Source organism: Mycobacterium sp. TH-M82, assembly GCF_057473605.1.
In genome coordinates this window covers 1-42,574 of sequence record NZ_JBYCKY010000857.1, presented here as the reverse complement: position 1 = coordinate 42,574, position 42,574 = coordinate 1, and the positions used below count along the sequence as shown (strand labels likewise).

Sequence of the window (42,574 nt, the reverse complement as noted above, 5' to 3'; positions counted from 1 at the left end):
GAGCTAGGAACCGCTCACGACCACACGAGCATCGCCCAATAGCCCGACCGGTCAACCAGCGCCCCCACAATGGCCGTTCGACACCAGCCACCTAGAGCCGGGTTGGTTTGATCCGTTCTCAGTTGATGATGCAGGCCACCGCGGTGTGGGTGCACCTGCAGGCAGCAGCGTACTCGGCCGGCGTGCGGTAGCCCAGGGCCGAGTGCCGGTGTCGGGTGTTGTGTTCGGCTTTGAAGTCGCCGATAACCACGCGGGCCTCGAACAGGGTGTTCCAGTGGTTGCGGTTGAGGCACTCCCTGCGCAGGCGATTGTTGAAGGATTCGATGTAGCCGTTGTCCCGCAGCCCGGCGGAATATAGGTCGTGCCGACCTTGCCGTCGCAGAACCGTTGCAGCGCTTGGGAAACCAACTCCGGGCCGTTGTCCATCCGGAGCACCTTCGGCGGGCCGCCGTTGGCGGCGAATACCTTGGTGAGTTCATCGACCAGGTGCTCGCCGGTGATCGACCGCTCCACCATGTTGAGCAGCGAGACGCGGATGTGCTCGTCGATCATCGACGCGATCTTGATGGCCTTACCGTCGGTGGTGGAGTCGAACTGGAAGTCGACCGCCCACACCACGTTCGGGGCATCGGCCTGCACCGGTGGCACCGAAGAGATCCCGGCTCGGTTGCGGGGACTGTGCACGCGGACCTGCAGGCCCTCCTCGCGCCACAGCCGGTGGACCTTCTTCTTGTTGACCTCACGGCGCTCGTCGAAGCGCAACGACGCCCAGGCACGCCGGGACCCGTGACACGGATGCTTCCTGGCGTAGGAACGCAACCGGGCCCGCATTTCGGCGTCCGGGTCATCGGGGGTATGCCCGAGTGGCAGGCGGCGGCAGGTCGAACGGCCCAGCCCAACGGCCCTGCACGCCAACCGTTCCGACATGCTCAACGTGTCCTTGAGCATGTCCACGGCGCGGCGCTTGGCAGCTGGGCTCAGTATTTTCCCTTCGCGACCTCCCGCAACGCGTCCTTCTCCAACTCGGCCTCGGCCAACAGCCGCTTCAATCGGGTGTTCTGCTCGCGCAGCTCCTTGAGCTCCTTAGCGGCGTCGGTGTCCATGCCGCCGTAGGTACGCCGCCAGTTGTACAGCGTCGCCGACGACACCTGCAGTTCGGCGGCGATCTCCTCGCCGTTCTTGCCCTCGGCAGCCAGCTCATCCGCGCGGCGCAGCTTACGCACGATGTCCTCCGCGGAATGCCGCTTACGACCAGCCATGTGTTTCATCGTCCCTTCCGGCCCGACCTCGGGCCACAGGACTCTAAAACGCGATGGACTCATTCACCGGGAACACGCCAGGCGTACTGGCGACAGCATCGCAGACCTGGGTTGCCAACGATTCTGCGTTGCAGGCCGACGAGATGGCGGCCAAAAGAACTCCTCACCTCCGCTGCGCGCGAGGGCAGTTTGGTAGCCGTCGGTAAGCGCTAACAAGGTCGCGGCAACGTGATGAGTGCCTTGTCGCTGGCCGTGTGACCGCGGGTGTCGTTGAGAGTCCGAGATCAATAATGAACACCACCAGGTGGGTTTCAACATGGTGGTCAATCCGATAATTTTGTGATTGAGAACGCGCCGGTTGAGGAGGATCGTTATGTGATCACAGTCGGCCCGCACCAACTCACGTGACGCTGCGAACCAGGATGCTGATGGCCACTGCGAGAGCAACGTTGACCTCGATTACTAGCCACAGGTCTACCGCCGCGAGGGTAGGGACGTCCCGAAGTGGCCAGCCTTCCAACGGTTCGCTCGCGGGCTCTCGACGCGCTATCGAGGAACATTGAACGAAGCCGGCACCGTCCGCGCCGCTGCATCACCGCTTAGCGTCAGGACTTCATTGAACCCCTCCAATAGGCACTGCGCGAATAATGCTTCATCTGTCACTGACGCCTGGTCGTAGCGCACCGTAACGGTGCAGGATCGCGCGCGCGACACCAATACCGCCATCATCGCCACGCCAGGCAGCGGACCAAGCCCGTACTGACGCAAAACCTTTGCGCCCGCGAGATAGGTCTGCGCTGTATGCATGGGCACATTGCTGGCTTGAACGTCGGAGGCGGTGATCGACTCGATCATCGATTCCAGCACCGGCATCGGCAGCAAGCTCAACACCGGTGCGACGAAAGCCATCATGCCGATTGCGGATTCTTTACGGCCTCGGCGCATTTGGTCTTGAATGTCATGGATGCGGGCCCGCGGCTCAACCGCTCCAACAGGCGCAGCCAGATTAATACCGGCGAAGCGGTTGCCTCCGGCCGGATCTGCGTCGGCACGCACATTCACCGGAACCGCCATTGGTAGCCGCTCAACCGGCACCCCTAGCGCCTCGTGGTATCGGTACAGAGCCCCGCACAGACCGGCCAAGTAAGCGTCATTTATCGAGCCGCCGACGGCCTTTGCTGCAGCCCGAAGCTCCGCCAATCCGACGTCCACTGCTTCGCTGCGTGTCGATAGGCTACGACGCGCTAAAAGAGGAGACGGCGCAGCGCTGGGGGCGATAACACGTGTCGCGGAACGCGCGTATTCCGCAATGTCATTAGCCGCCGACATCGGGTCACGGGCCGCTCGCACGACCACGTGCGTTGCTGAGAACACGGCGGCTCGCAGTCCACCGATGATTGCGCCCGGAAGCTGACTCAGACCTTCGCGGGCCAACTCCACCGCCGACAAGTCTTGCGGCAGCGGCAAAGCCGGTGCCTCCCGGACAGCCGGCTTGGGCTCCAAGTCGTAGAGCGCCGAAAACAACTCGACACTGCCGATACCGTCGGTCACCGCATGACTCACATGCAACAACACCGCGGACTGCCCGCCGGTAAGGCCCTCCACCAGCGTCACGGTCCACAGCGGACGCGAGATATCCAAGGGTGATTGCAGACTTACCTCGGCGAGGTCGAGTACCTCGCGAAGCGTGCCGGGTTCGGGACACCGTACCCGGCGCACGTGATACGCCAAGCTGAAGTCGGGATCCACGATCCAACGCGGCGCCGCGGTCGGGACCAGGGGAACAACAACCTTCTGTCTCAGCCGCAAGGCACGCCTGGACGCAATATCAAATGTGCTGACGAACCGGTCCCAGGGCGGGGTGATTTCAAGAATTTCAACTGACAGTATCCCCGACCGCATGCGTGGGTTTGCCTCGCCGCGATGCATCAACAGGTCGAAAGCCGAGAGTTGCGCTGGCAGGCCCTCAGCCTGCCCGGCATCGGTCATGACCTGTAGTCTACCGAAAACTCAACACAGCACATGAGAATAACGGCATTGTGCTACCCGCTTGCGGAGCACCGGGGCAGCACCCCAAGGTACCGCAGCTTCCGGCTTGATGACTGTGCTTAACCCATGATCGGTGCAACAAATAGACTGCCCGACAAGCGTTATGGCCCAATCACTAGGCTGCTGATTAGCCATTCGACCGACGCGAGCGGCCGGCACATGCGCACCGTTTAGAAGCGCATCGAGACGCGCGCGATACAACTCAGTTAGCCGCTTTCAAAGTTCGCGCATGGGCGCCTCATACATTGTCGATCTGACTTGAGGATCCTCGATGCGGATGGAAGCCGGTGACGCGGACCCTGTTTGGCCCCGGCCACGAGGCGAATCCGCGCTCTTCAAGGTCTCCCACCCCGCGCGACGTCATCCCGCGCGGACGGACTGAGATGCCGCGACGCCGACAAACGGACTGTCGACGCAAAGAAATCTAGTCTGCGGGGCAGATGAATCCCCGACACTGCGCTAAAGTGAGTTAGCACACATCGCCGTCGAGGGCCCCGCTAACTTGCGCAGTTAGCCCCTTGGGCGACGTTAAGCATGTCAGCGATGTCGACGAATTTGACCCGAGGCCGCGAAGTCTGGGCGCCCTGTTCACTTTCTGCAGCATCGATGGCGCACCAGCCCTGCCAGCCAACAGGATCGGCTCCGTTTTGCTTGAGCAGCGCGTCGATGCCAGCACGATCTTTAACGTCGTGGGATAGCCGACCTTCATCGTAATCTTCCCACAACTTTGCTACGGTTTCCTGCGCGCACATTCGATTGGTGCCGATGACTCCTCGGGGCCCCCGCTTGCACCAGCCGGTGACGTATGTCCCAGACAGCGCGGCATCATCATCGTCGAGTACACGTCCGCGGTCATTCATCACGATGCCCATCGTCGGGTCATATGGTAAACCCTCAATCGGCGCGCCCCGGTAACCGATAGAGCGCAGAATCAGCGATGTGTTGATCAACTCGGTCCCCTGGGCTGGGTCGCCTTTCACCAACCCGCCGGTGTCATTACGAGTGTTGTGTACTACTCGCAGACCCTCGACCCGACCGTCACCGACCACTTCAGTGGGCGAGGTGAGGAAGCGAAAGGTGATGCGCTTGTTATCCGGGGAGGAATCACGCTGGGCATACTCGCGAGCAATATCCAGTTTGAGTTTGGTCTCAACGCCGTCCTCGGACCCGGCTTCCAGTTCGTCACTGTCGATCACGATGTCGATACCAGGGAGGTAACCCAACGCCAAGAACTCACCGACAGAGAACGCGCCATCGCGCGGCCCTCGCCGGCCAAGGATAATTACCTCGCGAATCTTGCTCTCGGACAACGCCTTCAACGCGTGATCGGCGATGTCGGTCTTGGCCAACTCCTCGGCGGGCATCAGCAGGATCCGCGCTACGTCAAGGGCGACGTTGCCATTGCCGACGATCACCGCGCGTTCACTGGACAAATCGAAGTCGTGGTGAGCATGGTCCGGGTGGCCGTTGTACCATCCGACAAATTCAGCCGCGCCGTAATTGCCCGGCAACTCTTCGCCGGGGATACTCAGCTCTCGGCTCTTCGAGGCACCGACCGCATAGATGACTGCATGGTGATGGGCCAATAGGTCTTCATGTGAAAGATGTTGGCCGACCTCGACGTTCAAGTAGCAGTGGAACCGCCGATCAGTGAAGGCATGTTTGAAGGTGTCGACGACCGACTTGGTGTGCTGATGGTCGGGGGCGACACCGGAACGGATGAGGCCGAACGGCGTAGGCAGACGTTCGAAGAGGTTGACTTCCACGCCGTCGGTGTGGATCAATTCACTCGCGGCGTAGCACGCCGCCGGACCTCCTCCGACGATTGCAACCCGCAACGACCCAGGTTCAATACCTCGGTGGTAGCCGGCTGAGTGGCGCTTCTCCTCCGGCTGCAATGGGTGGTGTTCAAAATAGGTGGCGTTAATTTCACGGAAGCGCTCCATCCCCGGAGGCAACTCTTCTTCGAAGTAGATCGCATCCACGGGGCACTCCTCCGCGCACGCCCCGCAGTCAATGCAAGTGACCGGGTCGATATAGAGCATTTCGGTGCCGGTGAACTCACCGGGTCCGCTGGCAGGCCGGATACAGTCCACCGGGCACACTGGTACGCAGCTCTCGTCCTTGCAGCAGTTTTGGGTGATGACATAAGCCATTGCGATCCCCCTTCGGCCCTCTGGGCAACAACCCAGTGTTCTTGTCAGGAACACTCAAACCTCGCGAGTGTTCCTCAGCGTGTTCAGCCGGTGGCCACACCCGACATCGTAGCGTATTTTAATTTAAATACGAAAAAGTTACGAGGGCCGCTGGTCGGTCCTGAAATCTGCAGCGCAGCCCAGCTAGAGGCTACTCATGTCGGCACTCGCCTTCGAAGCAGTCCGGATGTCATTCAGCTGCGGGCGATCTCGCTCCTAAAGGCTATCCGCGCGCTGGCCACAGGTACCGCGCGGGTCAGGCGCGACCGAGCACCTGGACGGTCCCGGCGCTGCCGTCCACCCGACAGCGATCGCCTGTGCGGAGCACGGACGTACCCGCCTGAGTGCCCATGACGCAGGGAACACCTAGCTCACGGGCCACAATCGCAGCGTGGCTGAGGAGCCCACCGATATCGACGACGAGGGCTCCGGAGAGGAACATCAACGGAGCCCAGCTCGGATCGGTGGTGCGTGCCACGAGGATCTCGCCTTGGGCGAACTCGTCGAGCTGCGAAGGATCGTCCACTATCCGGACCGGACCTTCCACGATGCCCGCACTCGCGCCGACCCCGGAGAGCTCGGGCAGACCCGCCACCGCGTCACCGCATGCGGTCACGCTGTCGACGGGCCGCGGGTCGGGCTGGCCGCGCCAGGTCCCGGGGATGTCGAACCGACGATGAGCATCGAGCTGCTCCCGGCGGAATTTCGTGATTTCCCGCGCGTCGCCGTGAAGGGGGCCGGCCAGCTCCGCCGCGGTAAGCAGCATCACGTCCTCGGCGTCATCGAGTACGCCCGCACGCTCAAGGCAGACGCCAATGCGACGTGCGGCCGCGCGCACGACGTCAATTGCCTGGGTCCGTGCTGCCTTGCCACGCAGCGGGAGATAAATCCGCGCCAGCTGGAGCACCGCGTGCGCGGTCGGCCGCTGCCTGGGCCTCAGACCGGCCAATAGCGCATGCTCGGCCTCTCGTCGCTGCTGCTGACCGCGGGAATCCGCCATCCGCGGGTCGGCGTCGTTGGGCAGCTCGGCGAAAGCGGTAACAAGGTCTTGCAGCGGCTGGTCGTCCTCCCGCCACGGGCGTCCGGACGGCACCCCCTCGTGCGGACCGTGGAATCCATGCCGCTCGACCAGTACCTCGAGCGGCACAAGACCACGTGATGCGTCCCACACATCCGCCACTACTTGGGACTCTTCGTGCGACCCGAACCCCCTCATCAGAGTCGACGGGTCCGCCCCGGCACTCGCTGCCAGCCGGGTGAGCTGGTCGTAGATGGGCTGCGCGCCCGCCAGCAAAAGGATGCCGTCGGTGGTGAGGTTCTCAGTCATCCGCAAGACTGCCGCCCGGAACGCAGCCCGCGCGGCGGACAAATTGCGTTTGCTCATGGCGAGGATCTCGGCTTCCCACCATGCGCGCGTTCCCGCGCGCATCAACCGGGTGCGGCGTGGCGCGGCGACGAATGTCGCTGGAAATCCGAGCGCGACATATGGATAACGGCCCTTCGATGAGCGGCTCGAGAGCCCGGCGGGCACGCTGCCGAAGATCTGCCCGACCACCGCGTCGGCGGTGGTCCCTGGCATCAGTGCTCCTACGCGATGGAAGAAATCCATCCGGCTGGCGATGCGACCGTGAAAGACGCCGAAGACCCGTTCGGCCGCGACCTCTGGGACCTCGGCCTCAGCCCTAGGCAGCGCGCCGATCGCAACCAGCGCACCCCGGGTTGCGCGCTCGACGGCCGGTCCTATCACCGACCAATCGAGCGGTGTCAACACTCCCGGGAAAGCCTCCGACAAGTTCGTGGTGCTCCACCAGGAGTCACCGGCGTCAGCGGTGTGCAGCGGGTCGGCCGTTGCCCTCCTGCTGTCCATCTAGCGCATCACCGTTCTTTCCGACAGGCCATAGCCGACCTCTCCATCCCATTCGAAGCGGGCCAGGCATTCCCAGAGGCAGTGGCTCGTCTGCGGCCGGAAATCCACGCCGTAGGCCATCTCACTTTGGCCGACCAGGCCGATGGGGCAACCCGTAAGGACCTCGGCAGTGACCGTCTCGACTGTGCCGTCGGGAAGCTCGAATTCGAGCACGTAGGGGTCAAGGGGCTGGGAGTCGTGGCTGATCACCGGCTTGTTGCGCAGCTTCGCCGTCTGCAGATTGCCCTCGGCGTCACCGATGACGTGGTAGTCGAGGTGTCCGACGCCGGAGCGGTTGCGCACGTAGATGGCCATGAAGGTGCGGCCGCTGGGGAATTGGCCGTGTAGCCAAACGTGGTCGGCCATTCGGGACAGATCGCGGGGCCCCCAGGAGTGGTCGCGGAGCCCGGTGCCGTCGATCTCGTAGCGGGCGCCCGCGTGCTCGATCCAACCGGTGACGGTGCAGTGTTGCTCGTAATGCTCGATCGCCCAGTCCTGCTGGCTGAGGTCGCCCACCCCGAACACTGGTCCCATCTGTCGGTACACCAATTCCATTGTGGCGCCGGTGTGAATGCCGTCGCGCAGTGCGCCCGAGCGCAGCTCGTCACCGGTGACGTGCTGCACGGCGCCCTCAAATCGCTTCGTCCATTGCGTCCAGGGCTCATCACAGCTCCAGTCCAGGCCCGCCCCGCGGGGACCCCGAACGCCCGCATCCGTTTCAGAAGTGAAGCCCTTGGCGACGAGGTACTCGTCGCCGGGCAGGTAGACCACGAAGATGTCGTGCCACAGCCGCGGGTTGAACGGCGGGCGGTTGAAGTGCATGTAGACCCCGACCTGATTGACAGGTGACCACGCATAGCTGAGGTAGTTTTCGGACCACACCGCCATGTCCTGGATCGGATGGGTCAATTCGTCGACATCGGTCAGATGGGCTAGACGGTGCATCTGCACGGCGGTCATGCGTGAACTCCTTCGGTGGGGTCGGGGGGAACAGCCAAATCGATGGCGGGCAGTGGCTGGCGGTTGAAAACGAGGTCTCCCAGACGGCTGGGAAGCGCCCGCATGTGGGCGGCCGGCGCAGAGGACAGCGGCAGGGGCACGATGCCCTGGCGGTCGGACTCGAGGGCCTTGACCATGCGGGTGGCGATCTTGGCCGGGGTCAGGCTGGCGAACCGTTCGAGTTGCCCGGCCAGGCGCTTGGTCACCTCGTTTTGAACGCCCTCGTTATAGATGCCGGTGTCGGGAACCGAGCCCAGGATGAACGCCGTCACATTGACGCCGGTACCACGGATATCGCGCTGCAGGTCCAGCGAGAACATATTCAGCCCCGCCTTGGAAGATCCGTAGGCGGCCAGATGCGGCACAGCAAGCTCCCCGGCCACCGAGCACACGTTGAGGATGGCGCCCCGTCCGCGTGGGACCATCGACCGGATCGCCTGGCGGGCGAGCTCCATCGGTGCCAGCAGGTTGGTCGTCATGGTGCGTCGCAGCTCCTCGGCGGTGAGGGTGCCGAAGTGCCGTGTAGCGCCCAGGGCGGCGTTGTTGATCAACACATCCAGCGGGCCCTGCTGCTCTTCGGCGCGCGGGACCAGATCGGCAAACTGCGCCGGATCGGTCAGATCGGTCGGCACGGCCAGCCCGCCCACCGCCGCGGCCACGTCGTGCAACTCGTCGCTCTCTCGCGCAATCAGCGTCAGGCGCGCGCCCCTGGCCCGTAGTGCCTTTGCCGCCGCGGCGCCAATTCCTTTCGAGCCACCGGTGATCAGTATGTGTGCGTCTGCAAGTTCCACATTTGCCTCACAATTTTCCGAACGCTGTTCCGATCAATGTACTCCAGGGTAGGCTACACCACAATGAGCGACGCGAACTCCCCTATGGGCAGCGGCTTGGCCGCGGCCGATGCCCTCAGGCCGGGACCGGGCCGGCCGCGCCGAGTCGGGCGTGAGGCGGTGGTTGCCGCTGCGCTTGACCTGCTCCAGCGCGAAGGCCTCGCGGCGGTGACCATGCGACGGGTCGCCGAGCAGGTCAACGCCGGAATCGCCACGGTGTACGCGGCCGCGGGGAGCAAGCAGCACATCCTGCTTGCCGTCGTCGACGATGTGCTCACCGGACTCCCGCACGTCCCGGAGAACGCCGATCCGTGGGACGCGCTCCACGAAGTCTGGGCTGCGACGCACGACCTCCTGATGGCGTATCCAGCGGTGGCGCAACTCGCCGCGCTGCAGCCCGTGCCCGGTCAGGGCGTGCAGCGACTCATCGATGTGACGCTGAACCTGCTCAAGTCCGCTGGACTGTCTGAGGACGCGGCGTGGACCGGATACCTCACGCTGCGCAGTTACACCATCGGATTCACCTTGCTCAAGATCTCGCGGGGGGGCGCCGACGGGTATGAGGTAAGCGAAGCTTCGGCCGCGCCGCCAGAGCACCATCTCGAGTTCGGCAATGGCATCGATGTCCTGCTCCGGGGTCTTCAGCCCGAAATCTGACATACGGACCTCAGCCTGTTGATCCACCCTGCAACGTCCAGTCTTCCGCCAGCCCGGTGAACTCGTGGACCACGATGCGGCGGCGTACAAAACGCCAGACGCCATCGCGTCGCTCATACCGGTCCTCATAGGTCGCGTCCACCGACGCCATGACGCCATCAGGCGTGGTGGCCGAGCCGATAACGTCTGCCAACCCGGTGGCCTGGTCACCGTCAATCTTCACTACCAAGTTCACGGTCCAGTGACGAGTACGCGGCAGGCCTGGCCACACCAACTCGGTCACCGCACGCCGAATCTCGTCGGCACCGTAGAAGTTGCCGAACGGCTCGCCCGGCAGGAACTCGGCCTCGGGGTGCCACAGCGCCATGAACAGGTCGAGATCGTGCTTGTCCATGCCATGGCAATAATTGGCAACCAGATCCTGGATCAACAGACGGGACCGGATTTCGTTAAGCGTGTCGAGCGTCATCGACTCTCTTTCGTTGGTTGGTTGCAGTGAGGTTTCCGTGGACCGGGCATGCGGGTGATAGAGGCAGCATGCTCAGCGTGAGATGCATATGCCTAACCGGTAAGGCGATGTCAGCCTTATCTTTTGCGGACATCGCTCGGATCTAGCTTGACTGTGGCCAGCTCCACAACGGCGGCCCTCGAACCGGCCGACGGGCCGAAGTTGCAGCCGCCGTCGACCGATTGAGGACAGCCGTTAGTGGGTGTCATCGTGGTTGCCTAGGTGGCGTGTCCTGCGCGGGCTTCGTCTTCGCGGCTCAGTCCCGCCGCGACCAATAGTTCCTCGTGCAGTTCGAACCAGACAGTGTGATAGGAGTCAATAATCGGACGAGCGAGCCAGGTCGTTTCTCCGGCTTTGACTTTCTCTAGGGCCGAACTCAGTTTGTCGGCGTACGCGTTCAGCCGGGGCAGTTGGCTGGCCGCCGCTTCGATGATTGGCGAGACTCGCTGATGCACCTCATCGAGGCGGGCCAACACGGCGGCGTCGTACTCCTCGTCATCGTGTGCGTTGGGCTGACCATGCTTGATCTGCCAGTCGGATATTAGCTCCTTGAACACCGCATTGATGACACGGAAATCGTCGTATGTTTTAGCCAAGGCGCCTGGCTCAATCGCCGAACGTTCTTGCGCCAGAAGGGCATTGAGCCGCTCCCGTCCTTCTGGGCTGATGCGCAGTGTGTTGCCCGAGATCAGCAATCCAGCGTCGGTCAGTCGCCCTAACGTCGTGACCAAGTCGTCGGGATCTTCCCCGAGGGTGGCGGCCAGATCCGCCTGGCTTAGACGACCTTTGAGTCGGACGGCTTGTAGGACAGTCAATTCAGACATTGGCCAGCCCTTTCCTGTTCTCCGTCAGTTGTAGTGCGGTGAGCATGGTGATCAGAGGGTGCGGTGAGACGACGTCGGTGTGGCCGGCGGCAAGTGCGGCCGCAACTGAGTCGGCGGATGTGTCATCAAGCGCCGGGTAGTCACCGCTGGCGTGCGCTCGGATCGGACTGATGAGTCGCGCGATCCCGGCCAGTTCGATGAGGTCGGGCGAGTCGGTCTCGGACCAGGCGGCGCGTTGTAGGATGCCCTCGCGCACTTCACCTTCAGACCCGTCGACTGTGACGAGCTTGCCGGCGAGCGAGGCGGCCAGTCCGGGACCGCATCCAACGACTGCCGGTCGGCCTATCTCACGGCTGACGACGGCCGCGTGCGATGTCGCACCACCGATTTCGGTGATGATTCCGCGCGAGGCCAGCATGCCCTGCACGTCGTCGGGGCTGGTCACCTCGCGGACCAGGATGACGTCTTCGCCGCCTTCGGCGGCATCGATGGCTTCGTCGACGTCACTGTAGGCCTTTCCGGAGGCTACGCCTGGGCACGCAGGTAGACCCTTGGCCAAAAGTGTTGCTGCTAGCCGGGATTCGGGTTGCAAGGATGGCATGAGCAGCTTTTCGACGTGGGCGGGTGTCACCCGGCGCAATGCTTCGGCGTCATCGATCAGTCCTTCGTGGCGGAACCGCAGCGCCAAGCGTACGGCGGCCTGGGCTGACCGTTTGGCGGCTCGAGTTTGCAGCAACCACAGTTTGCCCTCTTCGACGGTGAACTCGATGTCCTGCACGTCTGCGCCAAGCCGCTCCAACGTCCGTGCGGAGTCCATGAGCTGCTCATAGACGACCGGCTGTGCTGCGCGCAGCGCGTCGACGGGCTCGACGTCGACGTTGCCCGACACCACGTCCTCCCCCTGGGCGCCTGCCAGCCATTCGCCGAACGGCTCGTCAGCGCCGGTTATCGGGTTGCGAGAGAACAAAATACCGGTGCCTGAGTTGCGTCCAAGGTTGCCGAACACCATCGCCTGGACAACGACCGCAGTGCCGGCAGCCTCGTCCAAGCCGTGGTGTGCGCGGTATGCCAGCGCCCGTGGACTGTTCCACGACGCGAAGACGGCGGCGATCGCGCTGCGCAGCTGCACCCACGGATCCTCCGGTATCGCTATACGGCCGTCGCCACCCAACACGATGCGCCGATACATGTCGACGAAGCGACGTCGAGTGTCACGGGCGAACTCCGCGGACCCAGCCGCCGCAAGCGCTTGCTCGACGGAGTTGTCGATGCCCAGGTCGAGCACGGTGTCCATCATCCCGGGCATCGACTGGGCGGCCCCGCTGCGCACACTTACCAACAGCGGCCGGGGGCCGCGTCCAAATGTGCGTGACGCCTCCGCCTCGAGCCATCGCACCTGCTCGCGTATTGCGTCCCAGATACGGTTCAGGCAGCCTGCTGGGTCGGCGAAGAATTTCGCGCATATGTCGGTAGTGATGCAAAATGCCGGTGGCACCGCCAAACCCTGCCGGCGCATGGCATTGATGCCATATCCCTTGTTGCCCAGGACATTGCGGGGCAACCAAGAACCACCGTCCAACGCCACAACGGCGGGATGCTCATCTGCTGTTTTTGACACAAGATTAAACTTTAGCCTCTTGACTGCACGCTGTCAGCAGTTTCCGATCGATATTCCGAACATTGTTATTGATTTGGTCTGCCCGGCCGGGGTACGTTTCTGGCCGGAAGGCCCGAGGACCGTCTAGCGCCCGGGTAAACAGCATGAGTTTCACCAACCAGGAGCGCCCATGTCGACCACCGTGTTCCCCCCGCAAGCCGAGAACGTACAGGCGATCAGTGACGTCCCGTTGTGGACGGAGAGCTTCCACGGTTCCGGCTATGACCCCGACAATGGAATCGGTGTGTTCGTCCACATTGCCCGGGCGCAGATGGACCCGCTGCTGTGGGACGAGACCTTTGTTGCGTTCCTGCCAGGAGACCGCTTCCTTGTTCACCGCGGCTTCGGCTATGGCGAGACGCCCGCCGGCCCGGCGGCGAACGCCCTGCGGTACGTCCACCGCGACCCTTTCGAGTCATGGCACATCCGCTTCGAGGGCGCCGCGCGGCACGTCACCGGCGAGGAACTCGCTCAGAGCACGGTGACCGATGACTCGCACGTGAAGGCGGTCCTCGACATCGATATGCGGTCGCTTGGTCCCGTTTACGGCATCGGCGAGATGAGCGACGACGAGTTCTGGGCCCACTCCCACTACGAACAGCATCTGTCGCTGCGGGGGCACCTGGACTTCGAAGGCTCGCGCTTCGAGCTGAACGGCACGGGCATGCGCGACCATTCCGTGGGCCCGCGCGACATCAACGCCCTCGACCGACACACCTGGTGCCACGGAGAGTTTCCCGACGGGCGGCTGTTCATGGTGATGGACGTTGCCGCCGCAGATGGAACGAACTTGCGCTATGCCGTCGTCGGTAATCGCGATGGGCTTGCAGCAGCAACCCTTTCGCATCCCGGAGAGACGCTGCTGAGCACGCGCCGGGACGCGACCGCGCCATACCAGCTGCATCTCGACGGCCCCGATGGGCCAATCGTCATCGAGGCCGAGATCTTACAAACGCTGCCACTCAGCATGCGCGGCACCAACGACTGGGTCCCCGGCACCCGCCCGGATGCGCACCACCTGATGTACGAATGCCAAACCCGGTTCACCTGGGATGGCCAAACCGGCTACGGCCTCACCGAGCGCAGCGTCAAGGACTGAACGAGGTGAGCGGGACGACGGGCACTGGTCCGCTCTCGATCGCGGAGGACCCCCTCGACGGCGACTGGCACCCCGGGGAGTGGTGGACGACGACGAACATGGGCGAGGCGTTGCCCGGTGTCCTGACTCCCCTGACGTGGTCGTTCTGCGGACCTAAATTGGAGCGCGCCGTGCGCGAAGGGTTTATCGCGATCGGCGCAGCATCGCGCAAGCTGCGTGTCCAGCCCACGGATGAGCGCGCCTGGGCGCTGGGAATCTTCCACGGCCGAACCGCGGTCAACGTGCAGTTCCTCGGTCGACTCGCCGACGGGATGCCCGGTACCAGTGGAGCCGCGATGGCTGAACAGTGGTTCGGTGTCATACCGGAGGGGTTCGTCTCACGGCCTTCGCGGCGACGCTACCCCGCGGTGCTCGTCCGGTTACCCAGGGCAGCGCTGACTGCATCGCGGGCTAGCCGCGATGCGCACGCACGCACCGATACCTGGTGGCGGCGCGAGGTCGCCGCCGCCCCGGGTACGGACCTGACGCAGGCGCGTGAGCTGCTAGCATTCGCATCCGGCGTCTACGGCGAGGTTTTGATCACACACATCACGGCGCAGATGGCCGCCGTCCAACCGATGTTCGAGTCCGTGCAGAAGCTGGCCGCCGCCGCGGGCATGGCGGAGCGGACGCACCAGCTGCTCACCGGTCAGGGTGAGCATGCCGAGGCTGCACTGCTCGAAAGTCTCTGGCGCGTGTCCCGGGGGACCCAATCACTGAAAGGGTTTCTCGACCGGCACGGCTGCCACGCCCCATCCGACGGAGACCTCGCCAGCCCATCCTGGCGCGAGGATCCCACCCCGGTACTGGCCCTACTCCGTCGCTACCGCGAGCTAGCCGACGACGAAGGGCCACTGGAGTTGGCTCGCCGGCGCGCGGCTGAACGGGAAGCCGCCACGATGGAACTCCTGCGGCGGACCCCGCGCTCGCGGCGACCACTCGCCCGGCTCATCCTGCACCTGGCCACCCGGGCAACGCCGCTACGCGGGATCGCCAAAGAGGCGGGCCAGAAAGCGATCGACGTCGGACGCGCCGCCGCGCGGCGCATCGGGGAACACCTGGAAGCCGCCGGATCAATAGACGATGCGACCGATGTCTTCTATCTGATGCTGCCGGAGGTCCGCGCCGTCGTCCCGGGCACGCCGCTTCAAGAGCTCGTCGCGCAGCGCCGAGAGCAGCGCGAGGCGCACCTGCGCGTGACCCTGCCATCGGCCTGGCGAGGTCGACCCATCGTCGAGGCCACCCAAGACGCGATCGCCATCGAGCCGGGAACGATTATCACCGGAACCGGCGCATGCGCGGGAGTGGCGGAAGGGCCCGTACGCGTTGTGCAAGACCCGGCGGAAACCAACCTGGAACCGGGAGAAATTCTCGTTGCCACCTTTACCGACCCCGGATGGGCGGCGCTGATGTTCGTGGCCGCGGGCATGATCGTCGACATCGGTGGCCTGCAGAGCCATGCTGCGGTCACCGCCCGGGAACTCGGCGTCCCCTGCATCATGGGCACGCACGACGCGATGCAACGGCTCCGCACCGGCGACATCGTCCGCCTCGACGGCCAAACAGGAACCGTCGAGCTGCTCCGGCATGCGGCCTCCGCGGGCGCGACACCACGTCGGCACCGCGCTGAGGGCGGGGCTTGCCAGCCGCCGCCGAACGGCTGACCCGAAAACCAGGAACCTAACCGGTGAGCCGAGGCAAGGAAACTCGAATTTTCATCGCAGGGAACGGCGGTGCTGAGGTGTCAAGATGCCCATTTCGCTCTCCGCGGAGAACACAGACGTTGTACACCGGCGCGCGCCAGCGGAACAATCGAATCGGACAACAAGGCCATAAAAACCGACTGCGACGCAATGAGATCTCGCGCCTGAAGGCGTCCGCACATCGACATCGTGAGTCCCTCAAGCCGACCAACACATACCAACCGTCAACCGACAGCTCGCTGGCAATACTCGTCCGCCGAATCAAGCTCATCGCTCGCGCCCAGGATCCTCGTTCCATCTTTGCCGCACTCGTCAACTCGTGCTTGGTTGAGCCTCCTGGCAACGGCCCGCCGAATGCCCGCGGCTTTGGAAACTCCGATGTGAGTGCACGACGTGATTGCGACCGAGGTAGTGCCACGGCTATATTGAATACAGATTAAAATATGGCAGTGGGGGTTCGCCAAATGGGACTGTCGTTCGGCGGTACGCGGGAGCGGAGTGGTTGGACCACCCTGCCGGCCTCAGCCCATTCAGAACGGATCGCGATGACGGTGAGACTCCGAACGCTGTGGTGATTCACACGACAGGCCCCATCGCATCGCACGACTCATCGATGCTGCATTCGTACGCCATCGACATCGAGGTGTTTCCACTTATGTCGGCTGATCACCACAAGGCCGACGCTCTGCCCGAAGCAGCTCATTCAGCCGGGCCAACTCGACTCTGATGGACATACAGCTTCGTAGCGCGAGGACTGGCCCCTGGTGCGAATCGGTGTCCGAGCGATCACGGAAACAACCCGCAAAAGCACGACAGCGCAAAAGGATCCGGCGACGAGTGTCGGATGCACAGGTGACAAGCCGGGGCAAACAGTAATGGATCGACGGCCATCGCCCTCACGTGAACTAGACAGCTTTGCTCCCACCGATGACACCTTGGTGTTGGCGGTCGTGTCTACATCGGTGGAGTTGCAGTTGCTTGAGGACTGGCTGCAGCGGCAACGCCACACGCGTCCAGATCTTCATGTCAAAGTCGTGCAGATTCCAGCCAAGGATCCGCCGCCTGGTGTGGTGACCGAACTGGTCGAGCATCTGCAGAATGACGGCGACCTGACTGTAGTGCCGGTGCGGGCACTTTGGGTGCCCGAGTCGAATCTGTCTAACCGCTCCAAGCTCCTGGGGCTGCTGGCCGGACGCGATCCTTACCGCCCTACCAAACGCAAGCAACGCCAGATCTTGCGAACCGATCCCACACGCGCGCGGGTGGTCGCCGGGGAGACGGCCAAGCTAGCGCAGCTGCGTCAGCAGTGGCGCGACACCACCGGTGAGGACAACGAGCGCGATTTCGCTCGGTTCGTCACCCGAAGGGCTGCGTTAGCCATCGAGCGAGTCGAATATCGGCTGCTGGGGCCGGAGTACAAGTCGCCGCGCCTGGTGAAACCCGAAATCCTCGCCTCGGCGCGATTTCGCACGGGATTAAGCAACATTCCGGGTGCGACGGTCGAGGAAGCCAGCAAGATCCTCGATGAACTCGCAACTGGCTGGAGCAGGCTTTCGATCGATTTGATACCCAGCATGGGCCGACTGATTTTCCGCCGCGGGTTCGACCCTAACCTCGACTACGACAACGACCAGGTCACAGCGATGCAGCAGGCGCTACGGACCCATCCGGCAGTGATGTTGTTCTCGCACCGCTCGAACTTGGACACCTTTGTGTTGACAGTGGCGTTGCAGGAGAACCGCCTTCCGCGAGCGCATATCTTCGGCGGCATCAATTTAGCCTTCGGGCTCATGGGCCCGTTGATGCGCCGCTCGGGCGTCATCTTTATCCGCCGCAACATCGCCGACGATCCGCTTTACAAGTACGTGCTCAAGCAGTATGTCGGCTATATCGTAGAAAAGCGGTTCAACCTCGCCTGGTCGATCGAAGGCACCCGGTCGCGTACCGGCAAGATGCTGCCTCCCAAACTTGGTCTGCTCAGCTACATCGCCGACGCGTACCTCGACGGGCGCACCGAAGATATTCTCCTCCAACCAGTATCGATCAGCTTCGACCAACTTCATGAGACGGCGGAATACGCGTCATATGCTCGCGGCGGTGAAAAGGCCCCCGAGGGTATGGGCTGGTTCTACAACTTCATCAAGGCTCAAGGTGATCGCGACTACGGAAAGATTTACGTCCGCTTTGCCGACACTGTATCCATGCGGGAGTATCTGGGTGCACCTCACGACCCGATTACCGCAGAACCCGGCGTCAAAAGACTCGCACTGCAAAAGATGGCGTTCGAGGTGGCTTGGCGAATCCTTCGCGCGACCCCGATCAACGCCACTGGTTTGGTGGTGGCACTACTGCTCTCTACCGGCGGTGCCGCGCTGACACTCGATGAGCTTCACTACAGGCTGCAAGACGACCTGGACTATCTCGACCGCACCCACACACCGATGACTAACAGCGCCGTTCGGCTACGTAGCCGTGAAGGTGTGCGCGCCGCACTGGACGCGTTGTCAGGTGGGCACCCAATTGTGCGTACAGATGGTGGGCGCGAGCCGGTGTGGCGCATCGCGCCAGGGCACGAACATGAGGCCGCGTTCTACCGTAACTCGCTGATTCACGCATTCCTCGAGACCTCAATAGTGGAACTGGCGCTGGCCCACGCTGCGCGGATCGCCGACGGTGACCGGCTCGAAGCGTTCTGGGTTCAAACATTCCGATTACGCGACTTGCTGAAGTTCGACTTTTACTTCGCCGATTCGATGGCCTTTCGCGACCACATCGCCGCTGAGTTGGCGTCGCTGCCCGACTGGCAAGCACACGTCCACTCCGGTACCACCGGCATCGACCTACTGCTGCATGCGAAAAGGCCACTGGTTGCGCACACCATGCTGCGACCGTTCTTTGAGGCGTACGCGGTCGTCGCCGACGTGCTCCACGACGCGCCAGCCGCGATTGCGGACAAGGAGATGACGAAGCTGGCCCTCGGCGTGGGACGGCAATACGCCGCCCAAGGCCAGCTTCGTAGCGATGAATCCGTGTCCGCATTGCTATTCGCCACTGCTCGGCAGGTGGCCGCAGATCAACGACTGCTAGAGCCGGGAACTAACCTCCGCCAACGTCGTACCGCCTTTCTGGCTGAGCTGCATGCGATTCTGCAGGACATCGAGCGGGTAGAACAGATCTCCCGCCAGAAGTTCGCCACGCGGGAGGCGCAACAGGCATGCACCGGCAACTCACAAAACGGCACAAACGGGCCTGTTGGTGCCTAGATACCCGACAATCGCAGAATGCGACGGTCCGCTCAGTCGCCGTCCGCCAGTTCGATGCAGCATTAGGCCGCACAGTGTGGACCGTGGTGCGCATCGGGTCGGCTGGACGTGATGTGCGCGCGGGTGAAAGCATCGTGACTGTACGACATTTGGTTGCTGCGGCCATCGTCGCGATGCTGGCCTTGAGCTGCATACCCGCGCGGGCGGCCGGCCCGCACTCCATCACATTAACGCTGGTGCGACATGCTGAATCGGCCGGCAATGCGTCGGGTCTGATCGACACCTCGACCCCTGGTCCTGAGCTCACCCTAAGAGGATGGTGTCAGGCGACGCTCGCGGTCGGGCAGTTGAGTCCCCACCACTACGACGGCATCTACGCCTCTAGCATGATCCGCACCCAGCAGACGGCGGCGCCCACGGCGCAAGCGCTCGGCGAACCCGTCACGGTACTTCCTGGGCTGCGGGAAATCGAGGCTGGTCAGTACGAAGGCCAACCCGAGTCCGGCGCAGCGCAGACCTTGTTGACCGCGCCACGGCGTTGGCTGCAAGGTGACCGCAGCGCGCGAATTCCGGGATCACTGGACGGCAACGAGTTCGAAGCGCGGTTCGACGATGCGGTGCACCACATTTACGCTAGCGGAGAACAAAATCCGGTCGCATTCTCACATGGTGGCGCGATCATGCTCTGGGTGCTGATGAACGTACGCAACCCCGATCCATCACTGCTGACCGGCAAGTCACTGCCAAATATCGGTCACGTGGTACTCACCGGAAGTCCGTCTGAAGGGTGGACATTGACCGACTGGGATGCCAATCCCCCGCCATGCTGAATGTTGAGCAACCTAAATCTGGTAACTAGACCGGGCCGTTCCCGGCGAGGAGCCACTTATTCGCCGGCGGCGCTAGCGAATCGCGCCGGACCAGATCGCGCGACATAGCGCCCAACTGCGCCCCCACGTCCCCCAGCCATTCTCGCCGCCCGGGGGAACTCGAAGCGGCCGTTGTGCCCGCCGATGCTTCGATACTGCTGGTAGAACTGCAAATTGATGCCCATAGCCTGGTCCACGTAGCCGATCATGGCTGCGGTTCGGTGCCATTTCCTGCCCTTCGGGCTGTAAACCCAGATACGGCTGGTGTTTTCAACCAGCGATGCGCCATGCAGTGTACGGGTCGTGCCACTTCCACCTGCCCAGCTGCGCCGCACCGCAGTTTTGGCGACATGAACACGCAGGCAATATGCGGCCGCTGATGGGTGTAGTGCCAGCGGAACTAATCACACAGTGCTTGCCAGCTGATCGGCATGTCAGTGAGGGCGTGATTGCGCAGAAGTCCTTAAAGGTTCGGGTGCTAGCTACTTCGACCTGAAAAACGGTTGATGGTCTGAGGGCGCTCGAGCTGACGGCCGAGGCTGGTCGATCGGGCTGCTGGTCTGCGCTGTTCATGCGGCCAGGGCGCTGATCTTGACCAGGTTGTGGGCGAAGACTCCGTGTCCGCACCAGGTTCGAGCTCCCGTCAGGGTGGTCAACTCGGTGCGGTTCCAACCGTAGCTGCGTTTGAGGTGGTTGATCCGGCCTTCACATCCGGTTCGCCATTTGATCTTGGCGCGGAATGCTCTTCGGTGTTCGAACTCCCGGCGGGTGGCACTGGGCTTATTGGCACGCGGGATCGCGACGCGGCGAACCCCGAGGTCGTGCAGTTCGGTTTCCACCGACGCGTATCCATAGCCGCGATCAGCAGTCACCGCTGTTGGTGCACCACCGGTGCGTTCTGTTATGCGTGCGATGGCCGGCACCAATTGCGGTGCATCAGCAGGGTTTCCGGTCTCGACGGTGTGGTCGAGGATGACCCCGTCGGCGTTGTCTACGACCTGGGCTTTGTAACCGAACTCCACCGGCTTACCGAGCCGACCCTTGCGGATGGGGCGGGCATCGACGTCATGGGAACTGACCATCCGGGTCGCTGAATCAGGCATCACTCCGGCCAGCCGGCTGCGGGTCTGAGCCACCACTAGAGCGGTGCGTTGCAACAGCGTATCGAGGTCATTGATCGCTCGGCGCAATTGGCCGCAACGCCGACCGGTCGCGGTGGGCAGACTCCGTCGGGCGTTGCGCAGCACCGCCTGGGCATCACGCACCGTCGATTCGGCGATACCGGCCAGATCCCCGGTAATCCGCAGCACCGCAGCCTGGCCCTCCTCGCGCGCCGCTGCACCGCGCAGACGCAGCTTGGCCGCGATCGAACGGGCCCGCTGCCCCGCGGAGCGACTGCGGTCGCGCACCCGGGTGCGCGTCGCTCCGCCGGCGGCTTGAATACGCGTGATCGTGCCAGCGATGCTGCCCACGGCCTTGGCCAACAAACCCGAGTCGGTCGGATAGGCCACCGCCGCTGGCACCACGGTGGTATCCGCACGGACCTTGTCGGTTCGCAGCAATTTGCGCTCGGTGGCTTTGGCCAACAGCGCATCGTTGAGCCCGGCCACCGCAGCATCGCCGCACCGGCGGGTCAGCTTCATCAACGTGGTGTTAGCCGTCACTGTGGATGACGATGTCGGCGTCATCGGCATTGATGACGAGGGATCGATGAGAACGGCCCCGCTCGCTGTGGTGAGCGGGGCCGTTGTGGTCTCGGTGACGGGATCCTGGCTGCGGTGACGCGGTGGTCGCCGTGGTGAAGCGAGTTGGTTTCAGTCTGTTGCTGTTTCGCTGATGGCGATGCGGGCGGCTTTCTCGCCGACGATGGAGTGTCCGGCGGCGAATGCGGCGGTCAGGGCGTGTAGGGCGAGGTTGTTGACCGCGCGTGGATGGCCGCGGGAGGCGTTGTGGATCAGGGTCATCGCGTCGTCGGCGAACAGCGCATCGGAGCGGCCGGCGATCTTGGTGTGGTGTCCGATGTAGTCGGCGGTGTCGGCTGCGGTCATGCCGGGCAGGGTGTAGCGCACTGCGATGCGCTGATCCAACGCGGCCAGCACCCCGAGGCGTAGTCGGTGGCGCAGGGTGGGTTGCCCGACGAGCACGACGGCGAACGGTGAACCACTATCCATGTCATGGTTGGTGAGCAGTCGGATCGCTTCGAGTTGGTGGTTGTCGAGCAGGTGGGCTTCGTCGACGACGAGCACGGGGTTGCGGCCCCGTTCGGCGTGCTCGGCGGCCAGGGCGTCGGCGGCCTGGGGTGCCAGGCGGGCGGTGTGAAACGCCGGGGTGTGTCCGAGGGTGGCCACGATGTGGGTGAGCATGCCGCGCACGCCGATGGTGGGGTTGGCCAGGTAGATGATGACGTGCCGCGCCGGATCCAGGGAGGTGGCGGCGGCGCGGATGGCCACGGTTTTGCCGGCACCGACTTCCCCGGTGATGACCCCGATGGCGCATTGGTCCACACACCAGCCGATCCGGGCGATGGCTTCGCTGTGGCCGGGGTGGCGGTGCAGCATCGACGGGGCCAGATCCCGCCCGAACGGCATCCGGGTGAATCCCCAATGTGATTGCAGCCGTTGAATGCTCACGCCGACACCTCACCCTCGAACTCGCCGCTGGCGGCGGTCAGGTCGGTTATCGAGAGCTGCCCGGGAACCTGATCGTCGCCCACCGAGCCGACGGTGGCCGAGGTGTCGGTGCCGTAGAGAGCGTGGTAGCCGATGCGTTCATCACCGCGCAGCTGGTCATGATGGGCGGTGGCGGTCAACGCCAGGTAGTCGATCCCCGTCACCGGCGGCGTGGGGTCGGGGTTCTCGGGTCGGGCTTTGGGATGGGCATGGCGGGTGATGTGGTGCGGCACCGCGGGACCAAAGCTGCGCTCGCCATGGCGGACCTCGATGGTTTCCAGGTCGAACGGGGAGAACACCAGTTCCACCCGGCGGCCGGCCAGGGCGGGGTCGACCCGGTAGGTGTTGGCGTGCAGGGAGACGGTGGCGGTCTTGGTCACCACCCGAAACTCCGACCACAGGAACGCCTCGGTCAGATCCGCCGCCCTCGGCAACGCCGGTAATCCGCCGAGCCGGTCCCAGCCGGTCTCCCACCTCACCAGCGGGGATTGGCCGGTCTCGGTGTGGGTGCGGCGGTGGTATTCGGTCTCCACCCAGGCCATGAACAGCCGGTTGAGTTCCAACAGGGCGCCGGTGTGGTCGACCCCGGCCGCGGCGAGGTCCTCGGTGGTGGTGTCGGTGACCTCGACGAGGAACTGCTCACGCACGGTCCGGAAGAACCGTTCGATCTTGCCCCGGCCTTGCGGGCGCCCCGGCGTCGAATGCACCAGTTGGATACCGAGTTTCGCGCACGCTCGCAGCAGCCAGGCATCGACGAACGCCGACCCGTTGTCGACGTAGACCGAGGCCGGAACCCCGCGGGCGGCCAACGCCGGTTTCAGGGCGGCGGCCAGGCGCACGGTGTCCTCGGCGAACCCGAACCGGTGCCCGACCACCAACCGAGAATGATCATCCAGGAAGCCGAATAGATAGGTTTTGCGGTCCCCGACCCGCGGGCCGTGCAACGCGTCGCCGACCCACAGTTCGTTGGGGTCAGCGGCTTCGAACCGGCCGAACACCTCTCTGCTCATACCTGCGGTGGGACCCATCAGCTCGCAGCGGTGGAAATGGCGCAGCAGCGTCGACTCCGAGGGCGCCCACCCGGTCGCGGTGCGCAGGATCCGGGCCACCTGCGCGGCCGTGCGCGAGGGGTTCTCCCGTTTCAGTGAGGCGGCCAGCTCCAACACCTGGACATCGGTGCGGGTGGCCAGCCGCCGCGGTTCGGGCACCAACGCTTCGAACCCGCCGGCGCGGTAACGGCGAATCCAGCGATCCAGGGTGGCCCGCGCGATCTGCACCTGGGTGCCGAACGGATCAACATGGTGACGGTCGGCGATCTCGCGGACCAGCCGGCCGCGCTGCTTGGTCGACAACCCGTCGGCCAGGGCCGGGCAGATCACCTGATAGCGGAACAAGCCGATCGCCTGGGCCCGCTCCCGACGCTTGTGCTCTTCCAACGACACTGCGGTGTTCTCCTCACACATTCGATGGCCCGGCCCGAAACCGTCTGCCGGGCAGGTGCCCTCGCGAGGATCACCGATTCCTACCGCCCCGCATCAGGGGCAGCTCGTGTTGGCCCGCGGCGCCAGCTACGCCACCGACCAGTCCGGTGAGAGCAGTCGGCCGCCGCTGACCGCGACCAGCACCTGCGCCAGCGTCACCGCGCCCAGCAATCCGGCCGGCCCGAACCGCTGCCGGATCGCCGCCGCCGCGACGGTCACCGCGGCCGCCACGTCAGCCCAACCGCAGCCGACCCCGTCAGGAATCGTCACGTCGACCCCGGTTCGGACCGCCACCGTGAGGAACCACGCCCGAATCGCCTCCAGTCGCCTACCGGCCCGGCGCAGCCAGCCCCGCACCGTGGCCGCCGGAACCTGCAGCCGCGCAGCGATACGCCGATGCCCCCGCCCGCGGCTCCGCAGCGACAGTGACTCCCAAATAGTCTGTGCCGCGTAACCTCTGCGCAGCAACACCGTGACCGGCAGCAACACATGGGTCACCAGACAGGATCGGCATCGTGCCCGCCGCGGCCGTATCGGATCGCCGAGGCCCTCGACCTGCCGAGCCCGGGCATGCCCCCACCCACCCAGCACACCCTGCGAGCATGCCGGGCACGCGATCTGGCCAGCCGTCAACCGGGACTCGACGCCGACCAGATCAGCCTCTACCGTCACCATCAGTGCCTCCGTGCACTACAGCGCGGCACCCTGCGAGCCCGCCAAGACTTCAGCGGGGTGCCGCGCACCCATCAGTTCCTCATCACACTGATGGTGCACACCACCAAGCTCAAGCCGGCAACCACGCCGGCATTCACATCGACACGCTCAACGACGAATGGCCGCCCCGTGGTCACCATCCAGAGAGACGGTCAACACGTGGTCGGATGCGGGACCCGTGTGCCGAACGGGATTCGGCAAAACCGTTGCCAGGAAATCGAATCACCCACCTCACGACACCGCGACTCATAACCCAGCCCGTAACGGAACTTCAGGAACATCATCCGCAGATAGGTCTCCGTCGGTACCGACGGACGCCCCATTCGTGCGTCGAAAAACGACACGAAAGGCGCGAAGAACGCTGGGTCGTCGAGCAGCCTGTCCACCCGCGCCAATTCGTCGGGCAACACCAGCAGCTCCGACGGCAGTATCGCGTCCCACAACGACGGCTGGTCGTTTAAAGTTCTCAGCACGATGGCCTCGATCCCTTCTTGCCCAAGGGTTCGAGGCCATCATCTCGTCAAACAACGGCCACTTCAGCCACCGCCACACCCCGACTTTTTCAGGTCGAAGTAGCTAGCGCTCCAGGCTTCTGGATGATCTGCCGCACGCTCAATTGCGGAACACCCATGGCCGCAACCGCTATTGAAATGCACGACTGCTAGACGCCGTGCGAGATGATCTGGGCGACCAAACGGCGGGCTGTACATGGTCGAATTCCACGACAGTTGCCAGCGGTCCTTCAAAGCGACTCCCTACCGCACCAATCATGACCTCGGAGAGCTCCAGGACCGTCAACGGAAAAGCAAAATGAATCAACCCAAGGCGACAAGCGAAAAGAGCGATCAGAGAGTTGCGCTGATAGGCCCGTACGGCTTGCACGTCGCGACGTGAAACGGAATGCCATTATCCGCGCAGCCATTACCAGTAGCGGTATACGTGCGACCGGACACCCAGGGAAGGACCACCTTCGCAACGCCCCAGCCAGAATCCTTACCGCAATCTCCGGGGAAATCGGGAGAGGACAGACACACTTGCGATCTCCGCGGGTTCGCTTGGCCATTGCAGTGTTCCGGTTGCAAGGTGGCGATCACCGCATCCGCGTTGACGTTGCGATAGCGCTCTGGAGCCGACAAAGTGTACGTGCAGTACTCATCATCATTTGGCGCCGCGCTGGCTACGCCCGTTCCAGCCAGTGCCGTTGCTATTACCGCCGCTAGAACCGTGAGCTTAATCATTGGAAAATCTTATGACGCGATTAGTTGCCGCGACAAGTAGACGACGAGTGGGACCGCCCCGAATATCGACCGCCTCGCACGACCGAATCGGGCTCGGGCTCAATTGTTTTCCTACTGCGCACGAATACAGAAGGTCTCCATTAAGGCGTAGGGGTCGAGTGCGGAAATGACTGCCCCCTAGTGGTGTGGTCACGTCGGCTGGCCATAGACGGCCACCACTACGCTGCGATCGGGGCTGTTTTCTGACCACACCCCCATTTGTGTGTTGCCGCAGTTGGACATGATGGCGTAGTAAGCGGGGTTGTAATACCACTGGTTGAGGACGTCGACGTTATTGATTGCCACCGAGTTCTTGATCGCCACGGTTTCTGCGACGTTGCCGTGGAAACCGGCCCGGTTGGCGCGGTCTTGCGCTGTGGACCCATCAGAGCCGGTGTCGCCGTCGAGGCTGCGATTGTTCATCATGTCATCGGTGTGCCATTGCGCGGCCAACTGCAACTGCGGGTTGACCTTGACGTTGCTGATACAGCCAACTTGCTGCTGAAGCGTATAAACGTTCTCCACGACGCTGTTGTTGAGCCGGTGATTGTCGGCATGTGTGGTTGGCATGGCCAGTGCCGTCGCCGCAACCAGCGGGACCGCTAGCGCCGACGCCGCAGCACAACGGCGCCGCGCGTCGACCGTGGGTCGCATTCTGCGCGCCATCATCGCTCCAACGGCCGATAGTGAGCAGCAAAGTCGCGCAGCTGGCAGATCAACGCAGGGCACAGGTGGCCGACCGAGCGGCCTTCCAACGAGTAGGCCCGACACTCATCGGAGGCGGTGAAGTCGGTCTTGAGAATGTCCATGGTCGGTGCGGCGGCATTCCGGGTCAGACTGGGGTGAATTGCGAGATTAGCCATCGGTCATGAACCTTCTCGAGAGTGATACGTGCGCTAGAAGTGAAATTGCTGGGCGGTTCGTTGCCGATGACAGTGGTCTGGTCGACGCACACCAGCACGACTGCATGGTTTTTGGTTGCCGACACGGACGCCGCGGCGGGCACTGTAGCCACCGACGAGATCCATTTCTGTTTGGCGTCTGGAACGACGACGTCCTTGATCAGCTTGGTGTAGTCGTCGCGGAAGACGCCGGTCAACCGGTCACCCGCAGTGGTCAAGTCCTTCTCCGCGGTTTCTGGCCGGTAGGAAAGCATCGCGATCGTGCTTTCGGTCGCGGCCTGCACCGACTTCGCAGCCGCCTCCTGCGACAGCCGCGCGGAAGCTTCCAGCCACTTCAGATAACCCGCGCCCAAGGCGACGACCAGAACCAGTACCGGCAGCACACCGTAGGCCAAGGTGCGCACCCACGAGAATCGGCCCGACGGCTCGGCCCGGATATCGGTCGCGTCGCCATCGCCGTCTGCAACAGACTCGACATCATCGGCCTCGTCAGCCGCTTCGGGCCCCCCGCCGACTTCGGTGAGCTCATTGTTCTCTAAAGCGCCAGCGCCAGGCACGGACGCGTCTTCAGACATGGGATACGACTCCCCTGTGATGCTGTCGATATCGACGGCCAAGATGAACTCCAATCCGGTGAACCGTGCGGTAGCCGTTGCTAGCGGTCATGGTACGAACTGAACAGCGGATACTTTGGCAGCGTCACCGACTTTCTGAACCCCAATCCGCATCCGCCAGGCCCGCGGCTCTTGGTCCGGCGCGCCGGCATTCGTCGTCTTCACCGCCACGATGACCAGCACTTGCGCCTGATCCCCGTGCTGTGATTCCAGGCCTGCCTCGGTCACCGTGCCCTCCGATTTCGACTTCGCCTGTTTGACGACGTCGACGAAAGGCCGGGATCCCTTCTGGAAATCGTCGTGAAAGCTGCCGGTCGACGAATCCAAGATCCGCTGTATGTCGGCATCCATTTCGGCGTAGTCGATGGTCGTCAAATTCACCGCCGCTTGCCGGGCGGCCTGCACGAAATGGTTGCGCTGTACCTGCGCTTGGCGGATGTCATACGTTCGGTATCCCAACCAGCCGGCCGAGCACCCTAATGCAACCAGGGCGACAACGCTCGTCGCGATCGCGAACCTTGCGTTGGAAGGGCTCTTCCGGACGGCGATGTTGGCGTAGTCGTCGACGGCCTCATCGGTGTTGTGGTTCTCCGTCTGCCCCCGCGCCTCTTTTACGGCGGGCGAGCCGCCTGCCGCGGACCGGCCGCTCACGGGCCCGTCCCCGGCGTCAGCATGCTTTGCCATGTCTTCCCTTCCGTGCTTTGGGTCAGGTCGGATTGGGTGTAGAAGTGCCCGTCTGGCGCCGCGTAGTTTCCGGTCAGCGGATCGTAGCCGGGCGTCGCGATCGGCGGGGGCGGTGCTTGTGGCGGCGGTGCTGTTGCCCGTGGGGGCGGTGGTGGTGCCTGTGGTGCCGCTTGTGCGGACCGCGAAGTGGGTCGCGGCTGTGGGACACCCTGCCCAGTCAGCGTGGCGTTGGGGTCGCCCTTCCATTGCAGTCCGTCGTTGAGCGGTACATACTCTTCGTCGCTTTCACACATCGCCGCCGTCGGCGCGCGCTTGCCCGGATGGGGGGCGACCTGGCACGGGAAGTTGCGCGCGCCGCGCACGTACATGGGGTAGTCCTGGGGTATCCGGCAGTACAGGTCCCCGTCGAAGGTCGCTTCGCGCGGCGGTATGCCCTCATCGGGGGTGCCGTCGCGGCCGGATGGGACGTGTTGCTGTTGGATCGGCAGGTACCCGGTAGTGCAGACGGGAGGCACGTTGAGATTGAGGTTGAAGTCCAAGGTCAATCCGGGGTGTTTGGTGTGGAGGTCGGGTAGCAGAGCGGTCCCGATACCGGCGATGGGCCCGGGCAGTATCACCAGGAGCTGTTCGATTCCCGCCCCGTAGTCGCGCGCGACTCCGCCGAGGCTGACCGTGTTGGCCAGCAGCGGCGGCAGGCTCGGCTGCAGCCGGTCGATCAGTTGCCGGGCCTCGGCGGCGGCCGGCCCACCTTGTTCGAGCAGGCCCGCAACCGATGTGTTGTTGGTCTGCAGCTGGTGTGTGAGGTCGGCGAGGTGCGCCGCCCACGAGTGGATCGCGCCGGAGGACTCGGCCTGAGAATCCAGCACCGGCTTCGAGCGTTCGATCAGCGCGATGAGCGGGTCGAGGTTGGCGCGCGCGTCGATGGCTAATTGGGTGGAGCCTTTGACGAAGCGGGAGATGTCCGGGCCCAGGCCGCCGATCGCGGTGTAGCTCTCATCGACCATTGTCTTCACGTTGTCGGGCGGTATGGCTTGCAGGCCGCGGTTGGCGGCGTCGAGCAGCGCGTTGATGTCCGGCGGCACCGAGGTGCGGCCCTCCGGGATGACATCACCGTTCTTCAGCGCTGGCCCGTTGCCGCTGCGGGGTAGCAGCGCGACGTACTGTTCGCCGACACCGGAGACGCTGTGTACTTGGGCGTTCAGATCTGACGGGATGGGAACGTCGGAGCGTAGCGACAGCACCGCGTCCACGCCGGTGTCGGTCAAGTGCACGTCGGTCACCCGGCCGACCTCGGTGCCGCGGTAGGTGACGTTCCCACTCGCATAGAGGCCGCCGGCTCGCGGTAGTCGCATGGTGACCGTGTAATGACCGACGCCAAACATTGCGGGCATCCTGATGTAGCCGAAGATCATCACGCCACCGGCTATCACGGCCACCGTCGTGAAGATCGCCAATTGGATTTTGACCCGTTTGTTCAAACGTTCGTGGAATTGCTGTCCGAGGATTGGCATATCACGGCCCTTGATCGGCTTGGTAGGGAACGACAAGCGGGTTGGACGGGGTCCGGAACCGCCGAGACTCGAAGCATGGGCTGGGCACCTGGCCGATGGTGCGGCCCCACTGCAGCTCCAACTCGGTCAGGTCGCATTCCCAGCGGGTACCGGTGAAAAACCCATTGTCGATGCGACTCAGGGTCAGGTCGAAGACCGCGGTGAGGTTGGCCGCTTCGCCGCGAATCCAACCGGTCGCGACGGATTTGGGAAAGGGCATGACGACCACCGCATCCAGCGCGCGAGTTAGGGCGGGCCCACTGTTGGCCAGCGACTCCAACACTGGCCCGATCGCTTTGAATTCCTTGACCAGATTCTGCTTGGTCTTGTTGACCGAGTCGGTGGCCAGCGCGCTGAGCCTTCCGAACGCGGTGGCGGCCTCGGCGAGATGCTCGCGCTCGTCGGATAGTACGGCCAGCGCGTCGGGAATCGTGCGCATCGCTTTGTCCAGCACGGGCTTCTGATCGGCGAACTGACCGACCAGATTGTTGAAGCTGTCGGTGGCGGCGATGATGTCACCGGTCTGGGCATTCAGGTGCCCGGTGAACTGGTCGAACTGTTCGATCAGGCTGCGCAGATCTTTTTCGCGGCCGGCAAACGCGGTGGCGAACGCCGCGGTGATGTCTTGGATTTGTCCGATCCCCCCGCCGTTGAGCAGCATCGACAGGGCCGCCAGTGTCTGGTCGGTGGTTGGGTACGCCCCGGCGTGGGCCAGCGGGATCAGCGAGCCCTCGTGCAGTCTGCCCTGCGGTGCCACGCCGGCCGGTGCGGCCAGCTCGATGTGCAGGGAGCCCAGCAAACTGGTCTGGCCGACCTTGGCGGTGGCGTTGGCCGGCAGGTCGACATCACCGTTGAGTCTCATGGTGACCAGTGCGTGCCAACCCTGACGCTCGATCTTGGTGATGGTGCCCACGTTGGCATCGGCGACCCGGACCCGGGAGTTTTCCTGAATGTAGCTGACGTCGGGCAGCTGTGCTTGCACCACGAACGATCCCGGACCGCCGCCCTGGGTGCCCGGCAACGGCAGCGAGTTCAAGCCACGCCACTGACAGCCGGCCACGGCGACCGTACCCACGATGAACAGGGCACCAACGATCATGCACCGCAGTGTGGTTCGGTTCAGGCGGCTCATGAGCCACCACCCGGTGGCACCATGATGCCGGACAAACCGGCGCCCGGATCGGTCGGTACAGCGTCAGCACCCGGAGGCGGACTCGGTGCTGGCCCCGGGAGTGGCGGCAATGGTGGGCTCGCAGGCGGTGTGTCGCCCGGCGGCGCCGGATGCGGGGGCACGTAGTCGGGCCGCAGCCAGTCCTCGCTGTAGGTGATCTCGTTGGGGCGGGCCGCCTCGCCGACGAAGAGGTTCTCACCGAGCGGCGGGAAGTTCCACTGCCGGTTCTTGAAGATCGGCGCCATATATTGCACGCACAGCTTTGCTGACTGCTCGTAGTTGAGGCGTGATGCAGCTTGTATCGCGCCGCATAAAAACGAGATTGGGTTGGCGAAGTTGTTGAGCGCCAGAGCACCGGTGACCGCGCCCTGGGACGGCTGAAAGATATTCATGAAGTTCTGAAATGCGTTGGGTCCCATGTGCAACGTCTGCTTGATATCGGGGATGCTGTCGTGAAGGGCGCCCGAGATCGACGACAGCTTATCGGTGGCGGTGCCCAGCGCCTCGCGATTGTCCGCGATGAACTGCGTCACATCACCGGCGACGTCGTTGAGGTCTTTGACCGCGGTGCCGACCGCGTCGGGATCGTCGGCCAGCGCCGCGGTCACCGCGGCCAGATTGACGTTGAGCTGCCGCAGCAGTGTCGAGCTGTCCTGCAGCGCGGACACCACCACCGACAAGTTCTTGATGCTGGCGAACATGTCGGTGCTGTGATCGCCCAGCACCGAGACCGCCTGCGACATCTTGATCAGCGTGTCGCGGATATTGGGCCCCTGACCGCGCAGGTTGTCCGCGGCCGTGTTGATGAACGCGCCCAGCGTGCTGACCCCGCCCGGTGTGGTGGGTTGTAAAGCGTCGGTGAGCTTTTCCAGCTGCTGGCGCAGATCGTCCCACTCCACCGGGACCGCCGTACGGGTCTGTGGGATGACCGCACCATCACGCATCACCGGCCCGCCGGTGTAGGCCGGAGTCAGTTGAATCGCGCGTGAGGTGACCAGCTGCGGCGAGAGGATGGCGGCCTTCGCATCGGCCGGCACTTTGTATTTGTCGTTGACCCAGAACGTGACCTTCACCCGCTCGGGTTGGGGTTCGATGCGATCGATGGCGCCCACGGGAACCCCCAGGATACGTACCTCATCGCCGCGGAACAGGCCGTTGCTGTTGTCGAAGTAGGCCACAATGTGGGTCCTTGCGTCCTGGACGACCGAGCGCACCGCGACCACGACACCGCCCGCTAGTACGAGTGCCAGCGCGATCGCAACGCCGATCCGCAAATTACGTGAGCGCATCACCGGCCTCCGTTCGCGGGATTGTTCGTCGGTGGCTGCTCCCCCGGCGCCGGTTGATACACCGGCGATGGGCCGGGCGCGGGGACGGACCCCACACCCCCCGGTGCTGGGGCCGGCGGCCCTGGCGGCGGACCGCCGGGCGGGGGCGCGGGAAGCGGCTCCCTATAGGGGTAGCGAGGATCGCCCGGCTTACCGGTAATCGCGTCGGGCAGGGTGAGATTCGGTTCCCCACCTTGCCCGGTGCGCGGATACGGTACCGGCAGCGGCGGGGTGGCCGGCTGACCGGTCTGCGGATCGGTGCGCTGCGAGGGCAGCAGCACATTGGGATCCAGACCCAAATCGTGGAATGCCGCGTCGATAAATGGCTGCACGTATTGCCCGGGCGCCAGGTTGTACAGGGAGGCCAGGAAGTAGGGGCCCGCCGTCAGACATTCACCCAGTGATAACGCGTATTGGTTGACGCGCTTGAGCGACACCTGCAGATCTTTTTTATGGTTGTCAACGATCGTCAAGGCGCCGTTGAGCTTGTCCAGCGCCGGACGGAGTTGCTGGCGGTTGTCACTGACAAACCCGGACAACTGCCGAGCAAAGGCCGACAAATGCCGCGAAATGTGCTCCAGCGCGGCGCTTTGGGTCCGCAGCTCGGCCATCAACGCGTTGGTGTTGGCGATCAGGCTGACCACCTCGTCGGCACGTTCGGATAGCACCGCGGTCGCTTTGTTAGCGTTGGACAGCAACTTGCGCAACGCAGCATCACGGGCGTCCAGTGTCTGGGAGAACCGCGCCACACCTTGCACAGCGAGCTTCAGATCCGGCGGGGTGTCTTCAAACGTATGAGCCAGCGTGGCCAGCGCATCCGACACCGCGTTGGTGTTCAGCCCGCTGACGGTCGAAGACAGATCGCCAAGCGCATCGGGCAGCTGATAGGGCGGCCGGGTCCGCTCGACCGGGATGGTCCCCGACAGCTGCCCGTCACCGCGGGGCGTGACCTCCAGAACCTTGGCGCCCAGTAGGCTTTTGGTCCTGACGTTCGCCTCGGTCCGCTCGCCCAGATGCACGCCCTTGTCGACATCAAATTTGACCAGTACCCGTGCTCCGTCTAGCTCGACCGATGACACCTCTCCCACCCGATAACCTGCCACTTGCACCGCAGCACCGGATCGCAGCCCGCCAGCCTCGGCGAAGTACGCGGAGTAATGCTTGTCAGCATTAATAAATGGCAGCTTCTTGTATTCCATGGCGAGCACCACGATCCCAACCAGCAGCACAATGCCCACGGCGCCGACGACGAATAAGTTGCGTTCAGCGAAGGGTTTCATTTCGGCGTGCACCGTCCCGTGTCCTGGCCGGCCACCTTGATGTAGACCGGCTGGCCACCTTTACCGTTGACTTTGAACAACAAGTCGCACAGGTAGAAGGCCCAATACGTGCCGTTCAGTCCCATCCGGTTCATCTGGTTGTAGGCGTCCGGCAACGTTTGGAGCAGATTGTCGACGTAGTTCTGGTCGGCGACCACGATCGAGGCAGTGCGATCCGTTTGCACCACAGTGTTATGAATCGGTTGCCGGGCCTGATGTAGGAAATCGGCGATCGTCGCGGATGCGGCATCGGTGTAGGCGACGGCGTTGCTGATGTCGGACTTGTGCGCCGCCAGCCCTTTGACGAGCTTCGAGAGCGAATCGACCGCCTTGGCGAACTGTTTGCTTTGATCCCCGAAGGATCCCAGCACCGCGTCCAGGTTGCCGATCACCTGCTCGATCAGCTGGTCGCGGTCAGCCAGCGTATTGGTCGCCGCCGCCGCCTGGTCCAAAAACGAGCCGATGGTGGCGCCCTCACCTTGGAAGGCCTGGATCAGCTGACCGCTCAACGCGTTAACCTGCTGGGGGTCCAGCGCCCGAAACAGCGGCCGGAACCCCCCCAGCAGGGTGTCAAGGTCCAGTGCCGGCTCGGTTCTCGCCACCGGGATGGTCTCGCTCGGCTTTAGCGGTTTGAGCCCGCCTGCGCCTTCCAATAGTGCCAAATACCGGTCACCGATCGGGTTGGCCCAGCGGATCGCGGCCTTGGTGCCATCAGTGAGCACCACCGAAGGATCGGCCGAGAACTCAACCACGGCGTGGGCGTTCGGGTTGATGGAGATGTTTTTGATTTTCCCCACCTCAACTCCGGCGATCCGCACGAAGTTGCCGGTGGCCAGCCCGCTCACATCGGTAAATTCAGCGTTGTAGAGCTGCTCCTTTTGAAATCGCAGCTGCGCGAAGATCGCCATCAGCCCAAATGTTCCCACCAGGCACACCACCACGAAGATTGCCAGCGACACGATTGAGCGTCGCAAGTTGTCATTCACGGCTGCAACTCCTCAGTCTCTCGGTGCTCACGGTGACGGCGGCTCGGGTGCCGGTGGCGGGGGTTCGGGCGCCGGTGGCGGGGGCGCGGGCGGCAAGCCCGGCCAGAGTGGGGCGCCGTCCGGCCCGTACCACGGCGCCCCATACGGCGGCATCCCCGCGGGAACAACCGGCCCGGGCGCCGGCCCGGGTATGCACTGCCGGATGCTCGGCCGCTCAGGGGTCCCCCGGGTGGTCGGGAAGTAGTCGACCCAGCACGGATGTCCGATACCGGGGTTGGGTCGAATATCGAGCCCGGTTCCCCAGCCTGTGTTGGTGACGAGTGCGCGCATCGGGAAGTGGTTCTTCAAATCGGGGTTCGACCCACAACCGGGCTTTCCGCCCGGCCCACCCTTGGCAGCCACGACCGGCAAGTTTTCCGGATACGAGTATAAGTCGTCCCCGAACAGCAGGCCGGCATCCGCCAACAGTGATTTGCCGTTCCCGCCGACAACCGCACGTCCATCGTTGTCTAGGTAATTCATCGCACCTAGGATCACGCAGGTGTATTCCGGGTTGTACTTGAGCAGCAGGCTTGTCGTCGGCTCAAGCCCGTTGATGCCGTTCTCCAGGTTGTCTTTGTTGGGTCCGAGCAGCCCGATGCCGGCGTTGGAGAACCCAATTGTGTTCAGCAGCAATGCATCCAGGTCTTTGCTGTGTTTGGTGACCGTGGTGCTCGTGGTGCTGGCCGCGTCCATAGTGGCCAGGATGTCCTGCGCGGCAGCGCTATACGCGTCACTGAACCCCTTGAAGGAGCGCAAATCCGCAGCCACGGTGTCCATCCGGGGATTGATCGCCGACAGCACCTGATTGGCATCGGTTGTCGCCTCGCCCATCCGCTGGCCCTGACCACGGACCCCCTCAGCCAGCGCGCCTAGCACTGCGTTGAGTTTTGACACGTCGATCTGATGCAACAAACCCACCAGGTTGTCAAACACGGTGTTGACCTCGGTGGTGACGTTGTGCGACCGCAACACCGCACCCGCGGCCAACCGCTTCGGGCTGGGATGCTCTGGATAGATCAACTCGACGTATTTGGCGCCGAACGCGGTGGTGGCCTTGATCTGGGCCCCTACATTCGCTGGGATGTGGCGAATCTGGTCGGGGAAGATTTCCAGCTTCAAGCTCACCGGCTTACTGCCACCACTGATCTCGCCGACCCGACCCACCTCGACGTCGCGCATCTTGACCTTCGCACCTGGTTCCATCACCAGACCGGTACGGTCAGAGCTCAGTGTCACCGGCACATAGCTGTTGAATGTCCCGGCGAAAATCGCCGAACATACCAGCGCGATCGCGATGATGGTTGCGATCATTATCGCGGCCCACCAGAGCGGATGAACGCGGCGTTTGTGCTTTCGGTCTTCCATCCGACTATCCCGAGAGGTGGAAGTTGCCGGACTGGCCGTAGATTGCCAGTGAAAGGAACAACACGACGAACACCGCCGAGATCATGGAGGTTCTTACCGCGCGGCCGACGGCCTCCCCCACGCCCGCCGGCCCACCCGCGGCGGTAAACCCGTAATAGGTGTGCACCAGCATGATCACGACCGCCATGGTGATCGCCTGAAAGAACGACCAGATAATGTCGGTCGGGTTCAAGAAGGTATTGAAGTAGTGATCGTAGACACCGCTCGACTGGCCATAGATAGCGGTCGTGCCAACGCGGGCGGCCAGAAACGACGTCAGCATCGCCACGCAGTACAGCGGTATCACCACGACCACCCCGGCCACCACGCGGTTCGACGCCAGATACGCAACGGATTTGATGGCCATTACTTCCAGGGCGTCGATCTCTTCGTTGATACGCATGGCGCCCAGCTGGGCGGTGGCGCCCGCGCCGATGGTGGCTGCCAGCGCAATACCGGCGATCACCGGTGCGATTAACCGGACGTTGAAGAAGGCCGACGCGAACCCGGTCAGCGCCTCCACGCCTACGTTGGCGAATTGGTTGTAGCCGTCGACGGCGATCAGCGCCCCGGTGGCCAGGGTCAAGAAACCGACGATCGCCACGGACCCGCCGACCATGGCCAACGCCCCTGTGCCTAGGCTCATTTGGGCGATCAAGCGGATCATCTCCAGCTTGTAATGCGCGAAGGCTTCCCCGATGGAGATTAGGGTTTGGAAGTAGAACTGCGCTTGGTTGCCAATGCGGGTCAAACCGTCCACCCAGGACCGGGTGATCCGTAGGATGCGCGGGTGGGGCGTACTGGGAACACTAGTCGTCATAGTGTCGTCTTCACGTTAGCGTCGCCTTCACGGTAAGAGCGGTCACGATGATATTGATGGCAAACAGCGCAACGAATGTGTACACAACCGTCTCGTTGACGGCGTTGCCTACGCCGGCTGGGCCGCCGCCGACCGAAATGCCCTTGTAGCAGGCGATCAGCCCAGCCGCCAGACCAAACAACGCGGCTTTGACCAACGCGATCACCACATCGAGAGAGTGGGTGATGATCGTCAAGCCCCACACGAACGAACCCGGCGTCACATGCTGGAGGAACACCGAAAAGATAAAACTGCCCACCAGGCCGACCAGGATCACCACAGAAGCCAACAAAGGCGCCACCACCGTGGCGGCCAGCGCCCGCGGCACCACCAATGACTGAATCGGGTTGACGCCCATCACCCGCAGCGCATCCAATTCCTCGCGGATGGTGCGCGCGCCCAGATCGGCACACATCGCGGTGGCGCCAGCGCCGGCGACCACCAGCACCGTCACTACCGGTCCGATTTGAGTGACCGTCCCGTAGGCGGCGCCGGTACCTGAGTAGTCAGCCGCGCCGAATTCCACCAGCAGAATATTGAATGTGAAGATCGCCAGGACGGTGAACGGGATTGCCAACATCAGCGTCGGCAACAATGACACCCGGGCCACAAACCAGGACTGCAACAGAAATTCGCGCCACGCGAACGGCCTGCGCGGCATCAACACCAGTGTGTCCAACGCCATCGCGAAAAAACCGCCCAATGCGCGGACGGGCTTGCCAGCCTTAGCCGATGAAATCATCGCTAGCCCGCCGGTCATGCGAGCAATCCGTGACGCAGGCACGGCGCCGACGGCAGTAGCGTCGACTTCAGTGTCTGGATAGTCGAGCGTTGAGACGGCGCTCAAGACCTCCTCACTGCGGAGATCGATGCGCTCGGTGTCGGTAGCGTCATCTGCTCCCAGCTGCATGGGCTCGGACAGACCATCTTCTCGGGCGACCTCCGGAGCTGGCTCGCTCTCGAAGTGACTGGCCAAAACGCCCCCTCCATAAAGATGCTTCCACGGCCGCGATCGTCGCCCCGCCCAGGCTCCGGCATGACCCGGTCACCTCAATCCATACCGTGATCTGCGACGCGATACGGGTTTTTAATGTGGTTTTGAAATACCGACGATAGGTTAGAGTCCTGCGTCACACTTGTCAACATCCGTGCACTGGGTCATGGAAGCGCCCAATCAGCGTTCGTGTGCCGAACCGACACCGCTTCAATGTGTACGTCTTCAGACGAATTACGGCATGCTGGGTACTAGAACTCATGACCCTGCCCGAGGGCACCGGCCCGAACAAGCCCTCATAGTCCAGATCCACCGACCCGGTTGCGAACGGATCGCTTCCGGGGATTACTGGCTGTGGGGGTTGGAGATTTTGTGCTGAGGATGTGACTGGCCCGCTAAGGGGGCAACGGAAATCTCTCCGCCGTGCCGTTGGTTTGCGGCCGCCAAAGCCGTGTCATGCGGTGTTCAATTCCGACCAGAGTCTGAGCGAAGATGTGGCCCCTGTAGCAAGATCCCCTTGTCAGTCAACACTTTTCGTACGGTGATGCCGCACTCCGTGACCAGGCGTTGGCAAGAAGCCAAAACGCGGCGGCGGTCTCCTAGCGTTTATCGGTCGGAGTTGCCGCGGCGATGGCGGTCTTGGCGATTGGTCCCATGACCTTCATGACACTCGTGGCCCCCGCAACGTCGCAGCACAGCGGCCAGACCGCGACCACACGATCCCGTGCCCCCGGTCCCGAAGTTCAGCGGGCTGCGGAACGGGGCATCGGTACCCAGCACGATGGGCGCGAAACTGTCTTTGAAGTCGATCTCGTCGGTCACGATTTCGGCAACGTCGCTGGCGAACGTGGAGTCACACTGCCGGTCACCGACATCGCTACCGGCTGGACGGAAAACCGGTCGGTGCGCAACACGGCCCGAAATGGGTGCTGATAGCTCGACGGTATCGCCAAGACCATCCCGATGCGGCTTACGGGCAGCGACAGGGAGATCTCGGATCGAAGTTCATCAATCACCACCTGTTGGCCCGGTGAGACCAGCGTGAGATCATCTGTACCCGTTCGCGGAACGGGCAACTCCAACGACCCAGGTATACCCTCAACACGGCCTCGAACCGTCGCCGCAACTAACAATGTCGACTGGACGAGCGCATCGCCTCGGTGCCGCCCAGACCCTCCTAGGGTCGAGTTCAATGGCAAGGTACTTGCCTAGCCTCCGACGGTGTCCGCATCGGATCCGCCGTTAAGGTAGTGATCGGGGTTCAGACCACTGGGGTCTTTGGTGAGATCGACGTCGTGGTCGAGGTCAGGTAACCCTGGAATCAGCGAGCAGATTAGGGCCAGCGGGGCGCCGCAACGATTTGCGGGGGTGTCGGCAGAGGCCGGTGTGGCGAGCCAAACCGACGCACAACCAATAGCCACAGCCACGAACGTGCTCTTAAACAAGTACATCTACCCTCCTCATGACGGCGGGTCACTTGTGGCCGGGCACCGTCTTATGATGCCATTGCCGACCATGGGTCGTTGATTTCGAATTAAAATTACAAGACGTAGTTCGAGCCCACAAGCCGTCCCACTGCGGTCCGGCGCCGATAGTGGTCGCCCAGGAACGATCCGGCAGCCGGGAAGTATGTTGGACCAGGCGGCCACATTTACACGGTGGCCGCCTGTCCCAAGTCCAAATAAGGAGCGCAACATGACAGACGATCCTGCCGTCCACGAAGGGAGGGCGTCCAAGTCGACTGTAGGGGCGGAAGAGAACTCGACGACGGACGGCCAAACATCCGGCTTCGACTCCGAAACTGAAAGCGTCGAGCAGGAATCCACCGATGTAACCGGGGCGGATGGCGCATCGCCGGGGACAGCCGAGGGGGCTACGCAGGCCAGGCGGTCGATCCCGCCGCAGCGGCTTGCGCTCATTATGGGAACGGTCGTTGTGCTGACGGTCGGGGGGTTATCCGGCTGGCTTGGCTACCGCGCTCACCAAGCGCAGCGAGACGACGCGCAGCGCAATACGTTTATGGACGTTGCCCAGCAGGGTGCAGTCAACCTGACCACAATCGATTATCAACACGCGGAAGCCGATGTTCGGCGCGTCTTGGACTCGGCGACCGGCGAGTTTTACGATGACTTCTCGAAAAGGTCGCAGCCCTTCATCACGGTCGTCAAGCAGACACAGGCGAAGTCAGTCGGTGCGATCACGGCGGCAGGTTTGGAATCGGAAACGGGCAACGAGGCACGGATTATTGTCGCTGTGGCCGTTCACACCACCAATGCCGGTGCCGAACAGCAACCACGGTCCTGGCGGATGCGAGTAACGGTTCAGAAGACCGGCGCTGACGTGAAGATTTCGAACGTAGGGTTCGTACCGTGAAAAGAAGGCGGCTGAGCCGCTCTCAACAGATGAATGGGCCGTCGTCGCAAAATGGCGCGGCGAAATCAACGGGCATTCCGGCGCCGGCACCATCCAAGTCCGAGCGCGCGCGTGAAAACGCCAAGGCCGGCCGCGCCGAGTCGGAACAAGCCGACCCGACCGACGCGGTGGAGGCCGACACCGATATCGATGCCATCGGCGCCGCGGAGGTCAACGAAGGCGACAGTACCGGCAAAACCGAAGTTCTCACGGAACCGGTTACGGTCACCCACCCTGGCAAGCACCGGGTGAACTGGAGAAGCGTCCTGGTCTATGGCGTACTGCCGACGTTGGCGCTACTGCTGGCGATGGCGGCGGGTTTTTGGAAGTGGCAAGACAGCTCGATTAAGGCCGCGAACGTCGCTCGCATTGAGTCCGTCAAGGCAGCCGAGGATTCCACCGTCGCGCTGCTTTCATATCGCCCCGATACCGTTGACCGCGACCTCGCCGCTGCACGCGACCGCCTCACGGGGAGTTTTCGGGACTCCTATACGCAACTTGCGACCAAAGTCGTGATACCGGGTGCCAAGCAGAAGCAAATAACGACCGTGGCGACCGTTCGTGCGGCGGGCTCGATGTCGGCGAACCCCAATCACGCTGTGGTGCTGGTTTTCGTCAACCAAACCGTGACCGTCGCACAGGATCCCCCCACGAACTCGGCGTCGACTGTTCGGGTGACGCTTGAGAAAATCGGCGGCCATTGGTTCATCTCGGGGTTCGACCCGATCTAATTCGATCCGGTCTGAAGTTGTGGTGGTGGTCTCCCCCTCGGAGCACGTTCTCCACGCTGGTGATGGGCCGGTGCAATGATGGTGTTGTTCATCATGTTTCAGCGTATTCGGGTGGGTCCCCCAAAGCGTCGCGTGGGGAACGACTAGACGCGGCCGGCTAGACGCTCGCGGCCACGCTGCTCCGAATACTGACCCAGGACCAGGGCCAACCACGCCGGGGTGGCCGCAGCCACCGAACTCGACATTTAGTTCCGTGATCCGAATTCACCATGGCGGCGTGGCCCAAACGACAACACCAATAGCCTTCTGGGCCGGCACTTTCCAACTCACCGACCTGCCTCGTACATCGGTCCGGAACACCTCGCCGCCGTCGCCGGCGAACTCAACCAATGTCCCCGCAAAGTACTTGGTTGGCGCACCCCAGCAGAAGTGTTGGACCGACTACTATCGACACCACCACAAAATCCACCCAGTGTTGCGGCGATGAAGTGAATCCCCAACTTGCGGGAAACACCGTTAACGCGATGGTCCCCCACTCCCGCCCACGCGAATTAATTCGGCATACTTCTAGGCGGTGCGCGAACACGCGGCTGGCAGAGCTGCTGTATTATGTTGCGCACAATGTTCGATGGCGAGCAGCATGATCCTCAGCCGGATCGTGACCGACATGCCACAACGCCGGAGAAGTCTCTCGCATACAGAGGACATTTAGCCGAGAGACCAGAGGGGGCTTGAGCGAGATGGGCCGTGAGGTCGTGGGCAACCGATTGACTGCCATTGTTGGTGCCATTTTAGTTCTCCCCAGCCTCGCTGGGTGCTCGTCTTCGCCTCCCCCTGTACCGCTCCTGCACGGTGAGCTTCCCCGCGGTACCGCGCACGTGACTATCGGTAACGATGCGATGGCCACGACATATGCGGTGGGGTGCACAACGGAAGAATTCACCACGAGCATCACAAGCGGTCACCACTCCGCGGGTGTCACGGCGGTTGTGGACTATGCGGACAAGCTTAGTGTTAAGTCGGTCAGCATTGCCAACTTTGGCGGTTTTACGGGCAGCTATTGGGAAAATTTGCAAGGCAATGCCCACGTCGACATGATCGGCAGCACCTACGCGATCACCGGAATCGCTGATGGATTCAACGCCGACAAACCCAGCACCAAAACCTCAACGCGTTTCGCGATGAGGGTGGCTTGCTAGTCTCGCCCTTGGCGGTCACCGAGAAACATGACCTCATCGATGCTGGTTGTGTCGCGGCGCTCCAAATGTTGATGATCCTCACCACACGGTGATCCGACTCCGTGGACCAGCTCGCGGGGCCCGGACAATCCCTAGTCCGTCATTGTCCTGCCGTCGGAAGGGCTTCCGGTGACGGTTACGGGTCATAACGAGCGAAAGCGATCGTGTAATGCGACGGTCGCGGCCCAAGTCGACCGGATCCCTTCCTGGATCGTCACTGGTATTGAATAGCGCTCATCATTGCGGCAGGGTGCCGGAAAAGTCACGTCTCATGAGGTCAGGATCAGTTTGAGGGCGTGATCTGGGTGTCTGGCGTGGTGACGTAGGCCGGCGGCGATGTTG

32 protein-coding genes and 5 pseudogenes are annotated in these 42,574 nt (G+C 63.2%); 9 read left to right on the top strand and 28 right to left on the bottom strand.

Going from position 1 to position 42,574, the window contains the following annotated elements:
- Window positions 1-118: 118 nt before the first annotated feature.
- The 6 genes and pseudogenes from AC2VON_RS24930 to AC2VON_RS24905 form a co-directional block, all read right to left on the bottom strand.
- Window positions 119-1,259, bottom strand: a pseudogene (locus tag AC2VON_RS24930) (IS3 family transposase).
- A 546-nt stretch (window positions 1,260-1,805) separates the two neighbouring features.
- Window positions 1,806-3,248, bottom strand: a complete 1,443-nt coding sequence (locus AC2VON_RS24925; protein ID WP_486955208.1) for a wax ester/triacylglycerol synthase family O-acyltransferase — start codon at window positions 3,246-3,248, stop codon at window positions 1,806-1,808.
- 557 nt (window positions 3,249-3,805) lie between these two features.
- Entirely contained in the window at window positions 3,806-5,464 is a 1,659-nt protein-coding gene (locus AC2VON_RS24920; protein ID WP_084027740.1) for an FAD-dependent oxidoreductase, read from the bottom strand.
- A gap of 295 nt (window positions 5,465-5,759) precedes the next feature.
- A complete protein-coding gene (locus tag AC2VON_RS24915) occupies window positions 5,760-7,370 on the bottom strand; it encodes a PEP-utilizing enzyme (protein WP_084027739.1) in 1,611 nt (536 codons plus the stop codon).
- Complete coding sequence (locus tag AC2VON_RS24910; RefSeq protein WP_084027738.1) at window positions 7,371-8,369, bottom strand: DUF7065 domain-containing protein; 999 nt, start codon at window positions 8,367-8,369, stop codon at window positions 7,371-7,373. It lies immediately after the preceding gene.
- The gene (locus AC2VON_RS24905) at window positions 8,366-9,199 is read right to left on the bottom strand and encodes an SDR family NAD(P)-dependent oxidoreductase (protein WP_084027737.1); all 834 of its coding nucleotides are present in this window, start codon (window positions 9,197-9,199) and stop codon (window positions 8,366-8,368) included. The genes AC2VON_RS24910 and AC2VON_RS24905 overlap by 4 nt, the downstream gene beginning before the upstream one ends.
- Before the next feature lie 63 nt (window positions 9,200-9,262).
- On the opposite strand from AC2VON_RS24905, the gene AC2VON_RS24900 reads away from it, so the two are divergent.
- Complete coding sequence (locus tag AC2VON_RS24900) at window positions 9,263-9,895, top strand: TetR/AcrR family transcriptional regulator (RefSeq protein ID WP_170926894.1); 633 nt, start codon at window positions 9,263-9,265, stop codon at window positions 9,893-9,895.
- A gap of 10 nt (window positions 9,896-9,905) precedes the next feature.
- Here AC2VON_RS24900 and AC2VON_RS24895 read toward each other — a convergent pair whose 3' ends face one another.
- The 3 genes from AC2VON_RS24895 to AC2VON_RS24885 form a co-directional block, all read right to left on the bottom strand.
- On the bottom strand, window positions 9,906-10,364 hold the full coding sequence (locus tag AC2VON_RS24895) for a nuclear transport factor 2 family protein (protein WP_464508772.1): 459 nt from the start codon (window positions 10,362-10,364) through the stop codon (window positions 9,906-9,908).
- Between the two features lie 257 nt (window positions 10,365-10,621).
- A complete protein-coding gene (locus AC2VON_RS24890) occupies window positions 10,622-11,227 on the bottom strand; it encodes a MarR family transcriptional regulator (RefSeq protein WP_084027734.1) in 606 nt (201 codons plus the stop codon).
- Complete coding sequence (locus tag AC2VON_RS24885; protein ID WP_084027733.1) at window positions 11,220-12,845, bottom strand: pyruvate, phosphate dikinase; 1,626 nt, start codon at window positions 12,843-12,845, stop codon at window positions 11,220-11,222. The genes AC2VON_RS24890 and AC2VON_RS24885 overlap by 8 nt, the downstream gene beginning before the upstream one ends.
- A 169-nt stretch (window positions 12,846-13,014) precedes the next feature.
- On the opposite strand from AC2VON_RS24885, the gene AC2VON_RS24880 reads away from it, so the two are divergent.
- The 4 genes from AC2VON_RS24880 to AC2VON_RS24865 all read left to right on the top strand — a co-directional run bounded on the left by AC2VON_RS24880 (window position 13,015) and on the right by AC2VON_RS24865 (window position 19,818).
- Window positions 13,015-13,983, top strand: a complete 969-nt coding sequence (locus AC2VON_RS24880; protein WP_084027732.1) for a DUF7064 domain-containing protein — start codon at window positions 13,015-13,017, stop codon at window positions 13,981-13,983.
- 5 nt (window positions 13,984-13,988) lie between these two features.
- The gene (locus AC2VON_RS24875; RefSeq protein ID WP_170926893.1) at window positions 13,989-15,686 is read left to right on the top strand and encodes a PEP-utilizing enzyme; all 1,698 of its coding nucleotides are present in this window, start codon (window positions 13,989-13,991) and stop codon (window positions 15,684-15,686) included.
- A gap of 914 nt (window positions 15,687-16,600) precedes the next feature.
- Window positions 16,601-18,988, top strand: coding sequence for a glycerol-3-phosphate 1-O-acyltransferase (locus AC2VON_RS24870; RefSeq protein ID WP_084027730.1), 2,388 nt, complete (start codon window positions 16,601-16,603; stop codon window positions 18,986-18,988).
- A 173-nt stretch (window positions 18,989-19,161) separates the two neighbouring features.
- Window positions 19,162-19,818, top strand: coding sequence for a histidine phosphatase family protein (locus tag AC2VON_RS24865; protein ID WP_084027729.1), 657 nt, complete (start codon window positions 19,162-19,164; stop codon window positions 19,816-19,818).
- Window positions 19,819-20,426: 608 nt separating this feature from the next.
- On the opposite strand, the pseudogene AC2VON_RS24860 reads toward AC2VON_RS24865, so the two are convergent.
- The 18 genes and pseudogenes from AC2VON_RS24860 to AC2VON_RS24775 form a co-directional block, all read right to left on the bottom strand.
- Window positions 20,427-21,527, bottom strand: a pseudogene (locus AC2VON_RS24860) (ISNCY family transposase); the annotation flags it as partial.
- Between the two features lie 144 nt (window positions 21,528-21,671).
- Complete coding sequence (locus tag AC2VON_RS24855; RefSeq protein ID WP_226522213.1) at window positions 21,672-22,445, bottom strand: ExeA family protein; 774 nt, start codon at window positions 22,443-22,445, stop codon at window positions 21,672-21,674.
- A 38-nt stretch (window positions 22,446-22,483) separates the two neighbouring features.
- Window positions 22,484-23,968 carry a DDE-type integrase/transposase/recombinase gene (locus AC2VON_RS24850; RefSeq protein ID WP_069954206.1) on the bottom strand — a complete coding sequence of 495 codons (1,485 nt, stop codon included), beginning with the start codon at window positions 23,966-23,968 and terminating at the stop codon, window positions 22,484-22,486.
- Between the two features lie 126 nt (window positions 23,969-24,094).
- A complete protein-coding gene (locus tag AC2VON_RS24845; protein WP_069954205.1) occupies window positions 24,095-24,682 on the bottom strand; it encodes a hypothetical protein in 588 nt (195 codons plus the stop codon).
- A 197-nt stretch (window positions 24,683-24,879) separates the two neighbouring features.
- A pseudogene (locus tag AC2VON_RS24840) lies at window positions 24,880-25,194 on the bottom strand (transposase); the annotation flags it as partial.
- Between the two features lie 960 nt (window positions 25,195-26,154).
- Window positions 26,155-26,652, bottom strand: a pseudogene (locus AC2VON_RS24835) (CAP domain-containing protein); the annotation flags it as partial.
- An 11-nt stretch (window positions 26,653-26,663) separates the two neighbouring features.
- Window positions 26,664-26,861 (bottom strand): hypothetical protein, encoded by a 198-nt coding sequence (locus AC2VON_RS24830; RefSeq protein ID WP_473133489.1) that lies wholly within the window; start codon window positions 26,859-26,861, stop codon window positions 26,664-26,666.
- Window positions 26,831-27,475 (bottom strand): hypothetical protein, encoded by a 645-nt coding sequence (locus AC2VON_RS24825; RefSeq protein ID WP_486955207.1) that lies wholly within the window; start codon window positions 27,473-27,475, stop codon window positions 26,831-26,833. The genes AC2VON_RS24830 and AC2VON_RS24825 overlap by 31 nt, the downstream gene beginning before the upstream one ends.
- A gap of 87 nt (window positions 27,476-27,562) precedes the next feature.
- Entirely contained in the window at window positions 27,563-28,198 is a 636-nt protein-coding gene (locus tag AC2VON_RS24820) for a hypothetical protein (RefSeq protein ID WP_464508760.1), read from the bottom strand.
- On the bottom strand, window positions 28,162-29,709 hold the full coding sequence (locus AC2VON_RS24815; protein ID WP_464508757.1) for an MCE family protein: 1,548 nt from the start codon (window positions 29,707-29,709) through the stop codon (window positions 28,162-28,164). Before AC2VON_RS24815 ends, AC2VON_RS24820 begins: the two co-directional genes overlap by 37 nt.
- Before the next feature lies 1 nt (window position 29,710).
- Window positions 29,711-30,847: an MCE family protein gene (locus AC2VON_RS24810; protein WP_464508754.1), complete on the bottom strand. Its 1,137-nt coding sequence runs from the start codon at window positions 30,845-30,847 to the stop codon at window positions 29,711-29,713.
- A 29-nt stretch (window positions 30,848-30,876) separates the two neighbouring features.
- Window positions 30,877-32,208: an MCE family protein gene (locus AC2VON_RS24805; RefSeq protein ID WP_464509112.1), complete on the bottom strand. Its 1,332-nt coding sequence runs from the start codon at window positions 32,206-32,208 to the stop codon at window positions 30,877-30,879.
- Window positions 32,208-33,527, bottom strand: a complete 1,320-nt coding sequence (locus AC2VON_RS24800) for an MCE family protein (protein WP_464508752.1) — start codon at window positions 33,525-33,527, stop codon at window positions 32,208-32,210. Before AC2VON_RS24800 ends, AC2VON_RS24805 begins: the two co-directional genes overlap by 1 nt.
- The gene (locus tag AC2VON_RS24795; RefSeq protein ID WP_464508751.1) at window positions 33,524-34,552 is read right to left on the bottom strand and encodes an MCE family protein; all 1,029 of its coding nucleotides are present in this window, start codon (window positions 34,550-34,552) and stop codon (window positions 33,524-33,526) included. The genes AC2VON_RS24800 and AC2VON_RS24795 overlap by 4 nt, the downstream gene beginning before the upstream one ends.
- Window positions 34,553-34,579: 27 nt before the next feature.
- A complete protein-coding gene (locus AC2VON_RS24790) occupies window positions 34,580-35,959 on the bottom strand; it encodes an MCE family protein (protein WP_464508749.1) in 1,380 nt (459 codons plus the stop codon).
- A 4-nt stretch (window positions 35,960-35,963) separates the two neighbouring features.
- On the bottom strand, window positions 35,964-36,818 hold the full coding sequence (locus AC2VON_RS24785) for an ABC transporter permease (protein ID WP_084027722.1): 855 nt from the start codon (window positions 36,816-36,818) through the stop codon (window positions 35,964-35,966).
- Window positions 36,819-36,828: 10 nt separating this feature from the next.
- On the bottom strand, window positions 36,829-37,617 hold the full coding sequence (locus tag AC2VON_RS24780; protein WP_439951827.1) for an MlaE family ABC transporter permease: 789 nt from the start codon (window positions 37,615-37,617) through the stop codon (window positions 36,829-36,831).
- 644 nt (window positions 37,618-38,261) lie between these two features.
- Window positions 38,262-38,450: pseudogene (locus tag AC2VON_RS24775) on the bottom strand (IS481 family transposase); the annotation flags it as partial.
- Between the two features lie 64 nt (window positions 38,451-38,514).
- Between AC2VON_RS24775 and AC2VON_RS24770 the strand changes: the two are divergent.
- Window positions 38,515-38,784 (top strand): hypothetical protein, encoded by a 270-nt coding sequence (locus tag AC2VON_RS24770; RefSeq protein ID WP_486955206.1) that lies wholly within the window; start codon window positions 38,515-38,517, stop codon window positions 38,782-38,784.
- Window positions 38,785-39,059: 275 nt separating this feature from the next.
- On the opposite strand, the gene AC2VON_RS24765 is transcribed toward AC2VON_RS24770, so the two are convergent.
- Window positions 39,060-39,302 carry a fibronectin-binding protein gene (locus AC2VON_RS24765; protein ID WP_486955205.1) on the bottom strand — a complete coding sequence of 81 codons (243 nt, stop codon included), beginning with the start codon at window positions 39,300-39,302 and terminating at the stop codon, window positions 39,060-39,062.
- A gap of 244 nt (window positions 39,303-39,546) precedes the next feature.
- Here AC2VON_RS24765 and AC2VON_RS24760 point away from each other — a divergent pair, with 244 nt between their 5' ends.
- The 3 genes from AC2VON_RS24760 to AC2VON_RS24750 all read left to right on the top strand — a co-directional run bounded on the left by AC2VON_RS24760 (window position 39,547) and on the right by AC2VON_RS24750 (window position 42,193).
- Window positions 39,547-40,224, top strand: a complete 678-nt coding sequence (locus AC2VON_RS24760) for a hypothetical protein (protein WP_473133496.1) — start codon at window positions 39,547-39,549, stop codon at window positions 40,222-40,224.
- Complete coding sequence (locus tag AC2VON_RS24755) at window positions 40,221-40,994, top strand: hypothetical protein (protein WP_236724368.1); 774 nt, start codon at window positions 40,221-40,223, stop codon at window positions 40,992-40,994. The genes AC2VON_RS24760 and AC2VON_RS24755 overlap by 4 nt, the downstream gene beginning before the upstream one ends.
- 740 nt (window positions 40,995-41,734) lie before the next feature.
- Window positions 41,735-42,193, top strand: coding sequence for a lipoprotein LpqH (locus AC2VON_RS24750; RefSeq protein ID WP_084027720.1), 459 nt, complete (start codon window positions 41,735-41,737; stop codon window positions 42,191-42,193).
- Window positions 42,194-42,574 lie beyond the last annotated feature (381 nt).

Coding starts and splice junctions, on each gene's coding strand:
- AC2VON_RS24925 (WP_486955208.1), bottom strand. CDS start 3,248: ATGACCGATGCCGGGCAGGCTGAGGGCCTGCCAGCGCAACTCTCGGCT.
- AC2VON_RS24920 (WP_084027740.1), bottom strand. CDS start 5,464: ATGGCTTATGTCATCACCCAAAACTGCTGCAAGGACGAGAGCTGCGTA.
- AC2VON_RS24915 (WP_084027739.1), bottom strand. CDS start 7,370: ATGGACAGCAGGAGGGCAACGGCCGACCCGCTGCACACCGCTGACGCC.
- AC2VON_RS24910 (WP_084027738.1), bottom strand. CDS start 8,369: ATGACCGCCGTGCAGATGCACCGTCTAGCCCATCTGACCGATGTCGAC.
- AC2VON_RS24900 (WP_170926894.1), top strand. CDS start 9,263: ATGAGCGACGCGAACTCCCCTATGGGCAGCGGCTTGGCCGCGGCCGAT.
- AC2VON_RS24895 (WP_464508772.1), bottom strand. CDS start 10,364: ATGACGCTCGACACGCTTAACGAAATCCGGTCCCGTCTGTTGATCCAG.
- AC2VON_RS24890 (WP_084027734.1), bottom strand. CDS start 11,227: ATGTCTGAATTGACTGTCCTACAAGCCGTCCGACTCAAAGGTCGTCTA.
- AC2VON_RS24880 (WP_084027732.1), top strand. CDS start 13,015: ATGTCGACCACCGTGTTCCCCCCGCAAGCCGAGAACGTACAGGCGATC.
- AC2VON_RS24870 (WP_084027730.1), top strand. CDS start 16,601: ATGGATCGACGGCCATCGCCCTCACGTGAACTAGACAGCTTTGCTCCC.
- AC2VON_RS24865 (WP_084027729.1), top strand. CDS start 19,162: ATGCTGGCCTTGAGCTGCATACCCGCGCGGGCGGCCGGCCCGCACTCC.
- AC2VON_RS24855 (WP_226522213.1), bottom strand. CDS start 22,445: ATGCCGTTCGGGCGGGATCTGGCCCCGTCGATGCTGCACCGCCACCCC.
- AC2VON_RS24845 (WP_069954205.1), bottom strand. CDS start 24,682: ATGGTGACGGTAGAGGCTGATCTGGTCGGCGTCGAGTCCCGGTTGACG.
- AC2VON_RS24830 (WP_473133489.1), bottom strand. CDS start 26,861: ATGGCTAATCTCGCAATTCACCCCAGTCTGACCCGGAATGCCGCCGCA.
- AC2VON_RS24825 (WP_486955207.1), bottom strand. CDS start 27,475: ATGTCTGAAGACGCGTCCGTGCCTGGCGCTGGCGCTTTAGAGAACAAT.
- AC2VON_RS24820 (WP_464508760.1), bottom strand. CDS start 28,198: ATGGCAAAGCATGCTGACGCCGGGGACGGGCCCGTGAGCGGCCGGTCC.
- AC2VON_RS24815 (WP_464508757.1), bottom strand. CDS start 29,709: ATGCCAATCCTCGGACAGCAATTCCACGAACGTTTGAACAAACGGGTC.
- AC2VON_RS24810 (WP_464508754.1), bottom strand. CDS start 30,847: ATGATCGTTGGTGCCCTGTTCATCGTGGGTACGGTCGCCGTGGCCGGC.
- AC2VON_RS24805 (WP_464509112.1), bottom strand. CDS start 32,208: ATGCGCTCACGTAATTTGCGGATCGGCGTTGCGATCGCGCTGGCACTC.
- AC2VON_RS24800 (WP_464508752.1), bottom strand. CDS start 33,527: ATGAAACCCTTCGCTGAACGCAACTTATTCGTCGTCGGCGCCGTGGGC.
- AC2VON_RS24790 (WP_464508749.1), bottom strand. CDS start 35,959: ATGGAAGACCGAAAGCACAAACGCCGCGTTCATCCGCTCTGGTGGGCC.
- AC2VON_RS24785 (WP_084027722.1), bottom strand. CDS start 36,818: ATGACGACTAGTGTTCCCAGTACGCCCCACCCGCGCATCCTACGGATC.
- AC2VON_RS24780 (WP_439951827.1), bottom strand. CDS start 37,617: ATGACCGGCGGGCTAGCGATGATTTCATCGGCTAAGGCTGGCAAGCCC.
- AC2VON_RS24770 (WP_486955206.1), top strand. CDS start 38,515: ATGACACTCGTGGCCCCCGCAACGTCGCAGCACAGCGGCCAGACCGCG.
- AC2VON_RS24765 (WP_486955205.1), bottom strand. CDS start 39,302: ATGTACTTGTTTAAGAGCACGTTCGTGGCTGTGGCTATTGGTTGTGCG.
- AC2VON_RS24760 (WP_473133496.1), top strand. CDS start 39,547: ATGACAGACGATCCTGCCGTCCACGAAGGGAGGGCGTCCAAGTCGACT.
- AC2VON_RS24750 (WP_084027720.1), top strand. CDS start 41,735: ATGGGCCGTGAGGTCGTGGGCAACCGATTGACTGCCATTGTTGGTGCC.